Genomic DNA, 40504 nt, shown 5'->3' on the forward strand with positions numbered 1-40504 from the left:
CGAGGGCATCGCCGCCGACATCCGCCTCCGGCACACCCGCGGATGCCCGTTCATCAACGCGGCGGCGGAGTACCCGGATGCCGAGGGGGCCGTGCGCCAGTTGATCGAGGAGCACCGGGAGTGGTTCCGCTCCACCCTGCAGGGTGTCGCCGAGCTGGCAGGTCTCGACAGCCCCGCCGAGATCGCGGCCTCGCTCGTGCTGCTGCGCGATGCGGCCCTCGTCGGGGGCTACCTCGACGGAGAGGACCGCGTCGCTCCGGCCTTCGCGCGCACCGCCCGCTCCGTGGTCGACGCGCACCGCCCGCGCTGACCTCGGGCGACACATCAGCTCTCGATCCTTTGCCTGACCCGATATATCGCGCTAGTCTCCCCTGCGGAATTGCTCACGACCGAGGGGGGACCTCATGGCGGCGAAGATCGACCGCAGACTCATCAACCGTCACCTGCGCACGCGTAACGTGCTGGTGCTCACGCTGGTGTTCTTCACCGCTGTCATCGGGTTCATCGGCGTCAACAACGTCATCGACCTCAGCCGCGACCTCACCGCGTCGTATGTCTCGACCACGGGCCAGGTGATCGAGGAGGAGACGCGACAGGTACGCGAGGGATCGCGCCGCAACCGTCACTGGGTGGACCGCCGCTTCGTGACGATCGAGTACTCGCTCGAAGGAAAGATCGGCAGCGACTCGGTCCGCAGCGACGACCTGCAGGTGGGTGAGAGCCTTCCGATCTGGGTCGAGACGCGCGACGGGGACGTGCGCACCGAAGCGCCGGCCGGGCCCGACTTCTGGCAGTGGTTCTGGGCCGTCACGATGACGCTGCTCACTCTGCTGATCGTGTGGTGGCTGGTCGCCGCGGTGCGGACCAGCGTCCGCCTGCTCGCGTTCTCGCCGGAGAAGCGCGAGCCGGACTTCGTGTTCGCGCTGCAGGGGATCACCCAGGTGCCGGGGGCCAAGAAACCCACGCTGAAGCTCTCGGGCGTGATGGAGGCGAACTCCATCGAGAAACGCGTCGGGGAGCGGACCGAGCTCACCGTGCGCACCTCGAATGCTCCGCAGGCGCAGACCTACCCGCCGCGCTTCACCGGCTACTACGTCAATCCCGGTGCTGCGAGCGTCACGGTGGTGCTGCACGCGGTCGAGCTCGACGCCTGGTTCGCCGCGGATCTGACGTATCCTGCCGAACTCGAGGCGATCGCGCAGGGCAAGGCGAAGCCCGAAGCAGGCGCCTGATAAGGCGCCACACGAGTCACATTCGTCACTTCTGCCCCACGACACGCCGCCGAAAAGCCCAAAACCCGCGAAATGACGCGGAAATGTGGGTGGCGGTTGATACATTCAAGGCGGTCACTCGACCAACGGAGGGCATCAGCCCCCCGAACACCAACGATGCGACGGGAACCTCGTCGCTGGAGGATGACATGGCTGACAAGTCCATCACCAAGACCGAGCTCGTCGCGAGCATCGCTTCCGCCACCGGCCAGAGCCAGGCCACCGTCTCCGGTGTCCTCGACGCGCTGTTCTCCTCGGTCTCCGACGCTGTTGCCAAGGGCAGCAAGGTCTCGATCCCGGGCTGGATCTCGTTCGAGCAGGTCGCGACCGCAGCTCGCACGGGCCGCAACCCCCAGACCGGCGCCGAGATCAAGATCCCGGCCGGCCACCGCGTCAAGGTGACCGCTGGTTCCAAGCTCAAGGCTGCCGTCAAGTAAGACCGCACCTCTTCGAAGGCCGCTCCCGATCAGTCGGGGGCGGCCTTCGTGCGTTCTCCCCGATGCGGCGGCTTAGGCTTGTGGTGTGAGTGCCCGCGCCGTGCAGACCCCGACCAGCTCCGCGTATCGCGCGGGTGGAATCGGCATCCTCCTCGCGGCCGCACTGATCGGCGTGCTCATCGCCCTCGCGTTCGGCGGGGGAGCGGCTCCGCTGCTGCTGCAGGACCCCGGTCCGTTCGTGCGGTGGGCCACCCCGATCGCCAAACTCGTCATGAACATCGCTTCGGCGGCGATGCTCGGCTCGCTCGTGCTCGCCCTCTTCGCGCTGCGCAGCGAGGAGAAGTCGTTCGACCTCGCGCTCAACACCGCATCCATCGGCGCCGCCGTCTTCACGGTCACGGCCGGCATCGGCGGCTTCTTCACCTTCATGGCGGCGTTCAACCCGCAGCTGAGCGCGGAGCGCGAATTCGGCCAGCAGCTCGGCCGGTTCCTGCTGGAGCTGCCGCTCGGACAGTCCTGGCTGATCACCACCATCATGGGCTCGGTCATCACGGTGCTCGCGTTCGCGTGGCGCACCTGGACTCCCACCCTCATCACGGCGCTCCTCGCCGCGGCATCGTTCCTGCCTCTCGCGACGCAGGGGCACTCGGGTGAGCTGTCCGGCCACAACATCGCGGTCAACTCGATCCTGCTGCACACGATCGGCGCCGCCGTGTGGCTCGGCGGTCTGCTGCTCGTCGTGATCCTGCGCGGCCGCTCGGGCATCGGCACCGCGCAGCTCGTCAGTCGCTACTCGAGCCTCGCGGTCGCCGCCTTCGCCGTCGTCGCGATCTCGGGACTCACCCGCTCGTTCGTCGCCCTCGGCGACATCTCGCAGCTGTGGACGCCGTACGGCATGATCCTGCTCGCGAAGGTGGTGCTGCTGGGCGCCATGGGCCTGCTCGGCGCCTGGTACCGCATCCGCCTGATCCCTCGTCTCGAGGGCGCGAACGCCTCGCGCTGGTTCTGGATGCTGGTGCTGTGCGAGGTCGCGCTGATGGGCCTGGCCTCCGGTGCCGCCGCCGCGCTCGCGCGCACCCCTCCGCCCACGGGCGAAGAGGCGGCCTTCGTGCAGACGCCGGCCGAGAACCTCACCCGCTCGCCGCTGCCGCCGGACTTCACGATCGACCGCTGGTTCACGGCATGGGACATCGACGTGCTCTGGCTGGTCGCCGCGGGCTTCGGTCTGTTCCTCTATCTCGCCGGCGTCCGTCGCCTGCGGCTGAGAGGCGACCGCTGGCCGATCCACCGCACGATCTTCTGGGTGCTCGGCATGCTGATGCTCGTCTGGGTCACGGGTGGGCCGATCAACGCCTACCAGGAGTATCTCTTCAGCGTGCACATGCTCGGGCACATGATGCTGTCGATGGCGATCCCGCTGCTGCTGGTCTCGGGTGCGCCGATCACCCTGGCGCTGCGCGCGATCCACAAGCGCGACGACGGCACCCGAGGCGGCCGTGAGTGGATCATGTGGGCGGTGCACTCGCCGTTCTCGCGGGTCGTCACGCATCCGTTCGTCGCGGCCGGCATCTTCATCCTGTCGCTGTGGGCCTTCTACTTCACCGACCTCGTGCGCTGGTCGATGTTCGAGCACCTGGGGCACGAGTGGATGGTCGCTCACTTCCTGATCTCGGGCTACCTGTTCGTGATGAGCCTGATCGGCGCCGACCCGGTGCCGTACCGCCTGCCGTACCCCGGCCGCCTCATCACCCTGATCGCGATCATGGCGATGCACGCCTTCTTCGGCATCGCGATCATGATGCAGGAGGGGCTGATGGTCGCCGACTGGTTCGGCGCGATGGGACGCACCTGGGGACCGACACCGATGGACGATCAGTACATCGGTGGCGGCATCGCCTGGTCGATCGGCGAGATCCCCACCCTGATCCTGGCCATCACGGTCGCGATCCAGTGGAGCCGCGACGACACGAAGGTGCAGAAGCGCCGCGACCGGCATGCCGACCGCACGGGCGAGGCCGAGCTCGAGGAGTACAACGCGAAGCTCGCGGCTCTGGCCGAGCGCGACCGGCGCGAGGCCGAACGCCAGGCCCGCTGACACTGCGCTGAGCGGGGCCGACGGGGCGCCGACCAAGGCGACTCAGTCGGTCGACTCCTCGTCGGGCGATCCGACGCGGATCGAGGCCGACCCGTCGGGGAGGATCGTGATCGATCCGTTGACCTGGAACGCGACGTCCTCGGACACCTCCTGCACGGAGCCGTCGAACAGTGAACGGATCTCGACCTCGACGTGCGCCACGGCATCCGTCGGGGGGATCTTCCAGTGTCCGCCGTCGGGGACGACGGTGACCTGAGGCTGGTTCGCGATCGACCACTCCGGCAGCGACGCGATGCGGTTCGAGACCTGCAGCCCGAACGGGCAGGCGGTCGGCTGCAGCACCTGCTGCGACGTGCACGCGGTGAGGAACTCCTCGACACGCTGCTGCACGACCGAGACGAAGTCGGCCGTGGGGGTGGTCTGCACGTCGACCGGCGTCGTGGCGAGCGGGGTATCGGCGAGGACGCCGACACCCTCGGAGTCCGAGATCGCGGTGTCGACGGTCACCGAGTACAGCCCCGGCGTGAAGACGAGCAGCGGAAGCGGTTCGAGCGGGGCCGCGTCGGCGCCGGCGAACGACACCTGCCGCCGGTCGACCTCGAAGCCGTTCACGGCGAACTGGTCCGCGCCGCGCAGGGTCAGCTCGACCACCGCGAGGGGACTGTCGGTGAAGCGCCAGTTCGGCGTGACCCCGGCCCAGCCGTCCTGCTCGACCGTGAAGGTCGTGACGCCCGAGTGCTCGGCCGCTTTGTACGAGACGGTCACGGCCGTCCTGTCGCCGTCGGACTTCTCGGACACCACCTCGACGTCGGTGAGCGGGGCGAGGGCTGCGTGCCGGAGCAGCGCCTCGGATGCCGTGGCTCCGATGCCCGCCGCCTCGAGCGTCTCGCGGTCGACCGCGACACCGGGGATGCGCAGGGCGTCGGCCGCACGACCCTCTGAGAGGAGGTCGAGGTAGCGCACCACGAACGCTGAGGGCCCATAGAACTGCCGGTACAGAGTGGCCCCGCCGGCGCCGAGAGCGGCGACGAGCAGCAGACCGATGACCGAGAGCAGTGCGAGGTCGGCGACGAGGCGCGAACGCCGGGGCGCCTTCGTCTCGACCTGCTGCATGGCGTCAGTCTAGGAGGGCGGCCTGGGACGGAGCCGAGCATGGCCTCGCTCTGTGACGGGGCAGTTCGGCTGTGTCCGTCGGATGCCGGGCCGCAGCGCCACGTAGCATGGGGGAGCGCGTGTTCCGCGTGCGCTTTCCGCCGTCGTCCCGTGTGAGAGATCCGTGTCGCTTCCCGCCCTGTCCGAAGAGCAGCAAGAGCTGTTCCGGCTGATCGAGGACACCGGTGAGCACGTCTTCATCACCGGACGCGCGGGCACCGGCAAGTCGACGCTGCTGCAGTACTTCTCGTGGAACACGAAGAAGCAGATCGCGATCTGCGCTCCCACCGGGGTCGCCGCCCTGAACGTCGAGGGGCAGACGATCCACTCGCTGTTCCGGCTGCCGATCGGCCTCATCGGCGACTCGGACATCGACCAGAACGACAACACCCGTCGCATCCTGAACGCGATCGAGACGCTCGTGATCGACGAGATCTCGATGGTCAACGCCGACCTCATGGATGCGATGGATCGCTCCCTGCGCCAAGCGCGGGGCAAGCGCGGCATCCCCTTCGGCGGGGTGCAGATCGTGATGTTCGGCGACCCGTATCAGCTCGCCCCCGTGCCTCCGCGGGGTGACGAGCTGCGCTACGTGAAGGACCACTACCGCTCGTTCTGGTTCTTCGACGCCAAGGTCTGGGCGGGGGCCGCCGGTGGCGACGCTCCGGACGACGACGGCGGACTCTTCGCCGTCGACACCCGAGCCGAGCTGCACGTGCGAGAGCTCGTGCAGATCCACCGCCAGTCGGATGACGGTTTCAAGGCCATGCTGAACGCCGTGCGCTACGGGCGGGTCACCGCAGAGATCGCGGGCGTGTTGAACACACAGGGGGCGCGCACGCCCCCCGACCCCGAGCCGGGGGAGGTGCCGATGATCACCCTCGCCACCCGCAACGACATCGTGAACACGATCAACAGCCGTCACCTGGCCGCCCTGCCCGGCAAGGAGCAGACGGCGCGTGCCGAGGTCAGCGGCGAGTTCGGAAAGGGCGAGGCCTCGTTGCCTGCCGAGTCGGAGCTGAAGCTCAAGATCGGCGCGCAGGTGATGTTCCTGCGCAACGACACCTCGATGTCGGGTGAGCCGCCCCGATGGGTGAACGGCACGATCGGCACGGTCATCCGCATCCTCGGCGAGACCGTGCGCGTCGAGATCGACGGTGAGGAGGTCGACGTCGACCCCGCCGTCTGGGAGCGTTTCCGCTATTCGTACGAGCCGAGCACCAAGAAGCTGACCCGTGACGTCGTCGCGGAGTTCACGCAGTTCCCGCTGCGTCTCGCGTGGGCCGTCACGATCCACAAGTCACAGGGTAAGACCTACGATCGCGCGATCATCGATCTGGGCTCGGGCGCGTTCGCTCCGGGGCAGACGTACGTCGCGCTCTCGCGCCTCACCTCCCTCGACGGGCTCTACCTGTCGAGGGCACTGCGACCGAGCGACATCCGGGTCGACGAGGACGTGCGCCGCTTCATGCGCGACGCATGGCTCGCAGCATCCACGCCCGAGGTCGGCAAGGGCTGAGGCGTTTCGTCTCGGTCGCTGCGCTCCTCGCTCGACGAGCGGGAGTCAGGAGTCAGGCCGCGACGCGGGCGCGGTCGAGGTCTTCGAAGAGCTCGGTGTTGAAGCGGTAGGCGAGCAGGACCTCGTCGATCACGCGCTCACGCTCGGCGTCGTCCCACGGAGCCGCGTCGAGCTGCTCGCGGTAGACGTCCTTGAACGCAGACGGGTCGGCGATGTCGTCGAACAGGTAGAACCCGATGCCGTTGGTCTCGAAGCCGAAGCGACGTGCCATCACGCGGCCGATGAAGATGCCGCCTGAGAGGTCGCCGAGGTAGCGCGTGTAGTGGTGCGCGACGAAGCCGCCGGCCCAGGTCGCGCCGACCTGGCGGATGCGCTCGACATAGCGCTGCGTGGTGGGGAGCGCGACGATCTCGTCGCGCCAGTCGGCGCCGAGCAGGAACTCGAGGTCGGCCTCGAGTGCGGGCAGGCGGGTCAGCTTGTCGCTGATGAAGACGGATGCCACGGCGTCCTGACGCATGCGGTCACCCGCCGACTCGAGAGCCTCGTAGATGAAGTAGTGCTGTGCGACGAGCGCGATGTAGTCCTCGCGCGAGCCCTCGCCCTTGAGCAGGTCGGACATGAAGCCTGCGCCCTCGCTGCGCGAGTGCGAACCGGAGGAGCGCTCACGGAGGGCGGCGGAGAAGGACAGGATCTCGGACATGTGCCAAGTGTAAGGGTTGCCTTACCTCTGGCGAAACCCCGGGATCTCAGAGCGTCATGCGTGCGGGCGCGGCTCGACCCCGAGCTTCTCGCAGGCGAGGTCGTAGAGAGCGACGACCTCGCGGCGCACCGCGGGCCGCTCGCTGATCGGGGCGGACGGCCAGGCCACCCGCAGCTCCGACGAGACCCCGGCGCGGGTGATCTCCCAGACCCCGCCGTCGCCGTCGAGGCCCGTCATCACGGCATCCGTGATCTCGCCGCCGTCGGCAGGCGAGAAGGCGCGCGCGATCAACAGGTTGTCGTCGGTGTGGTCGCCGTTCATGTGGCGCAGGATCGCGGAGACGACGTCGGCATCGAAGATGTGGGGCATGATGATCACCCTAAACGGGCCCTGGCGATGCGATCTTTCAGGAACGGCGTTCTAGACTCGGGAGACACGTCTTCCGGGGGTCCCCTTTCATGCAGCTTCTCTCGTCGCGCAGGTTCCGCGCAGCAGCGGCCGGCGCAGCCGTGCTCGGGCTCTTCCTCACCGGATGCACATCCGATCCGGAATTCAGCTACGAGCCGCCGGCTCAGGTCGACGGCGCCCTGCCGGACGACACCGTCGCCGCCATGGAGGCGGCCGTCACCAACGCGCTGGCCGCCTCGGGTGCCACCGGCGCCGTCGTCGGCGTCTGGGCTCCGTGGAGCGGCAAATGGGTGACCGGGATCGGTACGCAGGATCCGGGCTCCGGCGACGAGATCAGCACGGACATGGCCTTCCGCGTCGCCGACGTGACGCGCCTCATGACGTGCGACGTGCTCTACGGCCTGGTCGATGACGGGGTCGTCGACCTCGACGACCCCGTGCCGGATTACGTCTCGGGTGTCCCGAACCTGCAGGACCTCACCCTGCTCGACCTGTGCAACGGCACGTCCGGACTCGGTTCGTCCGAGACCACTGCCAAGTCGGCGTGGATGAACACCCCCGAGCGCGTGTGGGCTCCGCTCGAGCTCGCCTCCTACGGACTCGGTGCCGCGCGAGGCGCCGCGCACACGACGTACTCGAACTCCGACACCGCGTACCTGCTCCTCGGCCTCGCTCTCGAGCGCGCCTCCGGCATGTCGGCCTCCGAGCTGATCGCCGAGTACGTCGCCGAGCCGCTCGGTCTCGCGAACACGTCGCTGCCTGCTGCCGCAGCGGCACCGCCCTCCACGGGGCCGGTCATGAACGGGCACTACCTCTCGCCCGTCGAGGGCGGCTACAACTGCGCTGCGCCCGTCGACATCACGACGCTCTCGTCGAGCTCCGGGTTCACCGACTCCGGAGTGGTCTCGACGATCGAGGACCTCGGTCGCTATGCACAGGCAGAAGCGACGCTGCGCACCGAACAGGCGCCTGACCGCTTCGCGAGCCCGCTCCCGGTCGCTGCCGATACGCCGTCGTGGCTGCAGGCCACCGGCGGAGCGGTCCTCGTCGGCTCGATGGTCGGTCAGTACGGCTGGACCCCCGGGTACCAGACCGCCGCCTACTCCGACCCTGCGACCGGATTCACGGTCGCGGTGTCGCTGAACGACTCGACCACGGGTGGCACGACCGCCGCGTACCTCGCGTGGGAGCTCGCTGCCATCGCCTCCAAGGCGCCGGCGGCCGAGGGGCAGACCGCTCCGGAGTTCGGTCTGCCGTTCACCGCCGAGCAGTACCACGAGGCCATCGCCGCATCGGCGATCCCCTGCGTCGCACCCGCTGAGGGCTGAGACCGGGCATCGAGCCGCGGCCCGGCCCGACCGGACGGAAGGGAAGCCGATGGCGATCATCGACAACGCGATCTATGTCGACGGTGTCCGCACCGAGAACCCGCGGAGCCTCAGCGAGACCTTCGAGGCAATGCGGGAGCGCGGCGGACTGAGCTGGATCGGACTGTACCGTCCGAGCGAGGCCGAGATCCGCGAGGTGGCCGACGAGTTCGGCATCCATGCCCTCGTCGTCGAGGATGCGCTGTCGGGTCATCAGCGGTCGAAGCTCGAGCGCTATGGCGATGTGCTGTTCATGGTGCTCCGCTCGGCCCGCTATCTCGACGCGGCCGAGGAGGTCGAGTTCGGCGAGATCCACGTGCTCGTCGGCACCGACTTCGTCGTCACCATCCGGCACGCGGAGTCCCCCGACCTGGGGCGCGTCCGTCGTCGCCTCGAGGGTGACCCGACCCTGCTGAAGCTCGGCCCCGAGGCGGTGCTCTATGCGATCCTCGACGAGGTCGTCGACGAGTACGCGCCGGTCCTCGCGGGCCTCGAGAACGACATCGACGAGATCGAGAGCCAGCTCTTCGAAGACGAGGTCGACGCGACGCAGCGGATCTACGAGCTGGGGCGTGAGGTCATCGACTTCCAGCGGGCCGTGCAGCCGTTGGCGGGCATGCTCGATGCGCTGCTGCGCGGTTCTGCGAAGTACGAGGTCGACGAGGAGCTGCAGCGGTACCTGCGCGACGTGCTCGACCACACCCTGCGCGTGTCCGAGCGCGCGAACACCTTCCGCACCGTGCTCGACAACGCGCTGACCGTCGAGTCGACGATCGTGGCACGGCGTCAGAACGAGGAGATGACGCGGATGACGGAGCTGAGCATCCGTCAGAACGACGAGGTCAAGAAGATCTCGGGCTGGGCGGCGATCCTGTTCGCGCCGACCCTCGTCGGCACCGTCTACGGCATGAACTTCGACCACATGCCCGAGCTGCACTGGGCGTTCGGATACCCCATGGCGATCGCGCTGATGGTGGGGATGGGCTTCGGCCTGTACTGGGTCTTCAAGCGCAAGGGCTGGCTGTAACCACTCGATTCCGGGCGCGCCGAACGTCGCCAGGGTTGATTCTCGCGAGTTCACGAGTAAAGTGCAACTAGTTACAGAAAGTGCTTGGAAAACGCTATCCCCTCGGCTACCGTCGGTGTAGCCGACGAGAGTCCGGCACGAATCAAGGGAGATCACATGCACAACGCAATGACGCGGACGGCACGAAGCCGCCTCCTGCTGGTGACCGCGGGCCTCGCGACCTCTGCTCTCGCGCTCGCCGGCTGCGCTGGTGGCGGCGGTGACGCAGGAGCGTCGGAAGACAAGACCACGATCCGGTTCCTGTACGCCACGGGAGACGAGACCTGGAACGGGGTGGTCGACCAGGTGGTCACCGCCTTCAACGAGCAGAGCGACACCACCGAAGTCAAGCTCGACCCGCTGCCCGCCGGATCCGACTACGCCACCGCGCTCAAGACCGTCGATGCCACCGGCAACTGGCCCGCCGTCGTGGACATGCGCGACACCCTCACCTACGTCAACGCCGGCAAGCTCGCCCCCGTGCCCGAAGAGGTCACGGCGCTGCTCGAGCCCGACGCGTTCGCCGCTGCCGAGGACGGCAACGTCTACACCGTGCCGTCCAGCGCGCTCAACGGCGAGCTCGGCATGAACATCGTCTACAACAAGACCTACTTCGAGGAGCACGACCTCGAGGTGCCCGAGACCTACGACGACTTCCTCGACCTGCTGGAGGAGATCAAAGCCAACGGCGACGTGCCGCTCGCCACCGCCGCCGCGGAGGTATGGCCCTCCGACCAACTCTGGAAGCCGCTCGCGGCACCGGTGTTCGCCGAGTACAGCGACGAAGGCGGGTTCTGGAACGCGGCAGCTGCGGGAGATGCCTCTGTGGCCGATCTGAAGGCTCCGCTCGAGGAACTCAAGATGATCATGGACGACTACGTGCTCGAGGGATGGCAGTCCACCGCGGATGCGCAGACCACGACGCTCCTGGTCAACGAGCAGGCGGTCATGGCGACCTCGTCCGCCGGACTCGGACGACTCATGGACATCAACAAAGTCGACCCGGAGTTCGACGCCGGGCTGTTCATCATCCCCGACGAGGACGGCAACCTCAACGTCCTCAAGAACAGCGTGATCGGCGACACCGCGGGCGGTCTCGCGATCTCGTCTCAGGCCGCGGAGGACGAGGACGAATACGCGTCCGCCGTCGAGTTCCTCGAGTACTTCTACTCCGTCGAGGCCGCCGACCTGATGGAGGCGAGCGGATGGATCTCGCCCAACATCCTCAAGTCCGATGAGGTCACCCGCAACGACACCATCCCCGGAGCCGAGGATTTCTTCGCCCTGCTCGAGAACCCGAACCTCGTCTGGTACGAGAACTCCCCGACGCTCAGCACCTTCAGCTCGGTCAACACCTTCTTCCGGCAGTCCCGCATCGAGATGCAGGACGGTCAGACCACGATCGACGAGACGATCGCGAAGGTCCAGGCGGAACTCGACGCGCAGGTCGCCGCAGCGGGTTGAGCCACGAAGCCGGGGCGCGGACCCGACCGCGCCCCGGCTTCGGCGAACGGCGATCGATCAAGGAGAGAACATGAGTGCACACACCGAGGTCAGAGTGAGACCGCGATTCGGACGAGGACGTCTGGCGATGCTGGGCTTCGTCATCCCCGCGCTGGTGATCTACCTCCTGATGGTGATCGTCCCGTCGCTGCAGACTCTGCAGCTGAGCCTGACCGATTGGGACGGCATCAGCGACGGCTACGACTACGTCGGCATCCGGAACTACGAGGACATCGTCGCGAGCGGCCGCTTCTGGAACGCGGTGCGCAACACCCTGATCCTCGGACTCGGCTCCGCACTGATCATCAACGTGATCTCGCTCGCCGTGGCCCTCATGCTCGACAAGCTCAACCATGCGCAGGGCTTCTTCCGTACGGCCGTGTACCTGCCGGCACTCGTCAGCGCCTTCATCATGGCGACCATCTGGAAGTACCTGCTCAACTACAACTTCGGCTCCGTCAACACGGTACTGCGTGACATGGGCCTCCCCGAGTGGGCCCGCGACTGGCTGGGTGACAGCAGCATCGTGATCTGGGTCATCCTGTTCATCACCTGCTTCACGCTCGGTGGCAACACGACCCTGATCTATCTCGCGAACCTGCAGTCCGTCCCCCAAGAGCTGATCGAGGCCGCGCGCATCGACGGCGCGAGCGGTGCCAAGGTCTTCTGGAACGTGACCTGGCCGATGATCGCCGGCGCCGTCACCGTCAACATGACGCTCGCGATGATCGCCGGCTGGGTCATCTTCGATCAGGTGCTCGTGCTCACCTCGGGAGGCCCCGGGTTCGTGAGCGAGACCATGGCCTTCTTCATCTACAAGGTCGGCTTCGGCGAGTACCGGGCCGGATTCGGTTCGGCGGCCGCCGTCGTGCTCTTCATCGTGGTGATCGTGAGCACCGTCGCCGCGAACGCCTACATGCGCAAGAGGGAGATCCAGGCATGACCGAGACGATGACCCAGGTCACCATGAAGATCGAACCGGAGGCGCGCCCTGCGGGGATCGCACGCATCCCCCGCCCGCCGCGTGTGCGCCGGGAGAAGAAGAAGTGGTCGATCGGCGAGATCGTCGTGATGGTGGTGCTCAGCATCCTGGTGCTGATCGTCGCGTCTCCGGTGATCTACGCGCTGCTGAACTCGTTCCGCTCGTACGCCGAGATCACGAAGGATCCGATGGGCCTGCCCACCTCCTTCGCGTTCGACAACTACGTCACCCTGTTCCAGCAGACCGACTTCCTCGAGGCGGTGCTCAACACCCTCATCATCACGGTCGGCACCGTCGTGATGCTCATCATCATCGTGCCGATGGCTGCCTACGGCATCGAGCGGATCGGCGGCCGCACCTCGCGGTTCCTGTACGTGCTGTTCATCGCCGGACTCATGATCCCCTTCCAGGTGCGCATGATCCCGCTCGTGAAGGGCTTCGACGATGTCGGCCTGTACAGCACGCTGCTCTCGGTGATCCTCGTGCATCTCGGAGGGGCGGCGAGCTTCGGCATCCTGCTGTACTGCAGCTTCATCAAGGGCATCCCGATCGAGGTCGAAGAGGCGGCGCATGTCGACGGTGCGGGGCGCCTGCGCACCTTCTGGCTCATCGTCTTCCCGATGCTCCTGCCGGTCACCTCGGCCTTCGTGATCATCCAGGCCCTCGGGCTCTGGAACGACTTCTTCATCCCCCTGGTGTTCCTCGACTCGTCATCGGCCGGAACCATCAACGTCGCGATCAACCGCATGGTGGGTCTGCTCACCTCTCAGTGGCAGCTGATCTACACGGGAGCGATCCTCGCGATCGTCCCTTCGGTCGCGATCTTCGCCGCCTTCCAGCGCTACTTCATCAAGGGCATGTCGGTCGGGGCGGTCAAGGGATGAGCACCGTGACCACCTCGCGGCTCGGCCGTCTGCTCGGCTACGACGGCGTCATCGCGACGCTGCTGCTGGGCGCGTTCCGCTACTTCCTCGTGTCGCTGTCGTTCGTCGGCTGCCTCGTGCCGGTGCTCGCCTTCCAGGCGCTCGTCGGCTGGCAGGCCACCCACATCGCGCTCTGGTTGGGTGCTGCCGCAGTGCTGCCCGTCGCCCCGGCGCTGCACGGACTGGTGCACGCCGCCGCCGCTCTGCTCGACTCGGAGCCGCACGTGGCGCAGACCTTCTGGCGGGCATTCGCGGACGCCGTGCGCCACCGCTGGGGTTCGGCTCTGACGCTCGGTGCCGCCGTGCTCGTGCTCGGCTACGACATCGCCCTGCTCGGAGCGGATGCCGGCGTGCTGCTGGGCGCCGTCGCCGTGGCCGCCGTCGTCGCCGCGATCGTCGTCGCGGCCGCGTTCCTCTCGGACTCGCCCTTGCACGGCGCAGCGTATGCACTCGCCGCGGCACGGATCGTCCTGCAGCGCCCTCACCTGGCTCTCGTCTGGCTGCTGCTCGCGGCTCTCGCGGGTCTCGCCACCTCGCTTCCGGTGATCGGCGCGGTCGCGTGGCTGTCGACGCCGGCTCTCGCCGCGGTGGCCGCCACGATCTGCACCCGCACGCTCGGCTTCGACCGCGCACGTGAGCGGGTGGGCGCATGATCGCCCGCATCGGCGGATTCACGATCGCGGCGGAAACTGACGGTCCGGCGACTCTGGCCGTCGGCGACGGCCATCCCACGCCTCTCGTCGAGATCTTCACCGCCGCAGAGCAGCGTGCGCGCACGAGTCAGGCGTACGTGCGCTCGGCTCTGGGAGCTCGGCTGCGCATCGAACAGGCGGATGCCACGCCGACGGATGCAGACCCCGAGACCGTCACGCTCGTGCAGCGCGACGCGCTCACGGGACTCGAGGTCACGAGCGTGCTCGCGCTCTCGGGCACGGCTGTGCGTGTGCAGCACACACTGCGCGGCACCGCGTCGGATCCGGTCGTCATCACCGCGGTCAGCTCGGCCACGGTCGGATTCGGCGCGGGCCCGCATGCGGGGGAGCAGTACGACCTCCTCACCGCGCGCAGCGAATGGCTGGCGGAGAACCGCTGGCACCGTCGTGCCCTGGCCGACGAGCTGCCCCCGCTGTCGCTGCCGATCCACGCGCAGGACGGCCGGGGACACGCGACCCTGACCAGCCACGGCGCCTGGTCGACCGGGGAACACCTGCCTGTCGGCGCCCTCGTGCACCGGGACGGCTCGGCCATCGCGTGGCAGATCGAGAGCGGCGCGGGCTGGCATGTCGACCTCAGCCAGGGGCTCGAGGGTCTGACCGTCTCACTGCTCGGCCCCACGGATCTCGAGCACCAGTTCGCCCGTGTGCTCGCGCAGGGCGACGAGTTCCTCACGGTGCCGGTCGCGCTCGCCGCGTCGGCGCAGGGATTCGAGGGAGCGATCGCCGCGCTCACCTCGCATCGTCGAGCGATCCGCCGCGTCGACGGCCCTGACCTGCCGATCGTCTACAACGACTTCATGAACACGCTGATGGGGCAGCCCTCGTCCGAGGCGCTCCGCCCATTGATCCGTGCCGCCGCCGGGGCCGGGGCAGAGGTCTTCTGCATCGATGCAGGCTGGTTCGCCGACCCCGAGATCGGCGACTGGTGGGATACGGTCGGCGAGTGGCGGGAGGCCCCGAGCCGGTTCGACGAGGCAGGGCTCCGCGGCATCATCGACGAGATCCACGCTGCGGGCATGCGCTCGGGGCTCTGGCTCGAGCCCGAGGTCGTCGGCGTGAGCAGTCCCGTCGCGAAGACGCTGCCGGATGACGCCTTCTTCCAGCGGTTCGGTGTGCGCGTGCGCGAGCACGACCGCTACCACCTCGACTTCCGGCACCCCGCGGCGCGGGCGCACCTCGATGAGACGGTCGATCGGATCGTCAGCGAGTACGGCGTGAGCTTCGTGAAGCTCGACTACAACATCAACCCCGGTGCCGGCACGGAGTGGCAGGCCGCAGCGGCCGGAGACGGCCTGCTGGGCCACATCCGCGCCTTCGGCGACTGGCTCGACGACGTGCAGAGACGGCATCCGGAGCTCCTGATCGAGAACTGCTCGTCGGGCGCGATGCGGGCCGACTACGCGTTGCTGTCGCGCACACACCTGCAGTCCACCACCGACCAGCAGGACTTCCGTCTCTATCCGCCGATCGCGGCATCGGCGCCCGCGTCGATCCTTCCGGAGCAGGCAGGCAACTGGGCGTACCCGGCGAGCGGGATGACGGATGCCGAGACGGTGTTCACCCTCGTCACCGGCCTGAGCGGCAGGCTCTATCTCTCGGGGTTCCTGGGAGAGCTCGGCGCGTCGCAGCGGGCGCTCGTCGCCGAGGCCGTCGGCCTGCACAAGACCGTGCGCGGCGGGCTGGCTGCGACCGACCCGTTCTGGCCGCTCGGCCTGCCCGCGTGGGATGACGACGTCGTCTGCCTGGGCCTGCGAGGAACCGAGCAGTCGTTGCTCTTCGTGTGGGACAGGTCGGAGGAGCCGCGCTCGATCACGATCCCCGGAGTCGACGGTGTCGAGACCCTCTTCCCTGCGGGATCCTCCGTCGACGGCTGGGTGATCGACAGCGCCGGCGACGGCATCCGCATCGCCACGGGGCCGGGACTCGGTGCCCGTGTGCTCCGCGTCGGCCCCGACATCGAGGGGAGCGACGCATGAGCGGCACGATCCGCACCGGCGAGCTCTTCACCGACGACCTCGGCCGCATCGCGCAGCTGCACGGTATCGGCATCCAGCGCGTCGGACCGCACTGGTACGCCTGGGGCGAGGACAAGACCGCCGGCGACCGATTCACGGCGGTGGCCTGCTACCGCTCGGCCGACCTCGCGACCTGGGAGTACGTCGGCGATGCGCTCGCCGCGGGCTCGGGCGATCTCGCCCCCGACCGCATCGTCGAACGACCCAAGGCGCTGCGCCGCCCCGACGGGCGCTGGGTGCTGATCGTTCACATCGAGAGCGCCGACTACTCGGACGCGAGGGTCGGCTTCGCGATCGGCGATGCGCCCGAGGGGCCGTATGAGTATCTCGGCAGCGAGCGACCGCTCGGCAACCTCAGCCGAGACATCGGCGTCTACCAGGAGGGCGGCGTCGGCTATCTGCTCTCTGAGGACCGCGAAAACGGTCTGCACATCTATCGCCTTCGCGACGACCACTGCGGGGTCGAATCGATCGTGGCGACTCTGCGCCAGCAGGAGCGCCCCGAGATCGGGTACGAGTCGCCGACGCTGATCCACCACGACGATCTCTACTACCTGTTCGGGTCCGACCTCACAGGCTGGGACCTCAACGACAACAAGTACGCGACCGCTTCCGCGCTCGAGGGGCCGTGGTCGCCGTGGCGGGACTTCGCCCCGACCGGCGGCCGCACGTTCGACTCGCAGGTGAGCGTCGTGCTGCCGGTCGACTGTGGCCACGTGTACATCGGCGACCGCTGGGATCGTGACGACCTGGCATCGTCGGCGCCGATCTGGCTGCCGCTGCGGGTCGAGGAGGGTCGTGCCGAACTGTGCTGGCGCGACGACTGGAGCATCGAGGAGCTGAAGAAGTGAACGCCCGACCCCGCGCGATCGTCGCGATGAACCCCCCTGCCCTGGCCGAGAACCTGTTCGGCCCGCACCGGGCTCGCCTCAGCGCGCTGGTCGATGTGAGCGCCGAAGTGCTCACCGACTTCGAGAGCGATCACGCCTCGCAACTGATCAGCGAGGCCGAGATCCTGCTCGCCGGCTGGGGATGTCCGCAGGTCGACCGCGACATGCTCGAGCGGATGCCGAACCTGCGCGCCGTCGTCTTCGCCGGTGGCGCCGCCAGCGCGGTGCTCGACACCGTGGAGGCCGCGCGCCGGGGCATCGTCTTCACGAACGCCGGCGAGGGCAACGCGCAGGCGGTCGCCGAGTACACCGCGGCGACCATCGTGCTCGCCGGCAAGCGGGCGAGGTATGCCGAGCAGATCTATCGCGAGGGTCGCGCCTTCGTCGACCGCGAAGCCGATCTGATCGACAGCGGCAACTTCGGACGCACGGTCGGGCTCGTCGGAGCCTCGCGGATCGGACGTCGCGTGGCTCAGCTTCTGCAGTCGACGGACGTGCGTGTGCTGATCTACGATCCATACGCCTCGGAAGAGGAGATCGTGGCCCTCGGCGGGCTCAAGGCCACGCTCGATGATCTGCTCGCGGCCTCCGACATCGTCTCGCTGCACGCCCCCGCGACTCCCGAGACCGAGCACATGATCGGCGCTCATGAGCTGGCCGCCATGCGCGACGGCTCGGTGCTGATCAACACGGCTCGAGGCTCGCTGATCGACCACGATGCGCTGCGCACGCATCTGCGCGCGGGGCGGATCGACGCGATCCTCGACGTGACGGAGCCGGAGCCCCTCGCGGCCGATGACGAGCTGTGGACCCTGCCCAACGTCACACTCACCCCGCACATCGCGGGCGCCACCGGAAATGAGCTCCACCGACTCGGGCGCGACGTGATCGACGAGGTCGCCCGCTTCGTCGCGGGTGAGGCGTTCGTCGGCTTCGAGCGGGTGCCGGGGGTCGTGTGATGGGCGTCGTGCGCAATCCGATCCTGCGGGGCTTCAACCCCGACCCGTCGATCGTGCGCGTAGGAGACGACTACTTCATCGCCACCAGCACGTTCGAGTTCCACCCCGCGGTGCGCATCCATCACTCCACCGACCTCGTGCACTGGACGGTCCGCGGGCATGCGCTCGACGAGGGCTTCGACCTCCGGGGCGTGCCCGACTCCGGCGGTGTGTGGGCGCCGAGCCTCTCGCATTCGAACGGCCTGTTCTGGCTTGCGTACTCGGTGGTGCGGTCGACTGACGGCGACGACAAGGACATCGACAACTACCTCGTGACCGCCGAGAGCATCGACGGTCCGTGGAGCGAGCCGGTGCATCTGGGCTCGCGCGGGTTCGACTTCTCGTTCTTCCACGACCCCGACGGCACCCACTGGATCGTCGGGGTGCAATGGGATCAGCGGCCGGAGCATCCGTCGTTCGGCGGTCTCGTGCTCGAGCAGTATCTGCCTGATGAGAGGCGCACCTCGGGGACGGCCACCGTGATCCATCAGGAGCCGACACTGGTGGAAGGTCCCAACCTCTACCGCATCGGCGACTGGTACCACCTGCTGATCGCCGCGGGCGGCACCGGATGGAACCACGCCATCACGGTGGCGCGGTCGCGCGAGATCACCGGACCCTACGAGCGCGACACGCAGCCGTTCGTGCTGACCAGCCGCGACGCCCCCGGCCTGCCCCTGCAGAAGGCGGGTCACGGCGAACTCGTGCAGAGGCCGAGCGGCGAGTGGATGCTGGTGCATCTGGCCAGCCGGCCGACTCTGCACCTCGGTGAGAGGTACAGCACGCTCGGGCGCGAGACCTGCCTGCAGCGGGTCGTGTTCGACGAGAACGGCTGGTTGCGGCTGGCGCAGGGCGGTCATCATGCCGAGCTCGAGCTCGAGCTCGAGCTCGAGGGAGAAGGCGTCGGCCGCGCTGTCGCGTCGGGGTTCGCTGAGTCCTTCGATGTCCCGCAGCTCGACAACCGGCGCTGGTCGACGCTGCGCACAGCGCTCGATCGCGACACCGCCGACCTGACCGCGCGGCCCGGATGGCTACGGCTGCGTGGCGGGCACTCGCCGGCATCCGTCTTCGATCAGTCGATGATCGTCACCAGGGTCGAGGAGCATCGGGCCACGTTCGAGGTCACGGTGGACGCCGAGCCCACCAGCACCCGCGAGCTCGCCGGAGCGATCGCCTGGTACGACCGCAGCGGTTGGATCTGGCTGCAGCTGGGGTGGGATGCCGACAACGACCGGCACGTCCGCGTCGTGATCAGAGACGGGGCGCGCACCACTCGCTCCGCGCCGGTCGCACTGCCGGATGGAGCCGTGCGGATGCGGCTGACGCTCGACGGACCCGACCTCCGGTTCGCTGTCGCCGCGGTCGGCGATGATCACTGGACCGACGTACCCGGCATCCACCCGGCCTGGACCCTGTCGGACGACCACGGCGATCGGCTGCGGTTCACCGGCCTGTTCTTCGGCGTCCGCGTGGACGATCTCGACGGCCGCGGGTGGTCTGCCGATCTCACCGACGTGTCTCTGAGATACGAGGAGACCGATCCGGCGGGGGAGGACTGACCCGCACACCTCCGAACCCCTGGCCGTCGCGAAGTTCCTGCTCCTGCATGCCCTCGCGCCGTCGCTCGACGGCGCCGTCACGGAAGAGAGATCGATGAAGATCGAACAACGCAGTATCCGCAAGACGGTCGGTGCGCTGACCGCCGGGGTGATCGCCCTCAGTGGGGCGCTCCTCGTCGCACCGCCGGCTGTCGCCGCATCTCCGGCCGCCGCCGCGTCACCGGTCTCGGCCGCCGCGCAGACGGCTGCACCCGAGATCGTCGAGACGGTCAGCGATGCCGGTTTCGCGCATCCGGGGATCGGCTTCACGGCCGACAACCTCCAGAACATGCGCACCCAGGTGCTCGCCGGGGTCGACCCGTGGGCGAGCTACTACGACGCGATGGTCGATACCCGGTACGCCGCGATCGACTACCGCGTCGAGAATGCGCAACCCGGCACCGACATCCCGCAGAACGACGCCTACGCGAGCGTCGGGATGCGCTCCATGGCTCAGCGCGACAGTATCGGCGTGATGACCCAGGCGCTCGAGTACGTCGTCACGGGTGACGAGCAGTACCGCGCGAACGCGCTCCACGGGCTCCGGGCCTGGAGCAGCCTGGATCCGGCGAAGTACGAATACTTCGCCGACGCGCACATCCATACCGGCGTACCGCTGTACTACATGCTGATCGCGGCCGAGCTGATCCGCACCACTGAGCCCGTCAACGCCGCTCTCGACGGATACGACCTGCGGTGGACGGATGCCGATGAGCAGCGCATCGAGGCGAATCTCATCCGCCCGGTGCTCGACACCTTCCTGTCCTCGAACAACCGCCTCTGGAATCAGCACCTCTACGGCGTCATCGGCATGATCTCGGCGGCGATCTTCCTCGACGACGCCGACCTGTACGCCGAGCGGGTGGAGTGGTTCACGGTCAACGCGGGGTACGAGAGCGAGCACGACCTGTACGGCGGGAACGTGAACGGATCGCTGGAGCAGCTGTTCCGTGAGATCCCGGCCGATGCCCCCGGCAACACGACCGGCCAGCCGTTCGTGCAGCACATGGAGATGCTCCGAGATCAGGCGCACGGTCAGGGCGACGTCGACATCTTCGTCGCCCTCGCCCGCATCGTCGACGCGCAGGGCACGAAGATCGATCCGGACTCCGGCGCGGTGTCGGAGTCGACGGATGCCGTCTCGCCCTACGACTTCCTCGACCACCGCATCCTCGACGGCGCCGACACCTTCTACGCCTTCATGATGGGCGAGGAGGTGCCGTACATCCCGGCGAACGAGGGCGGTGCGATCTCGCAGGCGTACCGCGGTCGACTGCAGGATCCGCTCAGCGAGGCGTATCTGCAGTACCGCTATGTCGCCGACGTCGATGTCGCCGCCGAGGCGCCCCATGTCGCGGAGCTCTACGAGCAGCGCGACGGTCCGCTGTACTACTACGGCACCGGTGTCCAGAACTTCTGGAGCGACCGGGGATCCGACTACACCGGAGCCGAGTACTGGGTCGCGTTCCCCGAAGAGCTCGCCGAGGTCGACGATTCCGTCGCTCCGCAGGCAGACAGCGCCGAGCTGTCAGTGCGCACCTTCGGCGCGCCCCTCGGTGATGGAGCTGTCCGCGAGGAGAACGGCGACACGTCCTTCATTCGACTCGATGCGGGTGCCGACGATGCGAACCTCGCGATCCGGCGTGCGATCTGGGGTGACCGAGCTGCCGCGCAGTCGCTGGTCGCCGTGAAGGTGCGCAGCGACGGCACCGCCCGGCTGCAGGCCTCACGAACCGCGGAGGAGCCGCCGTTCGCCGAGATCGTCGTCCCCGACACCGAAGGTGAGTGGCGTTACGTCTGGCTGGATCTGGCCCTCACGAAGACGCCGGCTGCCGTGGGCGAGAACATCCTGTTCCTCCGGGCGACCGGGTCGGATGCGAAGGTCGACGTCGCGGGACTCGTGGCGCAGGCGAACGGTGTCATCACGCCGCCCGTGTTCGCGGACGCTCCCGAGCTCGATGCGGTGCTCGTCGCCGGTGAGCAGTGGACGCGCAGCGTGCAGACGACGGATGGCGCCGGCGAGACCGTGACCCTCGCGCTGCAGGACGCCCCGTCGGGCATGGTCCTGCAGGGGAGCCAACTGAGTTGGTCGCCCGCGCAGCCGGGGGTCGCGCAGATGACCCTCGCGGCGTCGGACGGCATGACGGTGACGGCGCTGCCCGTGACGATCACGGTCGCAGAGACTCGGGATGCCGCGATCGACGAACTCGTCGGACGAGCGGGCGAGAGCGACGAGTACACCTCGGCGAGCTGGGCGCGGTTCGTCGAGGCCCGCACGAGTGCGCAGCAGGGAGTGCAGGGAGCGGATGCCGCAGCCTTCGCGACCCTTCTCGACGGGCTCGGTGACGCTGTCGCAGGTCTCGTGGTGCTCGACCCCGTGCTGGCGGACGGCACTCTCGACTATCGGGGACTCGTGACGGCGGCGCCTCTCACGGCGGCACAGCTGACCGCGATCACGGATGGCGACAACCAGACGAGCTGGGGCGACCAACGGGTTCCGAGCATCGTGTTCGACTTCGGGTCGGCTTTCCGCGTCGGCACCGAGCGCTTCGGTATCCAGGCCAGGGACACATTCCCGAACCGTGCTGAGGGGACGAACGTCTACGGCTCCGACGACGGCGCGACGTGGACGCTGCTCACCGAGCATCCGAACGTGGGCCAGGACTCGTCGATCGAGTGGCTCGATGTGCGCGACGAGGTGCGGGGCCAGCCGTTCCGATTCCTGAAGTTCCAGGTGGACGAGCCCGGTGTGCCGTCCGATCCCGCCTACCCGGGGATCTGGAGCATCGCCGACATCCGCATCGACGGCTCCCGCACAGAGGCCGTCGGATCGATGGATACCGTGTCGCTCTCGTCGCCGGACGCCGTCGCAGGACGCATCGTGGCGGGAGACGGCGTCGAGGTGCGTATCGCCGGCCCCGCAGGCAACACGGACGTGGCTGTGACGGTGCTCGGCGCTCCCGCCACCGTGACGTCTCCCGCAGCGGGCCAGTGGGTCGCGACGGCCGCGGTGCCCGAGAGTGCTCAGCGCGGGGCACGGGTCGACTTCACCGTCGACTTCACCACTGTCGACGGGCGGGATGCCGACACGATCCACGCCACCACCGACGGATCGAGACTGTTCCTCTCGAGCGACAGTGGACGGATCGACTCGGCGTTCCGCGACGCGACGGTGCTGCGACCAGACGGAGTCGCCGACGCCGCCTGGACGCAGTACACGGCGAGGATGCTCGACGGCGACCCGGCCACGCACTCCGACACCCGGCTGAACGCGGGTCTCTACGGCAACGTGTGGGACTTCGGGCCCGACACGACCGTGTCGCTGAGCGGGGCGGAGCTGCTCGTGCGGCAGGACGGCTACGGCACCTCGCGCATCGCGGACATGCGGCTGGAGGGCTCGAACGACCTCCAGGCGTGGACGCGGCTGACGCCCGCGGCTCCGGCGAAGACCCTCGACTGGCAGCAGTGGACGGTGAGTGACGACACGTCGTTCCGGTACATCCGACTCGTGAACGGCCAGATCCTGAACGTGGCCGAGCTCATCGTGTTCGGTGACGTGTCGACTGCCCCGGCGATCGCGGCCTGGGATCCGGCCGCGGTCTACGGCGCCGGTGATGAGGTGTCGCACGATGGAGCCGTCTTCACGGCGCAGTGGTGGACGCGGAACGAGCAGCCCGGCAGTTCCGCCACCGGATCGTGGATGCAGCAGGGCGCACCCGTCGCCGCGGCGGGAGACACCCTGCGGGCCTGGACGGCGTCGTACGTCTACGTCGGCGGCGAGACCGTCGCCCACGACGGGCATACGTTCAGGGCGAAGTGGTGGACCCGCAATCAGGAGCCTGGCGACGTCAACGGCCCGTGGGAGGATCTCGGCGCGTACTGACGGATGGCGGAGCGGTGCGGTCGGGCTCTCCGATCGCGTCGCTCCGTCGTGCCGCTGGCCCGCGTCTGCGGGGGAGGGGCGTCTCAGTCGCGGACGGGGCCCGTCGATCCGCGGACGATCAGCTCGACCGGCAGCACGGCGGGTCCCTCGTAGGCCCCGCCGACGGCGATCCGACCGGCGAGCTCGCCCACCTCGTGGAAGGGCGCGCGCACGGTCGTGAGCGACGGCGTCAGATCGGCGACCAGCTGCATGTCGTCGAATCCGACCACCGAGATCTGCCCGGGGATCGCGATGCCTCTGGCGTGCAGTGCGCGGCAGACGCCGACCGCCATGACATCGGTCTGGCAGACGATCGCGGTGATCTCGGGGTGGCCGTCGAGGAATGCGACCGTGGCCGCTGCCGCGTCGTCCGAGGAGTTGCCGCTCTGCGCGGCCAGCCCGGGATCGAACTCGATGCCGGCGCCTGCGAGTCCGTCCTGGTAGCCGAGGAAGCGCTGGTGCGGCGTGGTCATGTCGTCGAGAGAGCCCACGAAGGCGATGCGGCGATGCCCGAGCTCGACGAGGTGCTCGACGCCGGTGCGCACCCCTCCGCGGTGGTCGTAGTCGATCGACGCGATGTGCGGATGACCGGGTAGAGCGGCACGCCCGCACAGGATCAGTCGGGCGCCCACGCGTGCGAGCGTGTCCGAGTACCGCTGTGCGCGCCTCTCGAACTCCTCCGTCGCGGGGGTCGAGCCGACGAGGAGCACGGCGGCGACCCGCTGCTCGCTGAGCGTCTCGATCAGTGCGGCCTCACGAGCGACGTCACTGCCGGTCGTGCACATCGTGAGCAGGTGGCCGTTCGCGGTGGCGACGTCTTCGGCACCACCGGCCATCGTGGCGAAGGTCGGGCCGACCATGATGCTCGACACGAACGCGATGCTCCGCCGACCGACGCCCATCATCGAACGAGCGAGGCCGTTCACGACGTAGCCGAGCTCCTCGGCGGCGGCGAGCACGCGGGCATGGCTCGCGGACTTGCCTGCGGCCCGGCCGGCGAGGACGCGGGAGGCTGTGGCACGGGAGACATCGGCGAGGCGGGCGACATCGGCGAGGGTGGCTCCACCGCCGCGCTCCGGACCCGGCGACGCGTTGCGGCGCGCGGGTGGTTCGTCGGCGATGGTCGTGGTCACAAGGGAAAACCTATCGCGACGATGCCGATACGGAGCCGCAACCCGCAACTAGTTCCGCCTCGCCCCGTCTTCCCGGGTGCTCCGAGCCGGCTCGCGGATACGCTGGGGCCATCCCCGCCGATGTGTCTGGAGACCTGCTGTGCCCGTCGAACGTCGTCCCCGTCACCGCATCGCCGTGGTGCTCTCCCTCGCCGCAGTCCTGGGCGCCGCGCTGTTCGGAGGGGGCGTCGCCCCCGCATCCGCCGCCTCGCCGTCGCCCGTGACCGCCGTCTCGGTCGCCCCGTATGAGGCAGCCAACCCGCTGGTGCCGTCGGCTGCACTGCCCTTCCTCGCGGTGACGGTCGAGTTCGAGCGCGAGCTCGCGGCCGCGGGTGAGACGTTCGACGTCCGCACCCCCGCCGGGACCAGGGCGGTGCTCACGTCCGATGCGACGGTGACGGATGCCGTGGGCGGGGCGCCGCTCGTCGATGTGACGGTCGCCGAATCCGGGGCGACGGGCGACCTCGTGCGGGGCACGTTCACTCCGGCCGCCGCGGATGCCGTGAGCGTGGCCGGATCGTTCACGTTCTTCCTGCAGGTGGTCGGCTCGGGCGTCCTCGACGCGGCCGGTGGCGTCTACTCGACGGAGTTCGAGAGCGACGGAGCCGTGTTCCGCACGGATGTGCCTTACGGCACCGCGATCGATCTGTACGAACGGACGGGCGGCCACTGGGTGAGCGGTGCGACCGCGACGTCGCCCGCGAGGTTCGTCGTGCAGGCGAAGGCGATCGGCGACGAGGCCGCGGCGGAATCCGGCGGGCAGTGGGTCGCGGCCGGCACCGAGGAGGTGCCTCCGTTCGGGGCCTCGGTCGCGGACTGCGCGGCAACGACCCTGCGCGTATTCGACGATGACCCCGGCCCAGTGAACGTGCCGGTCGAGGGCGGGACGCCACTGACCGAAGGCGTCGACTACACCGTGAACTGCGACGACACCCTCGACGGCCAGCCGATCGTCAGTGCGACCATCCCTGCACCGGTCGAGGGGGCGTTCTATGTGCTCTCCTCCGCGAGGGACGCGACGGGCGAGTCGACGTGGTTCCCGGTCGACAACACCGCGATCCCCGAGGTGGCGCGCCAGGTCGCGCTCTATTCGGCGGTCGGGGCGGTCAGCGACGCATCCCGTGACCCCTCGCACCCCACGCAGAAGAGCACTCTGCTGCTCTACACGGGGCGCACCGCCGGAACCGCGGTCACCGTCGCAGCCGCGCCGGCTCTCGCTCTCGTTGCTTCGGCCGAGCCGGATTCGGGTGCCGAGGTGCACCCCGGCGACCGCATCCGGTATGAGATGACCCTCACCAACACGGGCAACGTGCCGCTGACGGATGCCACGCTGACCGCCGATCTCGCCTCGCTGCTGCGCTCGGCGGGCATCGACGGTGCCTTCGAGGCGAGCGTCGGGCAGGCGCGACTCGAGGGCAGCGTGCTGCGCTGGGTCGGCGCGCTCGTCCCCGGCGAAGCCGTGACGGTGTCGTTCACCGCGCTCGTGCGCGTGGGGGGATCGGTCATCGACGTCGACGTCTCCGCCGAGAGCCCCGGCGCGCGGGGCGGTGCCGTGGCGACTGCGCCGCAGTCGTTCGAGCATGAGGTCATCGCGGACGCGACGCCGGAGTCCGCGACCCCGACGGATCCGTCGCGCGGCGCGCTCGCAGTGACCGGCGCCGACAGCTCGGGGGCAGCAGCACTGGGCGGGATGCTCGTGCTCGCGGGCGCCGCGGTCAGCATCGTCGCGGCTGTCCGCCGCCGCACCGCCTCTCGCTCGTGAGCGCCGGTTAGTCCCGAGGCTCGGTCTCGGTCTCGTCTTCAGTCTCGTCCGCGGTCTCGACGCCGGGGCCGGGGCCCGGGCGCACCGCGGCATCCGGAGCGATGTCGATGCGCGTGTTGCCGTCGTGCTCCGACACCTCGATGCGTGGCGCGGCGTCGGCCTCGGTGGCATCCGGTGCCGCGGTCAGCTGGTCGTGACGCTTCTCTTCGCTCGTCATGGCGTCGTCGGGTGTCTGGTCAGGCGTGCTCATGGTGCTCCTCTGGGTGTCGGTGGTGTCGGTGGTGTCAGTGGCTTCGGGGGTGTCGGACGAGTGGGCGCGTGACGCGGAGCGCGTGCGGCTCCAGCGTGCGAGCAGGTAGAGCACTCCGCCGACGGCGAGCAGGATCGCGCCGAACAGCCAGACGACGGGGCGCTGCTGCGTCAGGAGCAGGAGGCACGAGCCGATGCCGAGCACCGGGATGACCGTCCAGATGCGGAAGTGATCGTGCTCGACCCTGTCGCGCCGCAGCACGAGCACCGACACGTTGACGCTGAGGAACACGAACAGGAGCAGCAGCACGACCGTCTCGGCGAGCGTCGCGAGGTCGCCGACCAGGGTCAGCCCCATCGCGACGAGGGTGGTGGTGAGGATCGCGACCCACGGCGTCCTGCGGTTCGGTAGAACGCGTCCGAGCACCGACGGCAGCAGGTTCTGCTCGGCCATGCCGTAGGTCAGACGGCTCACCATGATCATCGTCAGCAGTGCGCCGTTCGCGACGGCCACGAGGGCGATCAGGCTGAACAGCCAGGAGGGGATGCTCGCGCCCGCCGCCTCGACGACCGAGAGCAGCGGACCGCTCGACTCCTGCAGCTCGGATGCGGGCAGGGCGATCGAACTCGCGACGCCCACCAGCACGTAGACCGCCCCGGCCGTGAACAGAGCGCCGAACAGCGCCCGCGGGTAGGTGCGGCGCGGATCCTTGACCTCTTCGATCATGTTGGCGGAGGTCTCGAAGCCGACGAACGAGTAGTACGCGATCACCGCTCCGCCGAGGACGGCCAGGGCGACCGGCGTGCCCTCGGGAGTCTGGGTCAGTCGCGAGGCGTCACCGCCGCCTCCGGCCACGAAGATGCCGACCACGACGATCACGATCACCAGGCCGCTGAGCTCGATCGCCGTCATCACGAGGTTCGCTCCGAGCGACTCGCGGATGCCGCGGGCGTTGAGAGCGGCGACGACCGCGAGGAACGCGATCGCCACAGGGATGGTCGGCAGGTCGAAGAACGTGCCGAGGTAGTCGCCGGCGAAGGCGATCGCGAGACCGGCCGCGCTCGTGACGCCGGCGGCCAGCATGCTGAACCCGACGAGGAACGACACGACGGGGCTGTGGAACGCGCGTTCGGCGAACACCGACGCCCCGCCTGCGCGGGGGTACTTCGTGACGAGTTCCGCATACGACCCGGCGGTGAGCAGGGCGAGGAGCAGCGCGAGCAGCAGCGGTGCCCACAGCATCCCGCCGACCTTCTCGGACAGCACGCCCATCAGCGCGTAGATGCCCGCCCCGAGCACGTCTCCCAGGATGAAGGCGAACAGCAACGGGCCGGTGATGGCGCGACGCAGCCGGGTGGGCTCGTCCTGCGTCGAGGCGGTGTCGGAGGTCATCCTGGAACCCTAGGGAGGCACTGACCTGCGGGCGACGGGGTTGACAGGCGCGAACGCGGCACTCAGGAATTTCACAGAAAGCCCGCGCGGCGCGCGTCGTCGAGGAGTGCGCCGTCGCTATATTCAGTCTCGTCATTGGAGGGTGCGTCAGCCGGAGTGCGCGGGCCGACGGAGCTGTTGCCTTCCGTCGGAATCCCAGAAAAGAGCACACTCATGACCGGTACTCCTCGTAAGGCGCTCGCAGAAGCGCTCGCGACCTTCCTCTTCGTCCTCAGCATCATCGCCGCGGTGAACAGCGAGAGCCCGCTGACCCCGCTCGCGATCGGCTTCACCCTGATGGTGCTCGTCTACTCGACGGGTCACATCTCGGGTGCCCACCTCAACCCGGCCGTCTCGGTCGGTGTCTTCCTGCGCGGCGGCCTGAGCGTCGTCGACCTCATCGCCTACCTCGTGGCCCAGTTCGTCGGTGGCGCGCTCGCCGCCCTGGCCAGCCTCGCCGTGTGGCCCGCCGGTGGCGAGGCCATGGTGATCGAAGTCGGCCCGGCGTTCTTCGTCGAGGCGCTGTTCACGCTGATCCTCGTCTGGGTCGTGCTCAACACGGCGACCTCGAAGGACACCGAGGGCAACTCGTTCTATGGGCTCGCGATCGGTGCCACCGTGTTCATCGGTGCGGCGACCGTCGGCTCGATCTCGGGCGGCGGCTTCAACCCGGCCGTGGCGCTCGGCCTCTCGGTCGGCGGCTACTTCGACTGGGCCTCGCTGTGGCTCTACATCGTCGCCCCGGTCGTCGGTGCGGTCATCGCGGCCCTGCTCTTCCGTGTGCTCAACACGGACGACGCGAAGAAGATCGCCGCGTAACGCCCTTCATCGAACGCCGCGTCCTCTCCGGAGGGCGCGGCGTTCGTGCGTCTCGGTGATGTCCCGGTCGCACTTCGTGCCGCGCGACTGGCGTGCGGGCGGCGCGAACTGCGACGGGAGCGGCCAGCGGCGGCATCCGAAGTCATCCGTCCGGGGGATGCCGAGTCGCGAAGCTCCGTCATAGCGTGGATGCATGCTGATCGTCGAAGAACTCCACATGCTGCTTCTCCGGCCTGATGGTCGCGTCGAGAGCGCCGTGAGCGTGAACCGCCTCTACGGCGAGATCGCCGCGGTCATCGTCGACCTCGCCCTGCACGGACGCGTCGTCGTCTCGGAGGGCAAGAACCCGACCGTCGAAATCGTGTCGACCGAGCCGACGGGCAATCCGATCCTCGATGCGACGCTCACGCGTCTCGTGCCGCTGAGTGGCAAGCGCCTGCAGTCGCTGGTCGCGCGTCCGAAGCTCGATCCGCTCGAGGTCGTCGTGGAGTCGCTGGTCGTGCAGGGTGTTCTCGTCCGCGGAGAACGCGGGTTCTTCGGGTGGGGCTCCGCCCGCACGCCTGAGTCGGACCCCGCGCCCGAGGCGGTGCTGCGTTCGCGGCTCGCCGCCGTGATCGCCGGCGCGGGGGTGCCGACGCAGGCCGACCTGGCGCTGCTCTCGATCCTGCAGAACCTCAACGCGGCCCACGGGATCCTGCGCGACCAGTGCGAAGGTATGTCCGCGCGCGACCTCAAGCGGAGGATCGAGGACCTCACTGCAGGCTCGGCCACAGGGGATGCCGTCGCCAAGGCCGTCAACGATGCGATCACCGCCGCGATGGTGGCCATCATGACGCCGACGATCGTGGCCGCCACGATCACCTGACGCCCCGCCGCGGCGGGCACAGCTTCGGAGCTCCTCGACGCCGCGCCGAGGCGAGGCGACCTATGGCGGCGTGTCGCGGCATCCGTCCGAACCTGTGCCCGGATGCTCCCTGCCCTGACGCCCGTCAGCGCAGCACCGACACCCGCTCGGCGAGCTCCTCGATCACGGGATTCGCACCGCGGGGGTCGACGACGATGCCCGCGACGGCAGCGAGGTCGAGCACCGGATACTGCGAGGTCGCACCGATCTTCTCCTCACTGCCGAGCACGAACGTCTGCGCGCAGCGTGCGGCGATCGCCCGCTTGGTGACCGCGTCGTCGAGGTTGCCGGTGGTCAGGCCGCGCTCGGGGTCGATGCCCGTCACACCCAGGAAGAACAGGTCGGCGGCGAGGTGCTGCACCGCTTCCATCGCGAGCGGGCCGCTCGCGACCATCGAGAAGCGCGCGAGCTCGCCGCCGATCATCACGATGCGGGCATCGGAGTGCTCGGCCGCGGCCAGGGCGATCGCGGGGCTCGGCGTGATGACCGTGAGATCGGCACCGCGAGGGAGCATCCGGGCCATCGCCAGGGTCGTCGTGCCGGCATCCAGCACGATCGTCGAGCCCGGGGCGATCAGCTCGACCGCGCGACGGGCGACCCGCTCCTTGCTGTCCGTCGCGAGCGAGGTCCGCTGATCGACGGGTCTGTCGGCGGGCGGCACCGGCAGGGCCCCGCCGTAGACGCGCACCATCTCGCCGGCATCGGCGAGCTCGCGAAGGTCGCGTCGGATCGAGTCCTCCGAGACGCCGAGGTCGAGGGCGACGTCCTTCGCGACCACGCGGCCGTCTCTGCGGAGGATCTCCCGCAGATGGTCCTTGCGCTGTGCGCCCAGCATCCGACTCCCTCTGTGCTCACTCATTCATGAAGTTGCACGTTCTTGCACGGTTAACGTTACAGTCTTCTCCATGACAACTCCACTCCTGATTCTCATCGCCGGCCCCTACCGTTCGGGAACCGGCGGGGACCCCGCTCTGATCGCCCGCAACCTCGAGCGCCTCGAAGAGGCTGCGGCCCCCATTCACCGCCGGGGCCACGTGCCGATGATCGGCGAATGGGTCGCCCTGCCGATCCTCCGCGGGATGGACGAGACGGATGCCGCCGACGGCGACGTCATGTACGAGACCGCCCACCGACTGTTGCAGCACTGCGACGCCGTGCTGCGGCTGCCCGGCGAATCCGCCGGCGCCGACAAGGACGTCGAGATCGCCCTCGAGCGCGGGCTGCCGGTGTATCACTCGGTCGACGAGATCCCGATGCGGGAGGACGTGGCTGCGTAGCGGGAGGCACGTCAGAGCGGAGGTGGGGAGCGCCCGCCTCCGCTCGCGCATTGCCCGCTTCCCGCAGGTGGCGTAGATTGCCCAGTAAACGCTTTCCCGATGTGGGTGAAGCCGGATCACGACCCGAGAGGCAGACATGACCACCGGATCCGAGGCCGGCCTCCCGTTCGATCGCACTCATTTCGACTACTCGCCGTGGTCGTTCTGGACCGATGCGTCCGACGAGCAGAAGAAGGGCCAGCTCGCGCTGCAGCACGCCCTCGTCGACGCCAGACCGGAGCACGTCCTCGGCGATCGAACCTTCATCTCGGAGCTCGCGGCGGTGCAGACCGACAGCCTCGAACTCGGCGATCGCACCTATATCGCGGCGAACGCGTACGTCACCGGAAAGGTGCGCACCGGCAGGGACTGCACGATCAACCCGTCGGCGATCGTCAGGGGAGACATCCGCATGGGCGACGCCGTGCGCATCGGTGCCTTCGCGTCGATCATCGGCTTCAACCACGGTTTCGCAGACACCGAGATCGAGATCTTCCGGCAGCCGCTCACCACCAAGGGCATCGTAATCGGAGACGACGTGTGGATCGGCTCGCACGTGACGATCCTCGACGGGATCACGGTCGGTGAGAAGTCCATCCTCGCCGCGGGTGCCGTCGTCACGAAGGACGTGCCGCCGGGGGCGATCGTCGGCGGCAACCCGGCGCGGGTCATCCGCTCGCGGTTCGCGCCGACAGCAGAGCAGGCGCCGCAGCCGGTGCAGCCGAAGCCCGAGTCCCTCTCCGGCCGCCTCGCGCGCTTCGCGAGCACCGCCAGAGTGCAGGCACCCGGCATCCTCGCGCGGTCCTGGAACCCGCAGGTCGCCGACGGGCTCTTCTCCGACAGACCGGATGCCGCACCGACCGTGCGCGCGCAGTGCGACGCGATCGAGATCAGTGCGCTGCTGCTCGGGCGGGCTCCGGATCAACTCCCTTTCGAGGCCCAGATCGCCCGGCTGCAGTCGTATCAGGATCCCGAGACCGGTCTCGTCCCGAGCCTGGGCGCGGATGGCCTGATCGAGACCCCCGCTCCAGGAATCGACCTGAACGACGGCGAGGCCGCGTATCACGTCGAATGCGTCGGATACGCGCTCGACCTCCTCGGCGCGCGATTCCCGCACGCCATCCGCTCCGTCGCCGAGATGTCGGGCGACGACGTGGTCGACTTCCTCGGGAGCCGCTCATGGCGCACCCGGGCATGGGGCGCGGGTCACGACGTGGATGCACTCGGGACCGCGCTGCTGTGGAACCTCGACCACGGCGAGCGGGGCGCGTTCGAGGCGTACTTCGGATGGCTGTTCACCCACGTCGATCCGGCGACAGGAATGTGGGGTCACCCGCGGGCGGAGGACGGCCTGCTGCAGATCGTGAACGGCTACTACCGGCTGACACGGGGCAGCTTCGCGCAGTTCGGGGTTCCGCTGCCCTACGCCGATCGTGCGGTCGACACCGTGCTCGCGCACACCCGGGATGCGCGGTTCTTCGAGCCGGAGAGCCTCACCGCCTGCAACGTCCTCGATGTCGCGCATCCGCTCTGGCTGCTGCGCCCGCAGACCGGTGCCTATCGATCCGACGAGATCCGCGCGCTCGCCTCGAACCTTCTCGACGCAGCGCTCGGCAACTGGGTCGACGGTGAGGGATTCGGCTTCCAGGCCCCGTCATCGGCGAGCGGGCTCACGGGCGCCTCGGCGCCGGGGCTTCAGGGCACCGAGATGTGGCTGTCGATCGTCTGGCTCCTCGCCGACCTGCTCGGGGAGTCCGACGCTCTGGGGTATCGGCCCCGCGGCATCCACCGACCGGAACCCGCGCGGGGGATCCCACTCGACTAGGCCACGCGCGCCGCGCCGTCATCGCGGGCGGTGCCTGCGCCGGCGTCAGGTGCGAGTCACGCGTTCGGATGCTGCCTGCCGACGGAACTCCGAGGGGCTCACGCCGTTGATCGAGCGGAACTGGCGCGAGAAGTAGAGCGCGTCGTCGTATCCGACAGTCAGGGCGACCTCGGAGATCGGCGACTCGGTGGTGATGAGCAGCTCCCGCGCCCGCGCACTGCGCAGGCGTTTGAGGTAGTCCTTGACCGATGTGCCCACGGAGCCCCGAAACAGCGCCGAGAAATGCGAGGGACTCAGGCCCGCCATCGCGGCGAGTTCCGGCACGGAGAAGTCCGTGTCCAGGTTCGTGCGCAGGTAGTCCTGCACCTGTCGGATGCGGTCGCTCGTGGCGGCCGTTCCCCGCAGCGCGCTGGACGTGATCGCGGCGAGCATCCGCCATGCCGCTCCGGCCGCGGTGAGGAGCATGGGCAGCGTCTCGTCCTTCTCGAGGGCGCTGAGTGCCTCATCGAGCGACTCGACCACGGCGAAGACGTCGTGGAGTTCGACGATCGGGCTGCGCCCCTCAGCGAGGATCGTGTCGACGAAGTCGTCGACGTCGGAGCCGGTCACGTGCGCCCACCAGAGCGTCCACGGGTCATCGTCGTCGGCGCGGTACCGGTGGCGAACGCCCGGGGGGAGGACCACTGCGGAACCTCGCTCGACACGGACCGGTTCGCGGTCTCCCCACTCGACCCAGCCGCCGCCGTCGGTGCAGACCATGACGATCGTCTCGGGTGCACCCGTGGCGCGCACCCGCCCGTGCTGTGCCGCACGGGGGAAGTATCCGACATCCGTGACCAGCAGTCGCCGGACGATGGGCTGGCTCTGCGCCGCACGCACCGCCGGGCGGGGAATGACCCGGAGGCGCTGGCCCAGGAATCCCTCGTGCACATACACCGCGGCGACTCCTTTCGTAGGTCTCGTCAGAGTTTCGTCTATCGAGGATAGCGCCGTAGGAATCCATGCTCTTGATTCCGAGAACCGACCAGCATCGTTTCATCCATATCGTGACGCCGGATCGTTCTTTCGCACCGGTCGCCCCGGCCCGTAGTCTCTCGAGAGCGCTCGCCACCCGTTTCGAAGGAGAACCATGACCGCGACGTCGACTCTTCGGGCCATCCGGCTCCTCGATGATCGGCCCCCGCTCATCGAGCCGGCCATGAGCAACACCGAGGATCCGCACGAGCGGCTGCGCCTGACGAGCCGGTGGATCGAGGTCGACGGAGCGCCCACGGTGCCGGTGACCGGCGAGCTGCACTTCAGCAGGATTCCGCGCAGGCGGTGGGAGGAGCAGCTGCGGCTTCTCGTCGCATCCGGACTCACCTCGGTGTCGACCTACGTGTTCTGGATCCACCATGAGCGCGAACGCGGTCAGGCGCGATTCGACGGCGCCCTGGACGTCGCGGCCTTCCTCGAGACCGCCGAGCGGGTGGGCATCGACGTGATCCTGCGCATCGGCCCCTGGTGTCACGGCGAGGTGCGCAACGGCGGTCATCCGGACTGGGTGGCCGCCGCCCTCGGCGATCGGGCACGGACGAACGACCCGGAGTACCTCGCGCTGGTGCGTGACTGGTTCGGGCGCATCGCCGAGCAGGTGCGGCCGTTCTGCGGCCCGGACAGGCCGATCGTCGGCATCCAGCTCGAGAACGAGCTCCACCACCAGCCCGATCACATCGCCGCTCTGAAGGTCATCGCCCGGGAGTCCGGGCTCTCCGCCCCGCTGTGGACGGCGACCGCGTGGGGTGGTGCGACCCTGCCGTCCCACGACGTCTTCCCGCTCTACAGCGGGTATGCCGACGGCTTCTGGGCGGGTCAGGGCTCGACCTGGGACGACAGCTTCCGCGATCACTTCCGGTTCACGCACGTCTGGGACGACCCGGGTGTGGGTGGCGACTTCCGCGAGGAGGGTGCCGAGATCGTCGTGCGTCCGATCGACCCCGAGTTCCCTCCGTCGACGTGCGAGCTCGGTGGAGGTATGGCGACCGCGTATCACCGGCGACCGATCGCGCGAGGGCAGGACATCGCCGCGCTCGCCAATGTGAAGATCGGCAACGGGTCGGCGTGGCAGGGCTTCTACATGTACGCGGGAGGCGTGAACCCGGAGGACGGGCTGCAGGAGAGCCTCGCCACGGGATACCCGAACGACCTGCCGCGTTTCGACTACGACTTCCAGGCCGCTTTCGGCGCCACCGGTCGTCCTGGCCCGAGCCTGGGCGTGCTCCGCGACCACAACGCGTTCCTCGCCGCCTTCGGCCCGCGCCTCGCCGACACGTTCAGCTCTCTTCCTGGCGATGCCCCGGTCGACGTGCACGACCTCGACTCGCTGCGCTGGGCGGTGCGCGGAGACGGCGCCAGCGGATTCCTGTTCGTGAACACCCATCAGCCGCACGAGCCGCTGTCGGGCTCGAACGGGGTGCAGTTCCGCATCCCGTTCGCCGACGGTGAGCTGGTGTTCCCCGACCGTGCGATCGACGTCCCGAGCGGGGTGATCGGTCGCTGGCCGCTGCGGATCGACGTCGCGGGTGTCCGCGTCGAGTGGGCGACGGCATCCGTCGCCGGGATCGTCGACGGCGAGGTGCCGACGCTCGTCCTGCGCGCACATGACGGCCTCCCCGCCAGGATCCAGCTGGCGGGGAGATCCCACGCGCTCCTTCGGGGGATCGAGGTCGATGCTGCGGCGCCGCTCGATCTCGCCCCGGACGATGTCCTGGTGGTGGACGGCGCCCTGCGTTTCCTCGTGGTCGACGAGGAGCGGGCCGAGCGTCTCTGGTACCTCGGCGCCGACCTGGTCGACTCGACGGACGCCGTCTGGCGGGAGTCCGGTGACCTCGTGGTGCGTGCGGACCGTGAGCCGACGACACTCGTCTGGAGGGGTGAGGAGTTCGCACCGCTCGTCCTGCGGACCGACGCGCAGCCGGGGTCGGCCCGAGCAATGCTCGAGGAGCTGCGTCCCGTGGGCGACGCCCCGGCGCGTTACGGCGAATCGATGGGCCGGTCGGCCGCACCCGACAGCGGGCAGTTCGACGAGGTCGCCGGTGTCTGGCGGATCGCGCTCCCCGCGCCGCAGGATCGTTCGAGGGGAGACCTCATCGAGCTGGTCGTCGACTGGGAGGGCGATGTCGCGCAGCTTCGTGCCGACGGAGTCGTGATCCGGGATCGGTTCTGGGACGGCCTGACCTGGCGCATCGACATCACCGACCTCGCCCCCGGTGCGGAACTCACCCTGCACATCGCGCCGATCGCGGCCCACAGCGTCATCGATCTCGACGCGTCCGTGCGCGAGCGCGTCGATGCGGCGGGGCGCCTCGGGGCTGCCATCCGCGTCGATCGCGTCGTGTCGTCGCGCTGGACCTCGGCTCTCTGAGAAGGAGAACGGAACATGCCCACCCACACCACCGCACCCGTCGACCACTCCCACGCGGAGCTCGTCCTTCCCGAGGTCCCTGCCGCGCTGCAGGCGGATCTGGATGCCGGGCGCGCGGTCGCCTGGTACGAGGCGGTCGAGATCGACACGTACGAGCCGGACGCCCCGTCGACGTATCCGATGTACCTCGACCAGCGGGTCTACCAGGGATCCAGTGGCCGCGTGTATCCGCTGCCGTTCGTCGAACGGGTCGCGTCGGTCCCGGTGCGTCGCCGCTGGAACGCCGTGCACATCGAGAACGCCTACCTCCGGCTGATGATCCTGCCCGAGCTCGGCGGGCGCATCCACGTCGCCTACGACAAGACGACCGGATACGACTTCTTCTATCGGAACAACGTCATCAAGCCCGCCCTTGTCGGTCTGACGGGTCCGTGGATGAGCGGCGGGGTCGAGTTCAACTGGCCGCAGCATCACCGTCCTGCGACGTTCCTGCCTGTCGAGTCGACCATCGAGCGCCACGATGACGGCAGCGTGACGGTGTGGTGCAGCGATCACGACCCGTTCGCCCGGATGCGCGGCACGCACGGCATCCACGTGGGTCCTGACAGCTCGACCGTGCGCGTCGATGTGAGGCTCCACAACCGCACGAGCATCGCGCAGACGTTCCTCTGGTGGGCCAACGTCGCCGTGCGGGTGCACGATCAGTACCAGTCGTTCTTCCCTGAGGACGTGCGCCACGTCGCGGACCACGCCCGTCGCGCCCTCACGGGATACCCTCAGGCCGACCGCCCGTACTACGGGGTCGACTACCAGGAGCGAGCTCGTCAGGAACCGGGTGCCGATCACATCGACTGGTACCGCAACATCCCGGTGCCGACGTCGTACATGATCGTCGACACCGAGCACGAGTACTTCGGCGGGTACGACCACGACGCGCAGGCGGGCTTCGTGCACTGGGCCGACCGCCGCGTCGCGCCGGGCAAGAAGCAGTGGACCTGGGGCGACGCGCCCTTCGGTCACGCGTGGGATCGGCTGCTCACCGACGCTGACGGCCCCTACGTCGAGCTCATGGCCGGTGTCTACACCGACAACCAGCCGGACTTCACCTGGCTGGCGCCGGGGGAGACGAAGCGATTCAGCCAGTACTGGTACCCGATCCCGGGGATCGGCGTCGCCCACCAGGCATCCACCGACGCCGCGATCCATGTCGACAGGGACGGCGATCTGGTCGTGAAAGCGGCGGTGACCTCGCCGCAGGCGGGCGCCCGCCTCGAGATCCGCGACGCCGACGGCATCCTCCTGTCGGAGCAGGCCGCTGACCTGGTTCCAGGAGACGTGTGGCGGGTCGAGACCGGGGTCCGGGCCGGTGCGGGCATCGTCGTGACGCTGTCGGCGGCATCCGGTGCGACGCTCGTCGCCTGGCATGAGGAGCCGGCCGACGAGGACGACGAACCCTGGACCGCCTCAGCCCCGCCCGCACCCGCTGACGTCGACAGCACCGACGAGCTCTACCTGATCGGCCTGCACCTGGTGCAGTACCGGCACCCCAGCCGCTCGCCCCTGCCGTATTGGGACGAGGCGCTGCGCCGCGATCCCGCCGACGCCCGAGTGCTCACCGGACTCGCCGAGCTCGCGTATCGCGCGGGCTCCTACGACCGGGCGAAGGACCTGCTCTCCCGTGCGCTCGTGCGCATCAACGCCCGCAACGCCAACCCCCGGCACGCGGACGCTCTCTACCTGCTCGGCCTGGTGGAGCAGCGTCGAGGAGACACTGCCGCGGCCCGCCGCGCCTTCGCCAAGGCATTCTGGGATGCGGCCTTCGTCGCACCCGCAGGGCTCGAGATGGCGCGTCAGTCGGCGCAGGCGGGCGACCACGCCGCGGCCCTGCACGACCTCGACGAGCTGGATGCCGTGGCCTCCGACGACCGCAGGCGCGGCGCGTTGCGAGTGGTGCTGCTGAGAAGACTCGGTCGAGTTGCCGACGCCGAGGCGGCGCTCAGGCGGCTCCGCGCCGAAGACCCCCTCGACCCGCTGCTCGGCTTCCTCGACACGGGTGCTCTGCCCGGCGACGGTCGCACCTTCCTCGACATCGCCGGCGAACTCGCGCGGGCCGGAGAGGCGGATGCCGCGCTGTCGGTGCTCGACGATGCCACCCGCGTGCGGCCGAGCGCGGCAGGCAACGTCGCACCGCTCGCCCGCTACCACCGTGCCGCGATCCTCGACCGGCTCGGCCTCACCGACGATGCCGCGCGCGAGCGCGCCGCGGCCAGGGAGTCGGATCGGCGCTGGACCTTCCCCGCGGGGCTCGACGACCACGATGCGCTCGTGGCGGCGCTCGCCGCGGAGCCGGACCCGATGGCGGCGAGCCTGCTGGGTGCCCTGCTGTACGACGCGGGGAGGCGGGACGAGGCTCTCGCGCTGTGGGAGCGGGCGATCGACGGTGGGCTCGACGACCCGATCGTGCATCGCAACGCGGGGTTGGCGAGCTACAACGTGGCGCACGACGAAGTCCGCGCCGTGGCGCACTACGAGCGGGCTGTGGCCCTCGATCCGGGCGATGCGCGGCTGCTCTTCGAACGCGACCAGCTGGCGGTGCGACTCGGAGAGACCGACATCGAGCGACAGGAGCGTCTCGCCGACCGGTTCGACGTGGTCGCGTCCCGTGATGATCTCGTCGTCGCCTACGCCGACCTCCTGGTGAGGACGGGGTCTGCGGCCGAGGCGCTCGCTCTTCTCGAGAGCCGCGTCTTCCAGCCGTGGGAGGGCGGCGAGGGCCAGGTTCTCGGCGCCTGGGATCGGGCCCGCGAAGCCCTCGGTCTGCCGCAGGGAGAGCCGCCGCTCAGCCTCGGCGAGGGGCGGCCGGCGTACACCCCGCCGGTCGCGCGGCATGCCGACGGCGAGATCGACTACTTCGCGACGAGCCTGCCCGACCTGCTGCTGTTCTCGCGCAGCTGAGTCGCCGCGCCGACGGGCACGCTCGTCAGCGGGGCGAGCGCGCCTCCTCGGCGGCGCTCGTCACGACGACGATCTTGCCCGTCGCGTGACCCTCGATCGAGCGGTCGTATGCCTCGCGCACGCCCTCGAGCGGATGCACCGAGTCGATCGGCAGCTCGATCGTGCCGTCGGCCAGCAGCGCGGCGATCATCGCGAGCTCGGCGGCGCCGGCGGCGGCTCCGCCCACTCCGCGCACCGGATGCCGCCGGCGGGCCTCGTAGTCGGCGACGGTGTTGATCCGCTCGGGCGGCAGCCCGAGATCGAGCGCGAGGTCGACCGTGCCGTGACCGACGGTGTCGAGCACGGCGGTGAGCCCGTCGGGGGCGGCGGCGCGCACGGCATCCGCGAGCCCGTCTCCGTAGGTGAGGGGCTCGATGCCGAGCCGACACAGCAGCGCGTGATTGCGCGGGCTCGCGGTGCCGAGCACCCTCGCCCCCCGAGCCACGCACAGCTGCGCGGTGAGGATGCCGACTCCACCGGCGGCCCCGCTCACGAGCACCGTGTCGGAAGAGCCGATGTCCTGCGACTCGACGCTCGCGACCGCGGTGCGGCCGACCACGTTGAGGGCGCCGGCGATGACGAGGGAGAGCCCGTCAGGAACCCGCACGAGAAGGGCCGGATCGATCACGAGGTGATCGGCCTGCGCGTGAAAGCGCAGGCCGCCGAAGACACGGTCGCCGACGGCCCACCCCTCGACGTCGGCGCCGAGCTCGTCGATGACGCCGGCGAAGTCGTACCCGTTGCCGGAGGGGAGCGAGCGTTCGTACGGATCGTGCAGGGGCCGCCCGCTGAACAGCTTCCAGTCCACCGGGTTCACCCCCGCCGCGGCGAGCCGCACCCGCACCTCGCCGCTCGCGGGGCGAGGGATCGGCCGCTCCTCGATCTCGAGCACCTCGGGCCCGCCGAACCGGTGGAACACGACACGTCTCGACGAGGACTCCACGGCGTCAGGGGTCATGCGCCCAGCCTAGAAGGCGCTGGGCAGGGGAGGGCCGGGGAGGGCCGGGCCCGTTGCCACGCCCCGCGACTCCCTGTGAGACTGGGGCGATGACCGACGGCCTCGAGT

Annotated in this window: 29 protein-coding genes and 2 pseudogenes (1 of these 31 only partly in view); 23 read left to right on the forward strand and 8 right to left on the reverse strand. The window is 69.1% G+C overall.

Annotated features, from left to right (window positions below; translation table 11 throughout):
• From ASF80_RS12635 to ASF80_RS12650, 4 genes are all read left to right on the forward strand, one after another.
• On the forward strand, window positions 1-310 hold the 3' end of the coding sequence (locus ASF80_RS12635; RefSeq protein ID WP_056311240.1) for a TetR/AcrR family transcriptional regulator. Its footprint begins 311 nt before the window's first position; only the last 310 of its 621 coding nucleotides appear in the window; the start codon falls outside the window, past its left edge; its stop codon occupies window positions 308-310.
• A gap of 94 nt (window positions 311-404) precedes the next feature.
• Window positions 405-1232 carry a hypothetical protein gene (locus tag ASF80_RS12640; protein ID WP_056311242.1) on the forward strand — a complete coding sequence of 276 codons (828 nt, stop codon included), beginning with the start codon at window positions 405-407 and terminating at the stop codon, window positions 1230-1232.
• 188 nt (window positions 1233-1420) lie between these two features.
• Window positions 1421-1708, forward strand: coding sequence for an HU family DNA-binding protein (locus tag ASF80_RS12645; RefSeq protein ID WP_042541574.1), 288 nt, complete (start codon window positions 1421-1423; stop codon window positions 1706-1708).
• Between the two features lie 85 nt (window positions 1709-1793).
• Window positions 1794-3803 carry a cytochrome c oxidase assembly protein gene (locus ASF80_RS12650; RefSeq protein ID WP_082488309.1) on the forward strand — a complete coding sequence of 670 codons (2010 nt, stop codon included), beginning with the start codon at window positions 1794-1796 and terminating at the stop codon, window positions 3801-3803.
• 42 nt (window positions 3804-3845) lie between these two features.
• Here ASF80_RS12650 and ASF80_RS12655 read toward each other — a convergent pair whose 3' ends face one another.
• Window positions 3846-4916, reverse strand: coding sequence for a hypothetical protein (locus ASF80_RS12655; RefSeq protein ID WP_056311244.1), 1071 nt, complete (start codon window positions 4914-4916; stop codon window positions 3846-3848).
• A gap of 163 nt (window positions 4917-5079) precedes the next feature.
• Between ASF80_RS12655 and ASF80_RS12660 the strand changes: the two genes are divergently transcribed.
• Complete coding sequence (locus ASF80_RS12660; RefSeq protein WP_056311246.1) at window positions 5080-6474, forward strand: ATP-dependent DNA helicase; 1395 nt, start codon at window positions 5080-5082, stop codon at window positions 6472-6474.
• A 52-nt stretch (window positions 6475-6526) separates the two neighbouring features.
• On the opposite strand, the gene ASF80_RS19395 is transcribed toward ASF80_RS12660, so the two are convergent.
• A complete protein-coding gene (locus ASF80_RS19395) occupies window positions 6527-7174 on the reverse strand; it encodes a heme oxygenase (biliverdin-producing) (RefSeq protein WP_056311248.1) in 648 nt (215 codons plus the stop codon).
• Window positions 7175-7228: 54 nt separating this feature from the next.
• The gene (locus tag ASF80_RS19400; protein WP_056312111.1) at window positions 7229-7543 is read right to left on the reverse strand and encodes a DUF2470 domain-containing protein; all 315 of its coding nucleotides are present in this window, start codon (window positions 7541-7543) and stop codon (window positions 7229-7231) included.
• Between the two features lie 89 nt (window positions 7544-7632).
• Between ASF80_RS19400 and ASF80_RS12675 the strand changes: the two genes are divergently transcribed.
• The 11 genes from ASF80_RS12675 (at window position 7633) to ASF80_RS12725 (ending at window position 23523) form a co-directional block, all read left to right on the forward strand.
• Window positions 7633-8910, forward strand: a complete 1278-nt coding sequence (locus tag ASF80_RS12675) for a serine hydrolase domain-containing protein (protein WP_056311250.1) — start codon at window positions 7633-7635, stop codon at window positions 8908-8910.
• Window positions 8911-8959: 49 nt separating this feature from the next.
• A complete protein-coding gene (gene corA / locus ASF80_RS12680) occupies window positions 8960-9976 on the forward strand; it encodes a magnesium/cobalt transporter CorA (protein WP_056311252.1) in 1017 nt (338 codons plus the stop codon).
• A 156-nt stretch (window positions 9977-10132) separates the two neighbouring features.
• Window positions 10133-11479, forward strand: coding sequence for an ABC transporter substrate-binding protein (locus ASF80_RS12685; protein WP_056311254.1), 1347 nt, complete (start codon window positions 10133-10135; stop codon window positions 11477-11479).
• Between the two features lie 70 nt (window positions 11480-11549).
• Window positions 11550-12461, forward strand: coding sequence for a carbohydrate ABC transporter permease (locus ASF80_RS12690; protein WP_056311255.1), 912 nt, complete (start codon window positions 11550-11552; stop codon window positions 12459-12461).
• Window positions 12458-13384: a carbohydrate ABC transporter permease gene (locus ASF80_RS12695; RefSeq protein WP_235559966.1), complete on the forward strand. Its 927-nt coding sequence runs from the start codon at window positions 12458-12460 to the stop codon at window positions 13382-13384. The genes ASF80_RS12690 and ASF80_RS12695 overlap by 4 nt, the downstream gene beginning before the upstream one ends.
• A 5-nt stretch (window positions 13385-13389) precedes the next feature.
• On the forward strand, window positions 13390-14076 hold the full coding sequence (locus ASF80_RS12700; RefSeq protein ID WP_056311257.1) for a hypothetical protein: 687 nt from the start codon (window positions 13390-13392) through the stop codon (window positions 14074-14076).
• The gene (locus ASF80_RS12705; protein WP_056311259.1) at window positions 14073-16115 is read left to right on the forward strand and encodes an alpha-galactosidase; all 2043 of its coding nucleotides are present in this window, start codon (window positions 14073-14075) and stop codon (window positions 16113-16115) included. The genes ASF80_RS12700 and ASF80_RS12705 overlap by 4 nt, the downstream gene beginning before the upstream one ends.
• A complete protein-coding gene (locus tag ASF80_RS12710) occupies window positions 16112-17005 on the forward strand; it encodes a family 43 glycosylhydrolase (RefSeq protein ID WP_056311261.1) in 894 nt (297 codons plus the stop codon). The genes ASF80_RS12705 and ASF80_RS12710 overlap by 4 nt, the downstream gene beginning before the upstream one ends.
• A complete protein-coding gene (locus ASF80_RS12715; RefSeq protein WP_200934781.1) occupies window positions 17002-18003 on the forward strand; it encodes a hydroxyacid dehydrogenase in 1002 nt (333 codons plus the stop codon). Before ASF80_RS12710 ends, ASF80_RS12715 begins: the two co-directional genes overlap by 4 nt.
• Window positions 18003-19601 (forward strand): glycoside hydrolase family 43 protein, encoded by a 1599-nt coding sequence (locus ASF80_RS12720; protein ID WP_056311263.1) that lies wholly within the window; start codon window positions 18003-18005, stop codon window positions 19599-19601. The genes ASF80_RS12715 and ASF80_RS12720 overlap by 1 nt, the downstream gene beginning before the upstream one ends.
• A gap of 94 nt (window positions 19602-19695) precedes the next feature.
• Window positions 19696-23523: a carbohydrate-binding protein gene (locus ASF80_RS12725; protein WP_056311265.1), complete on the forward strand. Its 3828-nt coding sequence runs from the start codon at window positions 19696-19698 to the stop codon at window positions 23521-23523.
• Between the two features lie 83 nt (window positions 23524-23606).
• Here ASF80_RS12725 and ASF80_RS12730 read toward each other — a convergent pair whose 3' ends face one another.
• A complete protein-coding gene (locus ASF80_RS12730; protein WP_162239132.1) occupies window positions 23607-24695 on the reverse strand; it encodes a LacI family DNA-binding transcriptional regulator in 1089 nt (362 codons plus the stop codon).
• Between the two features lie 139 nt (window positions 24696-24834).
• Between ASF80_RS12730 and ASF80_RS12735 the strand changes: the two genes are divergently transcribed.
• Entirely contained in the window at window positions 24835-26496 is a 1662-nt protein-coding gene (locus ASF80_RS12735; protein ID WP_056311267.1) for a DUF11 domain-containing protein, read from the forward strand.
• Between the two features lie 325 nt (window positions 26497-26821).
• On the opposite strand, the pseudogene ASF80_RS12740 reads toward ASF80_RS12735, so the two are convergent.
• Window positions 26822-28138, reverse strand: a pseudogene (locus ASF80_RS12740) (APC family permease); the annotation flags it as partial.
• Between the two features lie 213 nt (window positions 28139-28351).
• Here ASF80_RS12740 and ASF80_RS12745 point away from each other — a divergent pair.
• Both ASF80_RS12745 and ASF80_RS12755 read left to right on the forward strand, forming a co-directional pair.
• Window positions 28352-28996: an MIP/aquaporin family protein gene (locus tag ASF80_RS12745; RefSeq protein WP_056311269.1), complete on the forward strand. Its 645-nt coding sequence runs from the start codon at window positions 28352-28354 to the stop codon at window positions 28994-28996.
• Window positions 28997-29189: 193 nt separating this feature from the next.
• A complete protein-coding gene (locus ASF80_RS12755) occupies window positions 29190-29861 on the forward strand; it encodes a GOLPH3/VPS74 family protein (protein WP_056311272.1) in 672 nt (223 codons plus the stop codon).
• A gap of 124 nt (window positions 29862-29985) precedes the next feature.
• On the opposite strand, the gene ASF80_RS12760 is transcribed toward ASF80_RS12755, so the two are convergent.
• Window positions 29986-30759 carry a DeoR/GlpR family DNA-binding transcription regulator gene (locus ASF80_RS12760; RefSeq protein WP_235559967.1) on the reverse strand — a complete coding sequence of 258 codons (774 nt, stop codon included), beginning with the start codon at window positions 30757-30759 and terminating at the stop codon, window positions 29986-29988.
• A 46-nt stretch (window positions 30760-30805) separates the two neighbouring features.
• Here ASF80_RS12760 and ASF80_RS12765 point away from each other — a divergent pair, with 46 nt between their 5' ends.
• Both ASF80_RS12765 and ASF80_RS19595 read left to right on the forward strand, forming a co-directional pair.
• The gene (locus tag ASF80_RS12765) at window positions 30806-31177 is read left to right on the forward strand and encodes a DUF4406 domain-containing protein (RefSeq protein ID WP_200934782.1); all 372 of its coding nucleotides are present in this window, start codon (window positions 30806-30808) and stop codon (window positions 31175-31177) included.
• A 562-nt stretch (window positions 31178-31739) separates the two neighbouring features.
• Window positions 31740-31901 (forward strand): annotated as a pseudogene (locus tag ASF80_RS19595) (DapH/DapD/GlmU-related protein); the annotation flags it as partial.
• Window positions 31902-33086: 1185 nt separating this feature from the next.
• Here the strand turns inward: ASF80_RS19595 and ASF80_RS12775 are convergent.
• Window positions 33087-33977 carry an AraC family transcriptional regulator gene (locus tag ASF80_RS12775; protein WP_235559968.1) on the reverse strand — a complete coding sequence of 297 codons (891 nt, stop codon included), beginning with the start codon at window positions 33975-33977 and terminating at the stop codon, window positions 33087-33089.
• Window positions 33978-34170: 193 nt separating this feature from the next.
• On the opposite strand from ASF80_RS12775, the gene ASF80_RS12780 reads away from it, so the two are divergent.
• Window positions 34171-36444, forward strand: a complete 2274-nt coding sequence (locus ASF80_RS12780; protein WP_056311278.1) for a beta-galactosidase — start codon at window positions 34171-34173, stop codon at window positions 36442-36444.
• A 15-nt stretch (window positions 36445-36459) separates the two neighbouring features.
• Complete coding sequence (locus ASF80_RS12785; protein WP_056311280.1) at window positions 36460-39399, forward strand: DUF5107 domain-containing protein; 2940 nt, start codon at window positions 36460-36462, stop codon at window positions 39397-39399.
• Between the two features lie 25 nt (window positions 39400-39424).
• On the opposite strand, the gene ASF80_RS12790 is transcribed toward ASF80_RS12785, so the two are convergent.
• Window positions 39425-40396 carry an NADP-dependent oxidoreductase gene (locus tag ASF80_RS12790; RefSeq protein WP_056311282.1) on the reverse strand — a complete coding sequence of 324 codons (972 nt, stop codon included), beginning with the start codon at window positions 40394-40396 and terminating at the stop codon, window positions 39425-39427.
• Between the last annotated feature and the right edge of the window lie 108 nt (window positions 40397-40504).

The organism is Microbacterium sp. Leaf159, assembly GCF_001423615.1.
In the GTDB taxonomy this organism is placed as follows: domain Bacteria; phylum Actinomycetota; class Actinomycetes; order Actinomycetales; family Microbacteriaceae; genus Microbacterium.

What these genes read in the sequence shown, in the direction of transcription:
- ASF80_RS12640 (WP_056311242.1), top strand. Translation starts at nt 405, where the DNA reads ATGGCGGCGAAGATCGACCGCAGACTCATCAACCGTCACCTGCGCACG.
- ASF80_RS12645 (WP_042541574.1), top strand. Translation starts at nt 1,421, where the DNA reads ATGGCTGACAAGTCCATCACCAAGACCGAGCTCGTCGCGAGCATCGCT.
- ASF80_RS12655 (WP_056311244.1), bottom strand. Translation starts at nt 4,916, where the DNA reads ATGCAGCAGGTCGAGACGAAGGCGCCCCGGCGTTCGCGCCTCGTCGCC.
- ASF80_RS19395 (WP_056311248.1), bottom strand. Translation starts at nt 7,174, where the DNA reads ATGTCCGAGATCCTGTCCTTCTCCGCCGCCCTCCGTGAGCGCTCCTCC.
- ASF80_RS19400 (WP_056312111.1), bottom strand. Translation starts at nt 7,543, where the DNA reads ATGCCCCACATCTTCGATGCCGACGTCGTCTCCGCGATCCTGCGCCAC.
- ASF80_RS12675 (WP_056311250.1), top strand. Translation starts at nt 7,633, where the DNA reads ATGCAGCTTCTCTCGTCGCGCAGGTTCCGCGCAGCAGCGGCCGGCGCA.
- corA (WP_056311252.1), top strand. Translation starts at nt 8,960, where the DNA reads ATGGCGATCATCGACAACGCGATCTATGTCGACGGTGTCCGCACCGAG.
- ASF80_RS12685 (WP_056311254.1), top strand. Translation starts at nt 10,133, where the DNA reads ATGCACAACGCAATGACGCGGACGGCACGAAGCCGCCTCCTGCTGGTG.
- ASF80_RS12690 (WP_056311255.1), top strand. Translation starts at nt 11,550, where the DNA reads ATGAGTGCACACACCGAGGTCAGAGTGAGACCGCGATTCGGACGAGGA.
- ASF80_RS12695 (WP_235559966.1), top strand. Translation starts at nt 12,458, where the DNA reads ATGACCGAGACGATGACCCAGGTCACCATGAAGATCGAACCGGAGGCG.
- ASF80_RS12705 (WP_056311259.1), top strand. Translation starts at nt 14,073, where the DNA reads ATGATCGCCCGCATCGGCGGATTCACGATCGCGGCGGAAACTGACGGT.
- ASF80_RS12710 (WP_056311261.1), top strand. Translation starts at nt 16,112, where the DNA reads ATGAGCGGCACGATCCGCACCGGCGAGCTCTTCACCGACGACCTCGGC.
- ASF80_RS12720 (WP_056311263.1), top strand. Translation starts at nt 18,003, where the DNA reads ATGGGCGTCGTGCGCAATCCGATCCTGCGGGGCTTCAACCCCGACCCG.
- ASF80_RS12725 (WP_056311265.1), top strand. Translation starts at nt 19,696, where the DNA reads ATGAAGATCGAACAACGCAGTATCCGCAAGACGGTCGGTGCGCTGACC.
- ASF80_RS12745 (WP_056311269.1), top strand. Translation starts at nt 28,352, where the DNA reads ATGACCGGTACTCCTCGTAAGGCGCTCGCAGAAGCGCTCGCGACCTTC.
- ASF80_RS12755 (WP_056311272.1), top strand. Translation starts at nt 29,190, where the DNA reads ATGCTGATCGTCGAAGAACTCCACATGCTGCTTCTCCGGCCTGATGGT.
- ASF80_RS12760 (WP_235559967.1), bottom strand. Translation starts at nt 30,759, where the DNA reads ATGAGTGAGCACAGAGGGAGTCGGATGCTGGGCGCACAGCGCAAGGAC.
- ASF80_RS12765 (WP_200934782.1), top strand. Translation starts at nt 30,806, where the DNA reads ATGACAACTCCACTCCTGATTCTCATCGCCGGCCCCTACCGTTCGGGA.
- ASF80_RS12780 (WP_056311278.1), top strand. Translation starts at nt 34,171, where the DNA reads ATGACCGCGACGTCGACTCTTCGGGCCATCCGGCTCCTCGATGATCGG.
- ASF80_RS12785 (WP_056311280.1), top strand. Translation starts at nt 36,460, where the DNA reads ATGCCCACCCACACCACCGCACCCGTCGACCACTCCCACGCGGAGCTC.
- ASF80_RS12790 (WP_056311282.1), bottom strand. Translation starts at nt 40,396, where the DNA reads ATGACCCCTGACGCCGTGGAGTCCTCGTCGAGACGTGTCGTGTTCCAC.